The organism is Hydrogenophaga sp. NFH-34 (assembly GCF_021401345.1).
Classification (GTDB): Bacteria; Pseudomonadota; Gammaproteobacteria; order Burkholderiales; family Burkholderiaceae_C; genus Hydrogenophaga; species Hydrogenophaga electricum.
Map to the genome: position 1 here is coordinate 1 of NZ_JACBGE010000035.1, position 43,650 is coordinate 43,650.

Genomic DNA, 43,650 nt, shown 5'->3' on the forward strand with positions numbered 1-43,650 from the left:
AGGCCCCCAGCATGTACAGCGAGCCGTGCGCAAAGTTCACCACCCGCCGCAGCCCGTAGATCAACGCCAGCCCCGAGCACATCACGATCAGCAATGACCCGTACACCAGACCGTTGAACAAATTGATCGTCAACATGCGCTTGTCTCCGTGTTGTTGTGGGATGCGCGGAAAGCTCCATCGGCTCGCCGTTCGCATCAGGAATCTGTTGACACAAAGCCGGCCAACAAACGGGACAAGTATTCAGACAAACCTATGCCATGAACAATGACTTATTCATCTAATCCATATTGAAAAACGCATACCTCCCGCTGAGCAGGACGCACGGGCACAAAGCCAGAGACAGGTGGCTTGCCGCCACCGTGGTGGGCGAAGGGGGGAAATCAGGCCATCCCCGTTCGGCCGCCGCACCGGGAAAACCGGTACGCAGCACGCGACGGGATCGGCTTGTCGGTCAGGCAGCAGGGCTGCCCGGGCGCCGACGGGTTCCTCAGTGCACGAAACCCATGCTCCGGGCTTCGCGCACTTCCGGTTTGATGCGGTGTTCGGCCTCCAGCTGGGCCAGAAACTCCTCGGGCGGCAGGGCTTCGGCCAGGATTTCCACCTGGCGTTTGACGGCCGCGAAATCGCCAGGGCAAAGCTGGTCCAGCCGGGCCAGCCGCGCGCGCCAGGCGGTCGTGAGTCCGGCCTCGTCGCCACCCAGTGCCTCGACCACGAACATGCGCTCGCGCTGTTCGACCCGCAGCGGCTTGAACTGGATCTTGAAGGTGAAGCGCCGCAGGGCGGCCTGGTCGATGCTGTCCATCAGGTTGGTCGTGCACACGAAGATGCCGCGAAAGCGCTCCATGCCCTGCAACATCTCGTTGACCTCGGTCACTTCGTAGGTGCGCTGCGCATGCCGGCGGTCCTGCAGGAAGCTGTCGGCCTCGTCGAGCAGCAGCACCGCCTTCTCGGCTTCGGCCTCGCGGAACATGGCGGCCATCTGCTGTTCGGTTTCGCCCACGAACTTGCTCACCAGATCGCTGGCGCGGCGGATCATGAGCGGGCGTTCCAGTTGCTGGGCGATGTGTTCGGCCAGTGCCGTCTTGCCGGTGCCGGGTGGGCCGTGAAAACACAGGGTGCCGTGGCCGCGCGCCTTGAGCGCGGCAATGATGCGCGGCACGTCGTAGCGCGACTCGACGTGCAGCATGTCCAGGCTGTAGCGTGTGGGCGTGGGCCGCGCGGTGGCATCGGGTTGGCGGCCCAGCGCCTGGTCGGCATTGCGCAACTGGCGCTCGATCAGATCGTCCAGCAGCGGCACCGCTGCCGGCGCCTTGCGCCGGCCTGGCGCGCGCACCGGCGCACAGGCCAGTTGCGCGAAACGCACCGCGGTGCGGATCTGCGCCGGCGTCAGGCCCTTGCGCGCGGTCAGCCGCGCCACCAGCGCGTCGGACACGGGCACGCCTTCGAGCGTCTTGCGCACGAGCTGCTCGCGCGCCCCCGGCGGCGGGCTTTTGAGTTCAAGGTGGTAGGCGAAGCGGCGCCGGAAGGCCGGGTCGATCTGCTCGATGCGGTTGGTCACCCAGATCGTGGGCACCGCGTTCGATTCGAGGATCTGGTTGACCCAGGCCTTGCCGCTGACGCTGTGACTGTGCGAGGCCGGCACCTGCTCGGCGCGCGCCATGAACTGCGCCGCCTCGCTGCTGATGGGCGGGAACACGTCCTCCACCTCGTCGAACAGCAGCGCCGAATGCGCCGTGCCTTTGAGGAACACCTGCGCGATCTGCAGCGAGCGGTAGCGGTCGCGCCCGCTCAGGGCGTTGCCATCGCGGTCGGCGTACTCGACCTCGAACAGCTCCAGCCCGGCGGCGGCGGCCACCACGCGCGCCAGCTCGGTCTTGCCGGTGCCCGGCGGGCCGTACAGCAGCACGTTCACGCCCGGCTCCTTGCGCGCCACGGCTTCGCGCAGCAGGCCCACCAGCAGCCGCACATCGTCGGCCACGTAGTCGAAGTCGCCCGCCGCCAGCGCCGAACGCGCCGCCGGCCGCGTGAACACCGCCATCAGCTCGCTTTCGCTGCGGTATTCGCGCATCAGCACCGGCGGCAGCTTCTCGCTGACCTTCATGAGGTCGGCCAGGTCGGTGATGTTGTGCTCGGAGATCAGGTTCTCCACCATGCCGATGCGCTCCAGCCGCGAGCCGGCGCGCAGCGCCTCGCCCACTTCGCTGGCCTTCACGCCGGCCACCTCGGCCAGCGCGGCGTAGGCCTCGGGCGCGTTGTTGACCTTGAATTCGACCAGGATCGAACGCAGGTCGCGCTGGTAGCGTGCCAGCGTGCCGTACAGCAGCAGCGCGCGCTCGGCGCGGTTGAGTTGCAACAGGTTGGCCAGTGCGTCGATGTTTTTTTCCACCAGCGTGGACTGCTTCTTCAGCGCCTGCGACAGCCAGTCACCGGTGGCGGCCAGCACGGACAGCAGGTCGCGTGGCGTCTCCTTGGCGTACTCATCCAGATAGAAGAACAGCGTGCCCTCTTCGTAAGGGCCGCGCCACACGCCATAGCGTTCCATGAAGCCGCCGGTGGACAGCCGTTCCTGTCCCTGCCAGAGTTCGTTGTCCTTGCAACGGCGCACGAGGAATTCGCGCAACCGCACCAACACCGTCTGCGGCCAGACCAGGTGCCGGCCCGCCAGCGCCAGCAGGGTATTGAGGTCGCGCCGCACGTTGAAGCGCGGCCCCTGGCGCGCCGCCAACGTGAGCACGAAGTGCGAGCACATGAGGTCGAGCACCGGCGCCTGGCGCAGGCCCGGTGGCACGAACACCCGGGCGTCCAGCGAACCCGCCAGTCGGGGCTCGCGCGGCTCGGCGACGCGCGCTCCCGCGCCCACACGGGGCACGGCCATTCCGGGCGGCGGCAAGCGTTTGTTCATGCGGACACCTCCAGCAATCAACCGGTAGAGATGCCACGCCAGACACCTCACAGGGGTTGACGGCACCATAACGCAGCTTCATGAAACAGGGAAGAGCCGAACGGGCCGATGCCGAGGTGGCCGTGGGGCTTTTCCGGTTGCCCGCCAGCGCCCTGGAAAAGCCGACAATGCCGACATGCTGCAACTGAGTGACATCGAAAAGGCGGCCGCCTTGCTGGCTGGCCAGGTGCTGGAAACGCCGTGCGTGGAGTCGCGCACCTTGTCACAGATCGTGGGCTGTCAAGTGTTCCTGAAATTCGAGAACCTGCAATACACGGCGTCGTTCAAGGAACGCGGTGCCTGCAACAAACTGGCCCAGCTGGATGCCTCCGAACGCCAGCGCGGCGTGGTCGCCATGAGCGCGGGCAACCATGCGCAAGGCGTGGCTTACCACGCCCAGCGCGCCGGCATCCGCGCGGTGATCGTGATGCCGCGCTTCACGCCCGGCGTGAAGGTGGAACGCACCCGGGGCTTCGGGGCCGAGGTGGTGCTGCACGGCGACACGCTGGAAGAAGCCCGCGCCCACGCCCACACCCTGGCCGAAGCGCAGGGACTGGTGTTCGTGCACCCGTACGACGACGAGGCCATCGCCGCCGGCCAGGGCACCGTGGCGCTGGAGATGCTGCGCGCGGTGCCCGATCTCGACGTGCTGGTGGTCGCGGTGGGCGGCGGCGGCCTGATCGCCGGCATGGCCACGGCAGCGCGGGCATTGCGCCCGGCACTGCAGATCGTGGGCGTGCAGACCGAGCGATTCCCGTCCATGTATAACGCGGTCAAGGGCACGCACCTGCCCCAGGGGCAAAGCACCATCGCCGAGGGCATCGCCGTGGGTCAGCCCGGCCGGCTGACCGAAGCCGTGGTGCGCGAGCGGGTCGACGACCTCCTGCTGGTGGACGAAGGCGACATCGAGCAGGCCATCGTGATGCTGCTGGAGATCGAAAAGACCCTGGTCGAAGGTGCTGGCGCCGCCGGCCTCGCGGCGCTGCTGCGCCACCCTGGCCGCTTTGCCGGTCAGCGCGTGGGGCTGGTGCTCAGCGGCGGCAACATCGACCCGATGCTGCTCGCCTCCATCATCGAACGGGGCATGGTGCGGGCCGGGCGGCTGGCCCGTGTTCAGGTCAGCGCCCGCGATGTACCCGGCAACCTGGCCCGCATCACGGCCACCGTGGCCGCCGCCGGCGCCAACATCGACGAGGTGCACCACCAGCGCGCCTTCACGTTGCTCGCTGCGCAGAACGTGTCCATCGAACTGGTGCTGCAAACGCGCGGCCATGCCCACGTGCAGCAGGTCATCGAGGCCTTGCACAGCGCCGGTTTCGAGGCGCAAGCCCTCTGACGGGAGGCGCCAGCCGCCTCACGAAACCCTGATCTGTGTGCTACCGCACGCATTGAACCACCATTTCAGGCAATTTGCCGGGAATCTGTAGTCATTTGCTGTCTTGACGCCGTCACAGGTTGACGCAACCCCGCTGCGTTTGCATCATGCCCCTGTTGCCAACTGTGAACAGGAGTAAAGAATGAACATGAACACGTTGTGGGAGTCGCTGCAAAGCACGATGGGCGGGCACATCCCCCAATTGCTCGGGGCCCTGGGCATCTTTGTCCTGGGCTGGTTCATCGCGGTGGTCGTGCGCGCCGGTGCCCGGCGCAGCCTGGGCGCGGTGGGTGTCAACCGGCGCTTCGGTCAGCTCACAGGAACCCAGGTCGACATCGAAGGCGCCGTGGGCCTGGGCCTGTTCTGGGTCGTGCTGCTGTTTGCGCTGGTGGCCGTGTTCAATTCGCTCGATCTGGCCACGGTATCGGGGCCCTTCTCGGCCTTCACCACCGAGCTCTTTGCCTACGCACCGCGCCTGCTGGGTGGCTTGGCGCTGGCGCTGGTGGCGTGGCTGCTGGCCAGCGTGGTCCGCATGGTTTCGCAGAAGCTGCTGGACCGAACAACCCTGGATGAAAAGCTATCGGCCCACGCCGACATGGCCCCCATCGGCGAAAACCTCGCCGGTGCGCTGTTCTGGCTGGTGATCCTGCTGTTCGTCCCGGCCATTCTGGGTGCCCTGGGCCTGCAGGGCCTGCTGGACCCGCTGACCCAGATGGTGACCAAGGCGCTGGACATGCTGCCCAACGCGGTCGCGGCCCTGGTGATCGGCGGTGTCGGCTGGATCCTGGCCACCGTGCTGCGCAACCTGACCACCAACCTCAGCCGCACCGCCGGCATCGACAAGATCGGGCACCGCGCCGGCATCGGCGAAACCGTGCGCCTGTCCAGCGTGGCCGGCCTGCTGGTGTTCGTCGCGGTCTTCGTGCCCTCGCTGATCGCCGCGCTGGACGCGCTGAAGATCGAAGCCATCTCCAAGCCCGCCACCGACATGCTGGGCATGCTCATGGCGGCCGTGCCGCACCTGATCGCCGCCGCGCTGATCCTGGTGGTGACCTGGCTGGTGGCCACTTTCGCCAGCCGCCTGCTGGCCAGCCTGCTGGCCACGCTCGGCTTCGACACGCTGCCCGAACGCATCGGCCTGTCCCACGCCTTCACCCAGGTCAGCGCCTCCGCCTTCGTGGGCCGCGTGGCTTTGTTCTTCGCCATGCTCTTTGCCACCGTGGAAGCGGCCAACCAGCTTGGCTTTGACCAGGTCGGCGGCATCGTCGAAACCTTCATCCGCTTCGGTGGCGACATCCTGCTCGGCTCGGCCATTCTGGTGATCGGCTTCTGGCTGGCCAACGTCGCCTACCAGGCGATCGACCAGGCCAGCGGCGCCCACACCAAGGGCCTGGCCCGCATCGCACGCTTTGCCATCCTGGCGCTGGTCATCGCCATGGGCCTGCGCGCCATGGGCATCGCCGACGACATCGTCAACCTCGCCTTCGGCCTGACCCTGGGTGCCGTGGCGGTGGCCGTGGCGCTCTCTTTCGGACTCGGTGGTCGCGAGGCGGCCGGCAAGCTGATGGACCACTGGCTGGCCCGCTTCCGCAAAGACGGGGGTCAGTGATCCCATGACCCACCCGGCGACCACACCGTCCAGTCCGCCGGACATGGCCGCCCTGGCGGAATGCCTGGCGGCGTGGTTCGCGCCCTGGGTCCAGGACCTGGGGCTGGCCGTGGTGAGCCATGGGGACGGAGAGGTCACGCTCCGCCTGCCGTTCTCGGACCGACTGGCCCGGGTCGGCGGCATGGTCTGCGGACAGGCCCTGATGGCCGCGGCCGACACCGCCATGGTGCTGGCCATCGTCACCCGCCTGGGAACACGCCAGCCCATGACCACCGTGCAGCTGAACACCAGCTTTCTCAAGCCCCTGTCCGGCCAGGACGCGCTGGTGACCGCCCGCGTCGTGCGTGCAGGCAAAAGCCTGGTGTTCGGTGAAATCGACATCGTGGCCGCCGGAGACGGCAAAAGCGTGTGCCGCGCCAGCACCACCTACGCCCTGCTGTGAGCCGCGCGATTCTGGCGGAGCCGGCCAAGCTGACCTAGAATGCCTGTTGATTTTCGTCAAACAGTCCGGAGACCGACCATGGCCCACCCGCAAACCGACTCTCACAGCCAGCCGCCCGAGGACGTGATCGAAGCCATCACGCCGCTGATGCCCATCGTTCTGCCCGTGGCCGGTGCCGTGCTGATGTTCCTGCTGGCCTTCATTGCCGTCTTCATGGCCTGAAAGCCCTCCAGCCCGCCAGCCGGCTCCAGGGGCCGGCTTTTTTTTGGGTGTCTTCGGGTCAGGCATCCATCCAGCGCCGATGGGCGGCGGCACCACCCCCTTTGTCGGCGGCATCAGGTTATGCATGTTTTGCATGTAACCACCCAGTAACCAGCCCGGCCCTTCCCTAAAATTCCGGCATCAGGCCGACACACGGACCAGAACCCGGGTCAAACGCCCCGCTTCTGCCGCCACGCTGCAAGCGTCACCGCCCCGCAGCCCCGCGCGCCGACCGCCCCGATCCCGCTCCAGGGACCCAGCCGCCCACCCTCGCGTGGCCAGCGGCTGTTGGTGTCGCTGGAGCCCGCTGGTTTTCAACTTCTGGAGTCTTGACCGATGAACTCTCCCGTGATGCAGGGCCTGAACCTGAACACCCCCGCCTATGTCAAAAACGCCAAGCTGATTGCCTGGGTGGCCGACATGGTGGCCCTGTGCAAGCCCGACAGCGTGTACTGGTGCGACGGCAGCCAGGAAGAATACGACCGCCTCTGCCAGGAACTGGTCGACGCCGGCACCTTCAAGAAGCTGAACCCGGCCAAGCGCCCCGGCTCCTTCCTGGCCTGGACCGATCCGTCCGACGTGGCCCGCGTGGAAGACCGCACCTACATCTGCTCCGAAAAGAAGGAAGACGCCGGCCCCACCAACAACTGGATGGCCCCGGCCGACATGCGCGCCACCCTCAACCCGCTGTTCGACGGCTGCATGAAGGGCCGCACCATGTACGTGGTGCCCTTCAGCATGGGCCCGCTGGGTTCGCACATTGCCCACATCGGCATCGAACTGACCGACAGCGCCTATGTGGCCGTCAACCAGAAGCTGATGACCCGCATGGGCAAGGCCGTGTACGACGTGCTGGGTGACAGCGGCGAATTCGTGCCCTGCATGCACACCGTGGGCGCCCCCCTGGCCGAAGGCCAGAAGGACACCACCACCTGGCCCTGCAACCCCCAGGTCAAGTACATCGTGCATTTCCCCGAAACGCGCGAGATCTGGTCCTACGGTTCGGGCTACGGCGGCAACGCGCTGCTGGGCAAGAAGTGCTTCGCGCTGCGCATCGCGTCCAACATGGGCCGCGACCAGGGCTGGCTGGCCGAGCACATGCTGATCCTGGGCGTGACCAACCCCGAGGGCAAGAAGTACCACGTCGCCGCCGCCTTCCCCAGCGCCTGCGGCAAGACCAACTTCTCCATGCTGGTGCCGCCCGAAAGCGCGTTCCCCGGCTGGAAGGTCACCACCATCGGTGACGACATCGCCTGGGTCAAGCCCCAGTCCGACGGCAAGATGCTGGCGATCAACCCCGAAGCCGGCTACTTCGGTGTCGCACCGGGCACCAACATGCACACCAACCCGAACTGCATGCGCTCGCTGGACAAGAACGTGATCTTCACCAACGTCGCCCTGACCGACGACGGCGACGTGTGGTGGGAAGGCATGGAAAAGGACACCGGCACCCTGCCCGATCACCTGATCGACTGGCAAGGCAATGACTGGACGCCGGCCATCGCCAAGGAAAAAGGCACCAAGGCCGCGCACCCGAACTCGCGCTTCACCGTCGCCGCCACCAACAACCCGGCGCTGGACCCGCAGTGGGACGACCCGGCCGGCGTGGCGATCGACGCCTTCCTGTTCGGCGGCCGCCGTTCGACCACCGTGCCGCTGGTGACCGAGGCCCGCAGCTGGACCGAAGGCGTCTACATGGCCGCCACCATGGGCTCCGAAACCACCGCCGCCGCCTTCGGTGCGCAAGGCGTGGTGCGCCGCGACCCGTTCGCCATGCTGCCCTTCTGCGGCTACAACATGAGCGACTACTTCCAGCACTGGCTCAACGTCGGTGAGACCGTGGCCAAGACCGGCGCGAAGCAGCCCAAGATGTTCTGCGTGAACTGGTTCCGCAAGAACGCCGACGGCAAGTTTGTCTGGCCCGGCTACGGCGACAACATGCGCGTGCTCAAGTGGATGATCGACCGCATCGAAGGCAAGGCCCAGGGCCAGGCCACGATGTTCGGCACTGCTCCGGCCTACGCCGAGATCAACTGGACCGGCCTGGACTTCAGCGCCGAGCAGTTCCAGCAAGTCACCAGCATCGACAAGGCCGCCTGGGCCGACGAGTTCAAGCTGCACGACGCCCACTTCGAACAGCTGGCCTACCACCTGCCGAAGGCCCTGGTCGACACCAAGACCGATCTGGAACAGCGCCTGGCCGCCACGGCCTGACGCAGGCACCGGGGCTGTGGCCCCGGCGTGCGCCCACAAAAAAGCCCCGATGAATCGGGGCTTTTTTTATGGAGCGGGCCCCAGCGGTGGGCCCGGATCAACGTGTGCTCACAGGTACGGCAGGTAGCCGGCGTGGCGGCGCATGGCGGTCTGGGCCATCAGGCGCGCGCTGACCGGCGAGACCACACCCGAGTCCAGTCCCATCGGCGCCAGCGCTTCGCTGAAGACTTCAGCGCTCTTGGCGACCGGTGCGACGGCCGCGGCATCGACCTCGGCCGACTCGCGGATGCGGGCCTGGATCAGTTCGGAGCGCAGACGCGGGTCCTGCTTGGCCAGTTCCCAGAGGCGGGCTTCGGCGCGGGCTTCGGCCAGGGAACGCGACCAGCCGTCCAGCGCCTTCAGCGTGCGCAGGGCCAGCGAGCGGGCGGTGCTGCCGAACAGGGCGAGGCCGGCGAAAACCACGACCCAGAGGCTCACCCAGGCCAGGAACAGGTGCCCGTCGGCCCAGGTGCTGATGAGGTGATCGGCCAGCACGACCATCGCGGCCACGGCGGCGGCCAGCAACATGGCGGCCAAACCCCGGGCACTGTCGAAGGAGCGGCGGGCGCGGTAGACACCCTCGGACCGGTGGCCCAGGGCGGAAGAAGAGGAAATTGCAGTGCTCATGGCGTTACCCCCGAAACAAAAAGTCGGAATGTCTTGTGGACGGAACGAATACTAGGGTTAACCCCGATGTCACGCCAGTTTATTTTTGTGATGAATTACATTCACCATGGAAATGATTGATCGCAACTTTCGCACCCTCGACCTGAATCTGCTGCGGGTGTTTGACGAGGTCATGGCCGAACGCAACCTCACGCGGGCCGCCCACAACCTCGCCATGACGCAACCCGCCGTGAGCAATGCCCTGCGCCGGCTGCGCGAATCGCTGGGCGACGAGCTGGTGCGCCGCAGCGGCTACGGCGTCGAACCCACGCCGCTGGCCCTGGCCGTCTGGCCCACGGTGCGCGACGCGCTGCAGCGCCTGCAGGAATCGCTGGCGCCCGGCGGCTTCGACCCGGCCCATGCGCGCAATGCCTTCGTGATCGCCATGGCCGACGCCACCGCCGCCAAGATCGTGCCGGGGCTGATCCGCCTGCTGCAGGACGAGGCCCCGAACGTGAACCTGCGTGTGCTTCCCCTGACCACACGCGACCCGCGCGACCTGCTGGAGTCGGGCTCGGCCGACCTGGCCATCGGCCACTTCCCGGGCGTCATCACCGAACTCAGCGCCATCCATCTGCAGGAGGATTCGCCGCGCTTCCTGCACCAGCGCCTGTACGACGGCGAATACGTGGTGGTCATGCGCCGGGGCCACCCGCTGGCCACCGCGCCGCTGGATCTCGACACCTATTGCCAGGCCCGACACCTGTTGGTCAGCTTTTCGGGGCGGCCTTTCGGTTTCGTCGACGAAGCCCTGGCCGCGCAGTCGCGCCAGCGGCGGGTGGTGCTCACGGTCAACCAGTTCTTCACCGCCGGGCGCGTGGTGGCCACCACCGACCTGCTCACCGTGCTGCCACGCCACTTCGTGGGCGCCACCGGCATGGAACACGAACTGGCTTTGCGTGAGCTGCCGCTGGCGGTGCCCGCCGTGCATGTGGACGCGCTGTGGCACCGCCAGGCCACCCAGCAGGGCGCGCACCGCTGGTTGCGCGAACTCGTCGAACGGGCTTCCGTGCAGGGCTTCCAAGCCGATAACATACGGCGTTCCGTTCCGTGATGTCTGCAGGGAGATTGCCATGGCCTTGCCCATGAAATTGCTGTTGGCTGTCGATGGCAGCCGGTACACGCGGCGCATGCTCACCTACATCGTGTCGAACGAGCTGCTGTTCCGCCCCCAATACGACTACGTGCTGCTGCACGTGGTGCCTGAAAACGCAGAAACCGCCGCCGCCGACTCGGTGCTCGATGAGGCTTGCGATTTTCTGAGTTCGCAAGGCCTGGAGGCGCGCCGGCTGGCGCGGCGCGGCGCACCCGCCGATCTGCTGGTCAAGGTCGCCAGCGAACTGCAGAGCAACCTGATCATCATGGGATGCCGGGGACAGACTTCCCTGGAAAACATGATGCTGGGCTCGGTCACGGCCGCGGTGCTGGGCCGATCCCACGTACCGGTGCTGGTCATCCGCTGACGCTGGCGCCTGTCCCACAATCGGGGGCATGCGTTTTCAGTTGCTCAGCGACCTTCACCTCGAAACCGACCCCACGTTCCAGCCCCAGCCGGCCCCCGAGGCCGAACTGCTCGTGCTCGCGGGCGATGTGGGCTCCTACCAGCAGCGCAGCGACGGCAGCGTGATGGCCGAGCCCGACTGGGGCCTGCGCCGCTTCTCGCCCCTGCCGCAGTACGCAGGCTGGCCCGTGCCGGTGCTGTTCGTGCCCGGCAACCACGAATACGACGCCCTGGATGTGGACGATGCCCACCAGCGCCTGCGCGAAACCTGCGAGCGGCTGGGCATCACCTGGCTGGAGCGTCGCAGCATCGAGATCGCCGGCGACCGCTGGATCGGCGCCACCCTGTGGAGCGACTACGACGCCCTGGTGCCGGCCGGCGCCACCCTGACCGAGCGCCTGCGGCGGCGGGAGAAGGCCTTTCGCGCGGCCAATTTCTATCTGAACAAGATGGGCGGCCAGCGCCGGGGCCGGCTGTTCGACGCGGCGGCGATGCGCGAACTGGCCCTGGAATCCCAGGACTGGCTGCGCGCCGAGCTGGCCCGCCCGCACGCCGGGCGCACCGTGGTCGTCACCCACTTCGCGCCCACGCTGCACAGCGCCGACCCGCGCTACGGGCTGACGCCGGGAACCGCGGGTTTTTGCAATGCGCTGGACGATCTGCTGCCCCAGGTCGACCTCTGGCTGCACGGCCACCTGCACTGTCCACAGGACCGGCAGGTCGGGCGCTGCCGCATCGTGGCCAACCCGCTGGGGTACGCCGACAAGGGCGAGCAGGCCGGCTTCCTGCCGCAGCAAACCATCAGCTTCTGAACCGCGGGCGGGCGTGCGTGGAAGGCCGTATGTCCGGCGCTTCGCCAGAAGCTTAAACTCAGCAGCTTCACACCCGAAGGAGTATGTGCCCATGAAGATCCTGCTTGCCATCGACGGCAGTGCCTACACCAAGAAGATGCTGGCCTACCTGACCACGCACGAGGAGACGTTCGGCCCGGCCAACGAATTCACGCTGTTCACCGTGCAGAACCCGCTGCCGCCGCGGGCCCGCGCCGCCGTGGGCGCCGACGTGGCCAATGGCTACTACGCCGAAGAGGCCGCCAAAGTGACCGCGCCCGTGGTGAAGTTCCTCGCCCGCCATGGCATCGACGCCAAGGTCGTGAGCAAAGTCGGCACGCCGGGTGAGCTGATCGCCAAGCAGGCCACCGCCGGCAAGTTCGATCTGGTGATGATGGGTTCGCACGGCCACAGCGCGCTGGGCAACCTGGTCATGGGCTCCGTGGCAACCCAGGTGCTGGCGCACTGCAAGGCGCCCGTGCTGCTGGTGCGCTGATCCAGCCCCGTTGGCACCCCGCCCAGACGGCCCCGCGAGGGGCCGTCTGCGTTTGGAACCCGCAAAGCGCCTCTCGCCTCGCCGCATAATCCGGCCGCCATGCTGTTCAACTCGGCCGTCTACCTGTTCGCCTTCCTGCCCACGGCACTGGTGGTGTATTTCGGCTTGTGCCGGCTGCGCTGGATTTCGGCCGCGCAGGGCTGGCTGGTGCTGGCCAGCCTGTTCTTCTACAGCTACTGGAAACTCGAATACCTGCCGCTGCTGCTGGGCAGCCTGGTGGTCAATTTCCTGGTCGGACAGGAACTCGCCCGCCCCCGCGCCGCGCGCTCCGACGTGCCCCGGCAGTGGCTGCTGGGCGGTGCCATCGTCGCCAACCTCGGCCTGCTGGGCTACTACAAGTACGCGCACTTCCTGGCCGACAACCTCAACGCCCTGACCGGTGCCCAGCTCGACTGGCCCCAGGTGGCCCTGCCGCTGGCGATCAGCTTCTTCACTTTCCAGCAGATCGCCTATCTGGTCGACAGCTACCGGGGGCTCACGCGCGAATACGACTTTCTGCGCTACGCGCTGTTCATCACCTTCTTCCCGCAGCTGATCGCCGGGCCGATCGTGCACCACCACGAAATGATGCCGCAGTTCGCGCGGCGCCGGAACTGGGTGATCCATTCCGGCCACGTGCTGACCGGGCTGTGCATCTTCGCCATCGGCCTGTTCAAGAAGGTGGTGATCGCCGACGGTTTCGCGCCCTGGGCCGACCAGGGCTTCGACGGCAGCCAGGCCCTCGGCTTTTACGAAGCCTGGGTCACCAGCCTGTCCTACACCTTCCAGCTCTACTTCGATTTCAGCGGCTACTGCGACATGGCCATGGGCGCCGCGCTGCTGTTCAACATCCGGCTGCCGCTGAACTTCCGCTCGCCCTACCAGGCACTGGACATCCAGGACTTCTGGCGCCGCTGGCACATCACGCTCGGCCGCTTCCTGCGCGACTACGTCTACATCCCGCTGGGCGGCAATCGGGGCGCGGCCTGGCACACCGGGCTCAACCTGTTCCTGACCTTCGTGATCGGCGGGCTCTGGCACGGCGCGAGCTGGATGTTCGTGATCTGGGGCGCGCTGCACGGCGCGGCCCTGGTGCTGCACCGGCTCTGGCAGGCCACGGGCCTGCGCTTGCAGCGCTGGCTGGCCTGGCTGCTGACCTTCCTGTTCGTGAACGGGGCCTGGGTGTTCTTCCGCGCGCCCTCGCTCGACAGCGCCTGGCGCGTGCTGCGCGGCATGGCCGACTGGCGCGGCGCCCTGGGGCCGGCCGCCGCCGATCTGCCGACCGCGGCGTTCGCCTGGGGCGGCTCGTCGGTGGACCTCTGGCTGCGCTGGCTGCCGCCCGCGCTGGTGGCACAACTGCCGCAGTACGCCGCGCTGGCCGCCGCAGCCTTCGTGCTCACACGCGGCCATGCGGGGCGGTTGATCGACGCGCCGCCGCGCTGGCGCACCACCCTGGCCTGTGCGGTGCTGCTGGGCGTGGCCTTTTACGCCACGCTGGCCTCCACGTCCACCGTGTTCCTGTACTTCAACTTCTGACATGAACCGCAAGGCCGGCATCGCCACCTTCCTGGCCATCAGCCTGGCGCTGCTGGCCGCCGCGCCGCTGGTCAACCTGCGGGACGACAACGTGCGCACCTACGCGCGCAAACTGCTGGCCGAGCGCAACTACCCGCGCCTGCAGCGCCTGCTGTTCAACGCCGACTTTCTGGTCGCCGAGTTTTCGGCCCTGACCTGGCGCACCGGACTCAGCACCTCGCCGGCCAAGGTGGTGGTCGGGCAGGACGGCTGGCTGTTCCTGGGCGACGCCTATGGCGACAACGTGAGCCAGCACCGCTTCGGTGAACAGCCCGGCGACCCGGCGCTGGCCGCGCGCATCGCCACCAACCTGCTGGCCTGGCAGGCCTGGCTGCGCGCGCAGGGTGTCCAGGGTTTTGCCCTCGTCATCGGCAGCGACAAGCACCACATCTACCGCGAGGCCCTGCCGCACTGGGCCGACCTGGGGCGCCCGCCGCGCGTCCGCAGCCTGCTCGACGGGCCGGCGCGCGCGCTCATCGCCGATCCCGCGCCGGCCCTGCGACAGGCCTCGGCCCAGGGGCCGGTACCGACCTACTACCGCTCGGACACCCACTGGAACCTGTACGGCGCGGCCCTGAGCCTGGACGCGCTGCGCCAGACGCTGGCGGGCCAGGGCGTGGCCCTGCGCTGGCCGACGGCCAGCCCGCCGGCGATTGAACGCGTGGGCAGCCGCATCGGCGGCGATCTCGGCCGCTTCCTCTACATCCAGGAACGGCTGGAAGAGCCCGAGCCCCACCCAGCCGTCACCAACCGCGAGGCCATCGACGGCAGCGACATCCGCGTGCTCGAAACGGGCGAGCGGCTGGAGCCCGGCGCCTTCGGCCAGTTGCAGTTCCCGCGCCACACCGTGCGCGTGGTCACCCCCGGCGCGCTCAACCCCCTGAAAGTGCTGTGGCTGCGCGACTCTTTCGGCATCGCGCAATCGCCGCTGATGGCCGCGGCGTTCCGCGAAACGATCCAGCTGCACTGGGGCACCGGCTTCGAAAATGGCGCCCAGCGTCTGGTGGAACTGGTGCGCCAGCAGCGGCCGGATCTGGTGGTGCTCACCGTGGTCGAGCGCGGGCTGCTCAGCGACGTGTTCCTGACGCCGCCGCCGCAGGACTGAGCCCCGCCCGCAGCACCCTCAGCGCACCGGCGGCAGCAGGCTGTGCGAAGCGGCCTCGCGCAAAGTGGCCGAGATGGCCTCCAGCACGTCGGAGTTGAGGTTCCAGCAATGCCAGAACAGCGCCACCCCCAATTGGTGGCGCGGCGCGATGTTCACCAGTTCCCCGCGCGCCAGCACATCGCGCACGATGAGTTCGGGCACCACGCTGACGCCCCAGCCGGCCCGCACAGCCCGCACCTGGCCTTCACTGGACGGCACGAACAGCTGCTTGAGCATCACCCGCGGCAGCCCGAAGGCCCGGCTCACGAAGCCGTGCTGCAGGTGGTCCTTGCGGTTGAAGGCCACGAACGGCATTTTGTGAAAGTTGTGCGCCGTCAGGCCCGCCGGGCAATGCACGGCGGCATAGGCGGCCGAAGCCACCGCCACGTAATTCATGGTGCCCAGCGACTCCATCTTGCAGCCGCGCAGCGACTGCCCCAGCGAGGTCACGCAGCCCAGCACCTGGCCTTCGCGCAGCCATTCGTGCGTGAACTCCTGGTCGTCGGTGATGATCTCGATCGGCAGCCCGCCCTGCGCCAGCGCCCCCAGCGCGGGCAGCGCCCAGGTGGCGATGCTGTCGGCGTTGATGGCCACCGAAATGCGCTCTTCCTCGCGGCTGCTGCCGGCCGAGCTGGGCGCCAGTTCCTTGAGGTCGCGCTCCAGGTCGGCGCGCAGCAGCCGCATCATCTTGGCGTGCTTGAGCATCAACTGCCCGGCCTGCGTGGGCTTGAGCGGGCGGCTGCGCACGATGAGCACGGTGCCCACCTGGGCCTCCAGCGCCCGCAGCCGCTGCGACACCGCCGACTGCGTGATGGACAGGCGCTGGGCGGCGCGCTCGAAGCCGCCCTCTTCGATGATGGCGGCCAGACATTCGAGCGCGTCGGGGTCGAAGGTGCTCATGTTTGAGTATCAGTTATTCTGATGTTTCTCATTTTAGTTTAATTCGTCTTCACTTTCAGAAGGCTTTTTTCCATACTCGCGCCCATCGTCCTTTCTGGCTGGAGCGCCACATGCAAGTCGTCGTTTTGGGTGCGGGTGTCATTGGTGTCAGCACCGCCTGGCACCTGCTGCAACGGGGTCACGAGGTCACGCTGGTGGACCGCCAGGCCGACGCGGCGCTGGAAACCAGCTTCGGCAATGCGGCGCAGATTTCGGTGAGCTACTGCGAACCCTGGGCCAACCGCGAAGCGCCGCTGAAAGCGCTGAAGTGGCTGTTCGATCCCGAGGGCCCGCTCAAATTCCGGCCGCAGCTCGACCCGGCCCAGTGGCTCTGGGGCCTGCAGTTCCTGGCCCAGTGCAACGACGCCGCGTTCGAACGCAACGTCGCGCAACTGGTGGCCCTGGGCAGTTACAGCCACAGCGCGCTCAAGGACATGATCGCCACCACCGGCATCGAATTCAACCGCCTGACCAAGGGCATCGCCCACTACTACACCAGCCAGCAGTCGTTCGACGCTGCCGGCAACGCCGCCGACCTGATGCGCCGCCACGGTGTCAACCGCCGCGTGGTCGACCGCGACGAGTTGCTGCGCATCGAGCCGGCGCTGCGCGCCTTCGGCGACCGCATCGTGGGCGGCACGTACACCGAGTCTGACGAATCCGGCGACTGCCGCGTGTTCACCCAGGCGCTGCTGCAGCGCGCCCAACTCAAAGGCCTGCAGACGCAGATGTCGCACGACATCGTCCGCCTTCAGGCGCAGGGCGGACAGGCCCGGGGCGTGGTGGTGCGCGACCGCACCAGCGGCATCACCCGCACACTGCACGCCGATGCCTACGTGGTGGCCTGCGGTTCGTACTCGCCGGCCCTGCTGCGCCAGGTGGGCGTGCGCGCGCCGATCTATCCGGGCAAGGGCTACAGCGCCACGCTGCCGCTGCTGCGCCCGCAGGACGCCCCGCAGGTCAGCCTGCTGGACGACCAGCTCAAGGTGGCGATGTCGCGCCTGGGCAACCACCTGCGCATCGCCGGCACGATCGAGGTCGGGGGCTACGACCTCTCGCTGGACACGCCGCTGGCGCGCACCCGCGCCCGCATGCTGGTGCGCCGCATCGAGGAGGTGTTCCCCGGCGTGGCCGACACGCGCACGCCCGAAGAAGGCGGCGATCCGCAGTTCTGGTGTGGCCTGCGCCCGGCCACCCCGACCAACATTCCGTTGATCGGCCGCACCGCGGTGCAGGGCCTGTGGGTCAACGCCGGCCACGGCACGCTGGGCTGGACGCACGGCGCCGGCTCCGGCAAGGCCCTGGCCGAGCTGCTCAGCGGCGAGGTGCCGGCGATGGATTTCCGCTTCTGCGGCATGCCCCCCTCCGGCGCGAACGGCTCGCGCATGCGCCTGCACCAGGCCTGAGCCGATCCGGCCCACCGGAGCGGCTCAGCACCGGGTGTCAGCCGGTCTTGCGCAGTTGGACCGGCAGCGGCTGGGCCGCCGGCTCGGTCGGCCGCACGCGCTCGCTCATCCAGCGCAGCAGGTCCAGCCACATCTGGCGCATCTCGGCGTCCAGCGGCGTGCGGAACGCACTGGGCAATTCGATCGTGACCACCGGCATGCCTTTGTGCACGCCGCCGTAGTTGCCCAGGCTGCCGGGAAAGATGCCCACCTGGTCCAGGTAGAGCCGGCCCAGCCGCGCCGGCGGCACCGTGGGGCCATCGAAGTCGAGCACGCCGTAGGGTGCATGGATGCTGACGATGAGGTCGGGCCGGAAGCGCTGCATCTCGTCGTGGAAGAACCGCGATTCGGGCTCCGACAACGGACTCGGGCCGGGCCAGCGGCGCGGGTCCTTGCGGGTGCGCTTTTCCCAGTAGACCTTGGCGTCGCGCTCCCAGTTGGGCGTGGGGAAGTTGCGGTTGAGGTCCACGCCGCGGGCGTTCATGCGACGGGCGGGCCGCGTCATCAGGCCATCGGGGTTGAGCGCGGGAATGAAGCGCCAGTGCGCGTTGGACGGCGTCTCCACCGCCCGCTGTATCCAGTGCAGCGCCAGCGAAGCCGAGGACAGCTCGTCCCCGTGCATGGCCCCCACCACGAGCACGCGGATACCGGGATCGGGGGCCACGACGTCGCGGTAGTAGAGCGTGCGCCCCTGCACCGACCGGCCCACGGTGGGCTTGAGCTGCGCCGACTGGCACAGCGGCGCCTTCACATTGGGCAGGCGTGCCACGAACTCGTGGCAGGGATCGCTGCCCTGCACGTCGGCCAGGGGATGCCCGGGGCCCCGCGCCAGCGGCTCGGCGCCCGGGCCCGCGGCCCAGCCGGCCACGGACAACAAGGCACCGGCCGCCGACACCAGCGCGCGGCGCGAAAAAGAGGGGGTCGTGAACATGGCCGCATTCTAGGGGCCGACCCGGTGCACACCGGCGCCCGAGACCCGTTGCGACCCCGCATGGAACGGGGAAAAAGAGGCGCTCAGTGCAGGCCCGGCAAGGGCTGCGGCGCGCGCTCGCGCAGGAAGTCGAGCAACAAGCCGTCAAACCGGTCGGGCGCTTCGAGCGGCATCAGGTGGCCGATGCCTGGCATCTCCACGCAGCGCCCGAGCGGGATCGCCGCCGCCATGGCCTGCAACCGCGCAGGTTCGGTCTCGCGGTCGAACGCCCCCGCCACCAGCAGGGTGGGCACGCGGATGTGGGCCAGGTCGGCCCGCCGGTCGAAGGTGGTGAAGCAGGCCAGCGCCCGCCGGTAGGTTGCCTCCGGCACTTCGGCCCCGGTGTGTTCGGCCAGGCGCAGGCCCTCGGGCAACGCCCCGGGGCCCACCAGTTGCGGCACCCGCTGCTGGGCCAGTTGGGCCATGTTCAGGCCGGTGGCGAGCGGCGCCAGCCGTGCGGTCACGAAGGCGTCGGCATCGCCGCTGAAGGCATCGGGACAACCGCACAGCACCAGCTTGCGCACCTTGTCGGGCCGTCGCGCCACCACCTCCTGCGCCACCATGCCGCCCATGCCATGCCCGACCAGGACCACGCTGTCGCACTGCAGCGCTTCGATCAGGCGCACGCAGGCCTGGGCCAGGCCTTTGAAGGTGTAGGGCTCGATGGGGGCACTGCGACCGTAACCGGGCATGTCCCAGGCCACCGCGCGGTAGCCGACTTCGGCCAGGGTCTCGACCTGGGGCGCAAAGGCGAGGTGCCCGCCATCGATGTCGTGCAGCATCAGCACGGTCGCGCCGCTGCCCAGGGTGGTGAAGGTCGGGATCATGGCCGCGCCCGGCTCCGCAGCCCGGGGATCGCCGTTGCTGGCATGTGTGCTCCTGGATTGGTGGGCCGCCCACAGGGAAAGCCGAACACAGGCATTATTCACCCCTTGCCGATTTCAGCACCCATGTCACCCGCCCGCCTGCCCCACCCTTCCGCCCGCCCCCCGGCGTTTTCCCTGCCCGAATTCCGCGCTTCTCTGGGCATGTTTGCCACGGGCGTGACCATCGTCTCCGCGCGCGACGCCGATGGCCAGTTGGTGGGCCTGACGGCCAGTTCGTTCAATTCGGTGTCGCTGGACCCGCCGCTGGTGCTCTGGAGCCTGGCCCACACGGCCAGTTCGATGGCGGCGTTCGAAACCGGCCGCCACTACGCCATCAGCATCCTGGCGGCCGACCAGCAGGCGCTGGCCGAGCGCTTCGCGCAGCGCGGCGCCGACCGCTGGGCCGGTGTGGCCTTCACCGAAGGCGCCAACGGCGCGCCGCTGATCGACGGCGCGGCCGCCACCTTCGAATGCTTCAACCGCAGCCGCTACACCGAAGGCGACCACGTGATCTTCGTCGGCGAGGTCGAGCGCTGCGCCCACCGCGCCGGTGCGTCGCCGCTGCTCTACCACGGCGGGCGCTTCTACGCCGAACACCCGCTGTGAGCCAGCGCGCGGGCGCGCCGCTCAGGCCAGACCGGTCTGGCGCTTCACCGCGTCTTCGTGCAGCGACTCGTTGAGCTGATCGACCACCAGGCTCCAGGACGCATCAGCGCGCAACTGCTCGCACAGCAACTGGCGCTGGCCGGCGTTCCAGTACGGTGCATCGGCGATCTCCACGTCGGCCGGCAACTGGTGCGTCCGGATGAAGTCGGCAATCGCCGGCTCGCTGGCGTCCAGACCGAGCTGCAGAAAAAGGTTGGTCATGCGGGGGGTGGCGTCGTTCACGAAAGGCTCCTGGCATCAACACGGCATACGCCCGCCGCGGCGGACGGGCATGAGAACAGACCCACCATTGTGCGACGGCGCGCCAGCCCGGGAAAACCGCGACAGCGCCCGGCGGCGGCCCCGGCTACCATCGCCCGCCATGACCGCCCGCAAGCCCCATCTCGACACCCTGGCCATCACCCTGCTGGTGGTGTGCTGCGCCTTCTGGGGCTTCCAGCAGATCCTGATCAAGTTCGCCGTGGCCGAAATCCCGCCGCTGTGGCAGGCCTCGCTGCGCATGGGCGGCGCCACGGTGCTGCTGGGCCTGTGGTGCGCCGTGCGCGGCGTGCCGCTGTTCCGGCGCGACGGCAGCCTGGGCGCCGGCCTGCTGGCCGGGCTGCTGTTTGCGGGCGAGTTCTGCTTCATCTACCTGGGCCTGCAGCACACCAGCGCATCGCGGCTGACGGTGTTCCTCTACACCAGCCCCTTCGTGGTGGCGCTGCTGCTGCCGCGCGTCGTGCCCAGCGAAACTCTGCGCCGCGTTCAGTGGATCGGGCTGGTGCTGGCCTTCGCGGCCGTGGCCTTGGCCTTCAGCGAAGGCTTCCTCCACCCCTCGGCCCAGACCGGCCAGTGGCGCGGCGATGCCATGGGCCTGGCCGCCGGCATCCTCTGGGGCCTCACCACGCTGACCATCCGCGCCAGCGTGCTGGCCAGCGCCAGCGCCGAAAAAACCCTGTTCTACCAGTTGGCCGTCACCGCGGTGGTGGCCCCCTTGCTGTCGCTTGCGCTGGGCGAGACCTGGTCGCTGGCCTATTCGCCGCTGGCCTGGGGCTCGGTGCTGCTGCAAACCACGGTGGGCGCCTTCGCCAGCTACCTGACCTGGATGTGGATGCTGCGCCACTACCCGGCCACGCAGATGGCCACCTTCACCTTCCTCACGCCCGTGTTCGCGCTGGTGTTCGGCGTGGTGCTGCTGGGCGAGCCGCTGACGGGGCAACTGCTGCTGGCGCTGGGCGGCGTGGCCGCGGGCATTGTGCTGGTGAGCCGAAGGGGGTGAGCAAACCGACGGCTGAGGCCGTCACCCGCCGCGGGAGCGCACCCATGGCCCCACCGCGACTGAGCGCGAAAAGGCCCCCAGGGCTGAGCGCTGGCGCCGGGTTTGGTGCCATAGTGCCGTGCATGACCGATGCCCTGCACACCCTGACCGCCACCGAACTGATTTCCGCCTATCGCGCCGGCAGCCTCTCGCCGGTGGACGTGACCCAGGCGGTGCTGGCACACATCGACCGCTGCGAGCCCGTGCTGTGCGCCACCTACGCGCTCGACGCCGACGCCGCCCTGGCCATGGCCCGCGCCTCGGAGGCGCGCTGGCGGGCTGGCCAGCCGATCACCGCCAACGGCGCGTGCATCGACGGCGTGCCGGTCACGATCAAGGAAAACATCGCCACGCGCGGCGTGCCGGTGCCGCTGGGCACGGCAGCCACCGATCTGGTGCCCGCCGCGCAGGATGCGCCCCCGGCAGCGCGTCTGCGCGAGGCCGGTGCGGTGTTCATCGCCAAGACCACGATGCCCGAATTCGGCATGCTGTCGTCCGGGCTGTCGAGCTTTCACGCGCTCGCGCGCAACCCCTGGAACCCGGCCATGAACCCCGGGGGCTCCAGCGCCGGCGCGGGGGCCGCCGGCGCCGCCGGCTACGGCCCGCTGCACATCGGCACCGACATCGGCGGCTCGGTGCGCCTGCCGGCGGCGTGGTGCGGGCTGGTCGGGCTCAAACCCAGCCTGGGCCGCGTGCCGATCGACCCGCCCTACATGGGCCGCTGCGCCGGCCCGATGACCCGCACCGCGGCCGACGCCGCGCTGATGATGGCCGTGCTGGCCCAGCCCGACGCGCGCGACCACATGAGCCTGCCGCCGGCCACCATCGACTGGCTCGATCTGGACCGCCTGGACCTGCGCGGCCTGCGTCTGGGCCTGCTGCTCGACGCCGGCTGCGGCATGCCGGCCGACCCGTCCGTGATCGCGGCCACGCAGGCCGCGGCACGCCGGTTCGAAGCCGCGGGCGCCACCGTGGAACCGCTGCGCCCCTGGATGACCCCGGAGCTGCTGGCCGGCATGGACCGCTTCTGGCGCATCCGCTCCGGCTGCGACCTGCAGGCCATGCCGCCCGAACGGCGCGACCGCGTGCTGCCCATCGTGCGCACCTGGGCCGAAGGCGGCCTGGGTTTCAGCGGCGAACAGGCCTTCGCCGCCTACAGCCAGGCGCTGGCGATCCGCGCCACCACCGTGGCCGCCACGCAGGCCTTCGACTACGTGCTCTCCCCGGTCTCGCCCAACACCGCCTTCCCCGCCGAATGGGCCTACCCCACGAACGACGTGCAGCGCGCCATGGACCACATCGGTTTCACCGTGCCGTTCAGCATGAGCGAACAGCCCGCCGTGTCGGTGGGCTGCGGGTACGACCCCCACGGTGTGCCCATCGGCCTGCAGATCGCCGGCCGCCGCTTTGACGACCTGGGCGTGCTGCGCATGGCGCATGCCTTCGAGCGACTGCGCCCCGCGCAGCGACCCTGGCCGATGGCGGTGCCGGTTCCCGCCTGATCCGGCACCGCCAGGGGCTGACGGCCAGTGCCATCGGGATTACCCGGTGTCGCGACCGGGTGAATGATTATTTAATGTAATCATAAAAACACTGGAGACTGTCCGATGCCTTTTCTGCCGTCTGCTCGCTGGCTGGCCCCCTTGTCGCTGGCCGCCCTTGCCAGCGCCTGCTCCACCACCCCTTCTCCCACGCTCGCTCCCGCCAAGCCGGCCGCATTGGCCGGCGGCTGCGACAGTCTGGCGGCGCGCCTGACCGGGTTGCCCGACACCCGCATCACCGGCGTGGAAACGGTGGCGGCCGGCACGCTGAAGGCCGGTGCGCAGCCGGTGGCCGCCCATTGCCTGGTCAAAGGCAGCATGCGCGAACGGATCGGTGCCGACGGCAAGACGCCATACGCACTGGGCTTTGAAATGCGCCTGCCCCTGGCCTGGAACGGGCGCTTCCTGTACCAGGCCAACGGCGGCATCGACGGCAGCGTGGTCCCCGCCGTGGGCGCCTTCGGCGGCGGCCCCGTGACCTCGGCCCTGCACCAGGGTTTCGCCGTCATCAGCTCCGATGCCGGGCACGACAACCGGCTCACGCGCGGACCGCTGTTCGGGCTGGACCCCCAAGCCCGGCTCGACTACGGCTACCAGGCCGTGGGCACGCTCACCCCCATGGCCAAGGATCTGGTGCAGCGCGCCTACGGCAAGGCCCCCGACCGCTCCTACATCGCCGGTTGCTCCAACGGGGGCCGGCACGTGATGGTGGCCGCCAGCCGCCACCCGGACATGTTTGACGGCTTCCTGGCCGGCGCCCCGGGCTACAACCTGCCCAAGGCAGCCGTGGCCAACATCTTCGGCGCGCAGCAATACCGGAAAGTGGCCACCGATCCGAAAGACCTCGGCACCGCCTTCACCCAAGCCGAGCGCCAGACCGTGGTCCGGGCCGTGCTGGAGCGCTGCGACGCGCTCGATGGCGCGCGCGACGGCATGGTGCAGGACAGCACCGCCTGCCAAGCCCGTTTCGACCTCGCCCGCGACGTGCCCAGTTGCACCGGCCCGCGCAACGGCCAGTGCCTGACCGAGGCCCAGAAGACGGCCATCGCCCCCATCTTCCGCGGCGCCACCACCCGCGACGGCCGCCCCTTCTACGCCAGCTTCCCCTACGACACCGGACTGGCCAGTCCCGGTGTCGCCAACTGGGAGTTCCGCGCCCCGATCGAGCGCGACGCGGGCGCCGTCGCCTTCATCTTCGGCGCGCCCCCCCAGAACCCGGCCGGCTTCAACGGCGAGGCCTTCGCTCTGGAGGGCGATATCGACGCCATGCTGGCCAGCGTCCATGCCACGCAAGGCGCTTACAGCGAATCGGCCATGGCCTTCATGACACCGCCCCGGCCCACCGAACTCGACGCGGTGCAACGACGCGGCGGCAAGCTCCTGCTCTACCACGGCGTCAGCGACGCCATCTTCTCCGTGCACGACACCCAAGCCTGGTACGACACGCTGGACCAGCGCCAGGGTGGCCAGGCTGCGCGCTTTGCCCGCCTGTTCCGCGTGCCGGGCATGGACCATTGCCGCGCCGGCCCGTCGACCGACCAGTTCGACGCCCTCACCCCCCTGGTGCGCTGGGTTGAAGAAGGCATCGCGCCCGAACGCATCGAGGCCAGCGCGCGCGGCGCGGGCAGTGCCGGGGAAGTCAACCCCGACGTGCCCGCCGACTGGGCGGCCAATCGCAGCCGGCCCTTGTGCCCCTCCCCGAAGGTGGCCACCTACCGGGGCACCGGCAGCATGGAAAACGCCGCCAGCTTCGTCTGTCGCTGAACCACGCGGAGCCGGGGCAGGTCGGCCCCGCCCCGCTCAGGGCTTGAGCTTTTCCAGCCCGGCGAAATCGATCCGGCCCAGCGCGTCCAGGCATTGGGCTTCGGTGGCTTCGATGCAGCTCAGGCTCACCATCCAGCGCCCGCCCACCTGGGTTTCGATGTTCATGCTGGTCGCCGTGCTGCGGGTCAGCAGAAAGCGGCGGCCGCCCTGCACCAGGCTTTTCTGGGTGTCGTTCCGGACGTCCTGCTTCAGGTAATCGGCGCCGTAATCGCGGTACATGCGGGCCGCGTTGGCGCCTTCGTCACCGATGCGAACCACCAGTTCGAGCCGGGCGGGGCCGTTGAAGGCCGCCTTGTAATGCGCCTGGGCCTGGCTGGTCTTGCCTGTGAACATGTCCCGACCGGCCTCCACCTTCAACCGTTCCACGCCTTTCCAGGCCAGCGGCAGAAAGGGTTTGAGGCGCCCAGGGTCGACCGGTTGCGCGGGATCGGCCCAGGCCAGGGGCATCGACAGCGCGGCGGCCAGGGCCAGCGCGCAGGTTCGGACGGGCATCGGCATGCGAAGACTCCGGAAAAGGGGAACGGGACAGTAGGCAGCATGCTAGGGCGGCGTTACATTGGGCGCATCCTTCACATGAACGAGAGCCCCCATGCGGGTCCTGCCTTCCGAGGCCACCGGTCGATCCCCGTCGACGCCCCCTTCGGCGGGCGGACGCGGCGCCATGCCATGAGCGCGCCGAGCCCCGACACCTTGCTGCTGGAGGCCTACCAGGCGGTGGGCGACCCGTCGCGCTGGGACGGGCTGATCGCGCGCTGGGCAGACGCCCTGGAGGCCGACTCGGGCCTGCTGTTCACCCCCGGTGACCAGTTCAATCACCAGCCGATGCACGGTCATCGGTACGACTTCGAAACCGCCCAGTCCTACGGCGCCTACTTCCACCTGCACGACGACTGGACCCTGACGGCGCGCAGCCGCGGCCTGTTCCAGGCCGGCCACACGGGCTGCGGCGAGGCCATCGTGCCGCAGAACCGCCTGCGCCGCTCGCTGTTCTACAACGACTTTCTGCGCCGCATGGGCCAGGAATGGCTGCTGTGCAGCGTGCTCTTCCAGGCCGGCAACCGCCAGGCCATGCCCGAGACCGTGCTCTCGTTCTACCGCCGCACGGGCCGCCGCGCGTTCGGGCGCGGCGCCACGGCGGCGCTGCAGAAAACCGTACCGCACTTGCAGCGCTGCCTGCTGCTGCACCACGAGTTGCTGCGCGCCCGCGCCGACCGGGCGCAGATCGAATCGGGCCTGGACCAACTGGGCCTGGGCATGCTGATGCTGCAGGCCGACGGCCGCGTGCAGTTCGCCAACCGCCAGGCCGCCGCCGTGCTGCGCGCCGGCGCCACGCCCGCCGTGCTGCCCATCCTGCAGCAACTGGACCGGCGGGCGCGGCTGGGGCAGTACACCGGCCAGCGCCTGGCGACGGCACTCGGCCCGGTGTTCGCGATCAGCACGCCGGGCCAGCGCCCGGGCAGCACGCAGCCGGCCGGGGCGGTGATCTGGCTCATCGGCGCGCGGCACAGCGGCCAGGGCGCGCTCACCCTGGCCGCCAACCTGTTCGGCCTCACCCCTGCCGAACAGAAAGTGCTGGCATTGCTGATGCAGGACCAGACGCCGAAACAGATCGCGCAGGCGCTGGGCATTCAGCTGAGCACGGTGCGCACGCAGCTCTCGGCCCTGTTGCAGAAAACCGGCGTTCGGCGCCAGCAGGAACTGCTGCGCCTGATCGCCGCCTTCCCCGGCGGCTGAGCCCGGCCGGCACCGCCGGGGAAGGCCGTCCTTCATCTGAAGGATGCGGCGCGCCGGAGCGCTCCCTAGCATCCCGGACATCGCCGCCACAGGGAATCCGGATGCACCTCCCCACCGCTGCCGCCAGCGTTCTGGCCGGGCTGCTCGCCTTCGCGGCCCGGGCCGACACGGCCGTGCCCACGCAGGATCTCAAGGGCCTGAGCGACCCGCCGGGCCTCTCGCGCTACACCGGTTCGGTGCTGCTCTACCGCAACGACGCGGACTACGACGAAGTGCGCCTGCCGACCTCGAAACCCGTGGACAAGAACGGCGAGCCGGTGGCGCCCAAGGCGCTGGCCGTCGCGGGCCAGCGCAGCGCCCTGCAATACCTCGTGCCACCGGGGCGTTCACCGCTGGAGGTGCTGCGCAACTACCAGCAGGCCTTCAAGACACAGGGATTTGAAACCGTCTACGAATGCGCTGGCCCAGCCTGCGGCGCGTCCGACATCAGCCTGCACGGTTACGACCTCGGGCGCCTGCTGGTGCCCGCGAACTACGCCAGCGCCATCGGCGACAACAGCCCGGCGGCCTGTGCCGGCGGTGCCTTCGTCGGCGACCTGCGCTACGCGGTGCTGCAGCACAAGGCCAGCGGCGCGGCCATGGCGGTGATGAGCTGGAAGCCGGGCAATGTGTCGGTGTACTGCGACGAGGCGGCGTTCAAGAAGCACACCAGCGTGTTCCTGGTGCGTGTGCAGCCGCAGGCCCGCGCGCAGACCATGGAAACCCTCTCGGCCAGCGAACTGGGCCAGTCGCTGACGGCCACCGGCAAGGTCGCCGTCTACGGCATCCTGTTCGACACCAACCAGAGCGACCTCAAGCCCGAGAGCCGGCCCTCGCTGGAGCAGATCGGCGCGCTGATGAAGCAGCACCCGGCGCTCAAGCTGCACGTGGTCGGCCACACCGACAACGTCGGCGCCTTCGAGGCCAACCTGGGCCTGAGCAAACGCCGCGCCGAAGCCGTGGCGGCCGCGCTGGCGCAGGACTTCGGCGTGGCCCGCGCGCGCCTGACGGCCAACGGCGTGGCCAGCCTGGCGCCCGTGCAGAGCAACGCCGACGAGGCCGGCCGGGCGAAGAACCGGCGCGTCGAACTGGTGCTGCAGTGAGCGCGCCCACCCCGACCTCGCCAGGGCACCCCATGAACCCGACGACCGGCCCCCGCCCCACCAGCCTGCGCTGGCGCAGCGCTCTGGCCTGCGCAGTGCTGTTGCTCGCACCGACGGCCCAGGCCGGCCCCCAGGCGGCGGCCGAAGCCGCCTGGGGCTGCATCAAGGCCAACGGCAAGGCCGTGGCCCAGGGCGCGCAGACCGGCGTGCGCGTGCTGACGTTCATCGCCACCAAGCCCTTGTGCGTGGCGCAGCTGGTGACACCGCCGCCCGCCGTGCCGCAGGTGGCCATGGGCATCACGGTAGGCGTCGCCACGCAGCAGCAGTTGACCAGCTACAGCGCCTGTTCCGACCGCATCTACGGCTTTGTGGCCCACCCGGTACTGGGCGCGGTCAAGAGCGCGCTGGACCAGGCCCCGCAGGTGCCGCCGCCCCTGGACCACCTCAAGGACGGTCTGGCCGACCTGGCGGCCGACAACGCCGTGGAGTTGCTGACCAGCATTCCCGGCGCCGAGGTCGTCACCGGTGGCATCGACTGCGGCTGCGCACTGGTCGACGCGGGTCTGCAACCCGATACCGTGGTCCAGATGGTCGCCACCACGAAGCAGGTCGCGCAGCAATGCACCGATGTGCTGGAAGAACTGGGCCCGGCCGGCCAGGGCATTGCCGCGGTGGGCGGTGCGGTCTCGACCGCCTGGCGCGACTCGGTCAAGAACCCCCAGCACATGCCCTACCAGCAGTACTACGACCGCTTCTGGGCGCCGCAGGTCGAGGGCCTGGCCCAGAAGCTGATCCAGCCCGGCTCGCAGGACTGGACCCCCACCGTCAAGCCGCTGTGGGACCGCTGCGTCGACTATTTCGACAGCCACAACCAGTACCGCGACACCGCCCGCGTCACCTGCGATTCGATGCGCGACGGCGTGCACATTTTTCCGCAGCGGGGTTTCGTGCAGGCGGTGAACCTGCGTACCTGGCAGCTGGCCGTGCCCGGCGCGGTCGAAAACTACGCCCGCTACCTGGCCCAGCAGCAGGGCGACTACGCCCGGGCCAACAACCTGGGCCACAACCGGCTGACACTGGCCCTGTCGGCCGTCATCTTCCGCGACTTCGGCCTCACGCCGGCGGGCGCAGCCCCGCGCGACGGCCACGGCAATCCGCAGTGGATCGGCGGCGGCGCCAGCCTGGGGGCCAAGGCGATGGCTGCCGTGCCCCAGGCCAAGATCGCCAGCCCGGCCGTCCTGGACGCCCACACCGTGGCCATGAGCAGCGTGATCGCGGGCGCCTACAACGGCAGCGCGCTGCTGCAGAAGGTGCTGCGCTGGCAGGCGGCCTACCCGCTGATCAAGGCCGCGCGCTGTGCCATTCCACCGGCCATCCGCATTCCGGGCAGCGCGGGTGATGCCGGTGTCCCGCCCAAGATCCGCATTCCCGGCACCGCCCTGCCCCGGGTGGCCCTGGGCTGCCACGACCCCAACGTGCCCGACGAAGCCCGCGCCGCGGCCGTGAATGCGTGCCAGACCCTGTCCGTCGACCTGCAGGAGTTCCTGGTCCTGAGCTGCCCGGCGCCCCGCCCGGCGGCGCCCCTGGCGTCGGTGAACACGCCCCCCGTGGTGACAACCTCGCCCCCCACCTTGCCCGTGCGGGTGCGGCCGGCCCTCAGCGAGGAAGCCACCCCCGCGCCCGCACCGGACAACCCGCCCGCCGCTCCGCCGCCCATCCGGCTGCGGGTGCGGCCGACACTGCCCGGCCACTGAGGCCACCGGCCGGCCTCGCGGAGCAGCGCCTCAGCGCGCCGCTGCGAAGGCCACGTACCAATCCAGGCAGCCCGGGTTGGCCATGGCCTCCTTGTTGATCACCTTCTCCAGCGGCTGGCCCAGCAGCAGCTTCTTGATCGGCAGCTCCTGCTTCTTGCCCGAGAGGGTGCGCGGGATTTCGGCCACCTGGAAGATGGCGTCGGGCACGAAGCGCGGCGACAGCGAGTCGCGCACCGCCTGGTTGAGCCGGCCGCGCAGCGCATCGTCCAGCACCACCCCGGGGCGCAGCACCACGAACAGCGGCATGTAGCTTTCCCGGCCCAGGTATTCGAGATCGACCACCATGCTGTCGAGCACCTCGGGCAGGGCCTCGACGGCGCTGTACAGCTCGCTGGTGCCCATGCGCAGGCCGTGGCGGTTGATGGTGGCGTCGCTGCGGCCGTAGATGACACACGAGCCGTCGGGGAAGATGCGCAGCCAGTCGCCGTGGCGCCAGACGGCGCCGGCTTCGGCAGACAGGTCACCGCCGCCGGGCTTGCGGCCGTGACCCGGCGGGAACATGTCGAAGTAGCTGCCGATCAGGCGCTGGTGGTTGATGTCCCCGACGAAGTACAGCGGCATGGAAGGGATGGGCTGGGTGCAGACCAGTTCGCCCACTTCGTCGATCACGGGCCGGCCCTGTTCGTCCCAGGCTTCGACCGCCGAGCCCAGCTGCCGGCACTGCATGCGGCCGGGCGTCTGCGGCAGGTCGCGCAGGCCCCCGATGAAGGAGCCGGCGAAATCCGTCCCGCCAGAAATGTTGCACCACCAGATATCGCCCCCACGCTCCGCTGGTGGCACGGGTTGTGGCCCGGTGGCGGGGTCGCGGTCATCCCCGTCATGCCCGCGCAGGCGGGCATCCACCGCCGCCCGCACCCGGCGGAACTGTTCGGTGCCCCAGTTCTGCGCGTCTTCCGACAGCGGTGAACCGGTGGTGCCGAGCACGCGCACGGCCGACAGGTCGCCGCAGGCGGTGAGGTCGACACCGGCCTTGAGGCAGTTGGCATAGAAGGCCGCACCGGCGCCGAAGAAGGTGACACCCAGATCGGCCGCAAAGCGCCAGAGCGTGGTCCAGTCGGGGTGTTCGCGGCTGCCGCCGGGGTTGCCGTCGTAGAGCACGCAGGTGGTGCCGCCGAGCAGGCCGGCCATCTGCGCGTTCCACATGATCCAGCCGGTGGAGCTGTACCAGTGGTAGCGCTCGCCCCAGGTGTTGGGGTCGTAGCTGCAGCCCACGTCGTTGTGCAGCGCGCCCATGGCACGCATCACCAGCAGGATGCCGCCGTGGCCGTGCACGATGGGCTTGGGCAGGCCGGTGGTGCCGCTGGAATAGACGATCCACAGCGGGTGGTCGAAGGGCAGCCACAGGGGCTCGAACGCCGCCACGTCCGCGTCGTCGCGCGCGGTCACCGCCGCCAGGTGCGCGCACGGCGCGGCCGCGTCCAGCGCGGCCTGCCGGGCGGCCGGTTCTTCGGCCAGGTTGGTGTGCAGCAGCACGTGGCGCACGGTGGGCAGGGCGGCGCGCAGCTCGGCCACCACGCCCAGGCGGTCGTGGTCCTTGTGGCCGTAGGTGACGCCGTCGCAGGCGATCAGCACCACGGGTTCGATCTGCCGGAGGCGGTCGAGCACGGCGTGCGTGCCCATGTCGGGCGCGCACACGCTCCACACCGCGCCGATGCTCACCACCGCCAGGAAGGCGACCATGGTTTCGGGGATGTTGGGCAGGTAGGCCGCGACGCGATCACCTGGCTTCACACCCTGCGCGCGCAGGTGCAGCGCCAGCGCCGCCGCCTGGCGCTGCAGATCGGGCCAGGACAGCTCGGTGTGGCGCCCTTTTTCATTGCGGGCGATCACCGCCGGAAAGCCCGCCGCGTGCGCCGGCGCCACATGGCGCAGCGCCTGTCGCGCGAGGTTGACCTGGGCCCCCGGGAACCACACCGCGCCGGGCATGACGCTCTTCGCCAGCACCGCCGTGTGCGGTGTGGGCGACTGGATGTCGAAGTAGTCCCAGACGCTTTGCCAGTAGGCGTCCAGGTCGGTCACCGACCAGCGCCACAGCGCGTCGTAACTGTCGAAAGAAAGCCCGCGCTCGCGGGCCAGCCAGGCTTGGTAGCGACGGATCTGGGGTTCGCAGGCCGCCTTGTTCGGGGTTGTCTCCATGCGCCATAGGGTATCGGCCGCCCGGTGGATTTCCAAGGCCCCGGACCTAGGGTTTGTACGAGTGTTCAAGTTTTTTGTACGAACGTCCAATACCGGCCATGGAGACACGCCCCCCGAAGCGCCGGGCCCCGGCCAGAGCCGCCGAGACCGCCGCACGCCCCGACCGCAAGCAGGCCATCCTGCTGGCCGCGGAGCGCCTGTTTGCCGAGCACGGCTACCACGGGGTTTCGATCCGCCAGATCGCCGACGAGGCCGGCGTGCCGCTGGCCCTGGTGGGCTACTACTACGGCCAGAAGCACGAGCTGTTTCACGCCATCTTCGAGCACTGGCGCCACACCATCGACGAGCGGCTGGCCCTGCTGGCGCAGGTGGGCGAGCTGCCAGCCGAAACGCAGACGCTGGAGCGTGTGGTGCGCGCGTTCGTGGAGCCGGTGATGCGCATGCGCGCCAGCCCCGAAGGCGAGTACTACGCACAGTTGGTGGCGCGCGAGCTGGCCTACCGCACGCCGGAAGCCGACCGCGTGCTGTCCCACTATTTCGACCCCATGGCGCACGCGTTCATCGACGCGTTGCTGCAGGCCTGCCCCGGCAGTGACCGGAGCCAAGCCGCCTGGGCTTACCAGTTCGCGCTGGGCGCGCTGATCCACCATATGAGCGATCGGCGCGTCGAGCGTCTGTCGCTGGGCGCGAACGTGCCCAGCGACCCCGCGGCCCAGCCGCAACTCGTGGCCTTCATCACAGCGGGCATTGCCGCTGCCATGAAGGCCGCCGAGCCTGTTTCCCCTCCCACCACAAAACCGTCCGAACCCCGAAGGAGACCCGCATGACCATCCCACGCACCATCCGCCCCGCCGTCCTGGCCACCGCCGTCTGGCTGGCCTTTGCCGGCGCACCGGCCCACGCGCAGCAGACCATCAAGCTCACCGCGGCCGCCGGCCACCCGCCCGTGTTCCTGTGGGTCAAGACGCTGGACGAGGTGTTCATTCCCGAAGTCGACCGCAAGCTCGCGGCCGGTGGCAAGTACAAGATCGAGTGGACCAAGGCCTTCGGCGGCACCCTGGTGAAGCTGGGCAGCGAGTCCAAGGGCATTGCCGACGGCGTGGCCGATCTGGGCGTGGTCAGCACGCTGTTCGAGGCGGCCAAGTTCCCGCTGCAGAACGTCTCGTACTACACGCCCTTCGGCACCGACAACATCGAGCTGATGAGCCAGACCATCGCCGGTCTGCAAAAGAACATTCCGGCCATGGCCGACGCCTGGAACAAGAACGGGCTGACCTACCTGGGCGGCATGGCGCTGGACTCGTACCACATCTGGACCAAGTTCCCAATCACCCGCATCGAGGACCTGAACGGCAAGAAGATCAGCGCCCCCGGCCCGGCCGCCAACTGGATCCGCGGCACCGGCGCGGTCGGCGTGGCCGGCTCGCTCAACACCTACTACGAGGACATCAAGTCCGGCGTGTCCGACGGCGTGGTGGTGTTCACCACCGGCGCCTGGGGCGCCAAGGTTCATGAAGTGGCCCCGTACGTGACCAAGGTGAACTTCGGCGCCCAGTTCGCCGGCGGCATCGCGATCAACAAGCGCCGCTTCGAAAAGCTGCCGCCCGAAGTGCAGGCCGCCATCCGCGAAGCCGGCGACAAGTGGACGGCCGAATACGCCAAGGCCCAGTCGGCCCTGGTGGACACCCGCTTCAAGGAAATGGCCGCGGCCGGCGCCAAGATCAGCGAACTGCCCGAGGCCGAGCGCAAGCGCTGGGCCGATGCGCTCTCGCCCGTGGCCAAGACCTGGGCCGCCGATGCCCAGAGCAAGGGCCTGCCCGCCGACCAGGTGCTCAACGGCTACATGAACAGCCTGATCAAGGCCGGCACCAAGGTGCCGCGCGACTGGAGCAAATAAGGTGACGGCTTCCCGCAACGAGCCGGGGGCCTCCGGGCCCACCGGCGGCGCTTTCGCGCCCGACGCCTACAACCAGGCGCTGCCCTTCGGCCTGCACCACCTGTTCGGTGCCATGAACGCGCTGGGCACGCTGTGGATCCTGGGCCTGATGGTGCTGATCAACCTGGACGTGTTCGGCCGCAACCTGCTGTCCACGCCCGTGCGCGGCGTCACCGAAATGGTTTCGCTGTCCATCGTCGGCATCGTGTTCCTGCAACTGGCCGACACCCTGCGGACCGGCCGCTTCACGCGCGCCGACGTGCTGATGGACCGCCTCAAGCGCCAGCAGCCCCGCGTGGCCGACGCCCTGCAGGCGGTGTTCCACCTGGTGGGCCTGGTGCTGATGCTCATCATCCTGCAGGCCAGTTGGGAGCCGCTGGTGGAGTCGATCCGCATCCGCGAATACGTCGGTGCCGTCGGTGACTTCCAGGCCCCTGTGTGGCCGATCCGGCTGGTCACCCTGCTGGGGCTGGCCACCACCGCGTTGTGCTTCGGCCTGCTGGCCTGGATGGACCTCAAACGCATGGCCGCGCGCGGCCGCCTCGCGGGAGACGCCGCATGAGCAGCGAAATCATTGCCCTGGGTTCGCTGGTGCTGATGCTGGCGCTGATCTACGCCGGCATGCACGTGGCCATCACCCTGGGCCTGCTGAGTTTCGTGGGTGTCTGGCTGATCCGCGGCGACATGGACATCGCGGCCAACCTGCTGGCGCAGGCGGTCAGCGACTCGATCGCCAGCCACATCTTCGGCGTGGTGCCCTTGTTCGTGCTGACGGGCTTTCTCGTCGCCTACGCCGACGTGGGCAAGGACGCCTTCGAGGTCGCCAACCAGGCCTTCCGGCGCATCCGCGGCGGGCTGGGCATCGCCACCGTGGCGGCCAACGCGGTGTTTGCCGCCATCACCGGCATCTCGATCGCCTCGGCCGCGGTGTTCACGCGCGTGGCGGTGCCGCAGATGCTGCGCTTCGGCTACCAGCCGCGCTTCGCGGTGGGCGTGGTGGCCGGCTCCTCGGTGCTGGGCATGCTGATCCCGCCCAGCCTGCTGATGATCCTCTACGGCTTCCTGTCGGACCAGTCGGTGGGCGACCTGTTCACCGCCGGCATCGTTCCCGGCCTGATCCTCGCCGTGGCCTTTGCCGGCGTGATCCTGCTGATGGCCTGGTGGCGCCCGGGCATGGTGTACGTGGGCGAGCCCCAGCCCGTGGACGACGAGGCGCTGATGCCGCTGTCGGAAATGCTGCTGAAGATGCTGCCCATCGTGCTGCTGATCGGCTCCATCCTGGGTGGCATCTACACCGGCCTGTTCACCGCCACCGAAGCCGGCGCGGTCGGCGCGCTGGTGGCGCTGCTGATCGCGCTGGTGCGGCGCAAGCTCACGCTGCGCAGCTTCTGGGGCGTGCTGACGGAAACCGGCCACGTCACGGTGTCGGTGAGCTTCCTGATCATCTGCGCCAACATCTACACCCGCATGCTGGCCATGAGCGGCACACCGCAGGCCATGCTCGAATGGATGGGCGCCGCCGGTCTGGGTGTGGTGGCGTTCCTGGTGATCTACGTGGTGGTGGTCGTGCTGCTGGGCACCATCATCGACTCGTCGTCCATCCTGCTGATCATGCTGCCGCTGATGCTGCCCATCGCCCAGCAGTTCGAGCTGAACCTGATCTGGTTCGGCGTGATCACCGTGGTGGCGGTCGAGATCGGGCTGCTCACACCGCCCTTCGGGCTGAGCATCTACGTCATCAAGAGCACCTTGGGGCGCACCGTGGACATCCCGCTGGGCGAGATGTTCCGCGGCACCGCGCCCTTCACGCTGACCATGCTCGCGGTGCTGGCGCTGCTGATGGCCTTCCCGCAACTGAGTCTGATGCTGCTGAAATGACGCCACGGCCCAACCCCCTGGACGGCTTCACCGTCGACCGCGCCGCCATCCGCTACGTCGGCGAAGGCCTGCAGCGGCCCGAGTGCATCCTGGCCGAGCGCGACGGCTCGCTGTGGGCCGCCGATGCGCGTGGCGGCGTCACGCACATCGCCCCCGACGGTGCGCAGCGCTTCATCGGCCAGCGTGCCGACGAGCGCTTCGCCACCGCCGCCGAGGGCAGTGCCGACGGCTTCGAAGCCAAGTACACGCAGGGCACGCTGCCCAACGGCCTGGCCTTCGCCGCCAATGGCGACATCCTGATCTCCAACTTCGGCACCGACCTGTTGGAGGTCATGACCCGCGAGGGCCAGACCCGCACCCTGTTCGACCGCATCGACGGACAGCCCATCGGCAAGGTCAACTTCGTGCTGCGCGACTCGAAGCAGCGCATCTGGCTCACGGTGTCCACACGCGTCAACCCCTGGACCACCGCTGCCGCCAGCCGCGTGCGCGACGGCTACATCGCCGTGGTGGACGAACGGGGCATCCGCGTGGTCGCCGACGACTTCCACTTCACCAACGAGATCCGACTGGATGCGAAGGAAGAGTGGCTCTACATCGTGGAGACCACCGGCCCGCACATCAGCCGCATGCGGCTGGACGAATCGCACGCCGACGGCGTGCGGCTGACCGACCGCGAGCTGTTCGGCCCCGAGCACCTGGGCGGCTACCCCGACGGCATCGCCTTCGATAGCTTCGGCAACCTCTGGTGCACGCTGATCATGGTGGACCAGCTCATCGCGCTCACGCCCGAGGGCGACAAGCGTCTGCTGCTCGACGACGGCAACCCCGAAGCCAGCCGCCACCTTCTGGCAAAGATGGACGCCGGCACCGTGACCGCCGAGGACATGCAGCGTACCCACGGCAGCCTGGCGCCCTGGATGGCCAGCATCACCTTCGGTGGCCCCGACCTGCGCACCGCCTACCTGGGCAGCCTGCTGGGCACCCGCATCCCATACTTCCGTTCACCCGTGCCGGGCCTGCCCATGGCGCACTGGTAACCCACCCCACCACAAAGACCCAAGGAGAACCCCATGCCCCGCCGATTTGTCGACCTCTCGATCTACCTGGAAAACGACGTCATCTCCGACCCGCCGGCCTTCGCGCCCAAGATCCAGTACTTCGACCACAAGAACTCCTTCGAACAGATGGCGCCCTTCTTCCCGGGCCTGAAGCAGGAAGACCTGCCCGATGGCGACGTCTGGGCGGTCGAGATGATCCAGCTGTCCACCCACAACGGCACCCACCTGGACGCGCCCTACCACTTCCACAGCACCATGGACAAGGCGCTGGGCGAGAAGAAGCCGGCCATCACCATCGACGAGGTGCCGCTGGAATGGTGCTTCCAGCCCGGCGTGAAGCTGGACTTCCGCCACTTCGCCGACGGCTACGTGGTCACCGCGGCCGACGTCGAAACCGAGCTGGCCCGCATCGGCCACACGCTGAGCCCGCTGGAGATCGTGGTGGTCAACACCCGCGCCGGCAGCCGCTATGGCAACAACGACTACGTCAGCGCCGGCTGCGGCATGGGCTACGACGCCACCATGTACCTGCTCGAACGCGGCGTGCGCCTGACCGGCACCGACGCCTGGAGCTGGGACGCGCCCTTCGTCTACACCGCGCAAAAGTACGCCGAATCCAAGGACGCCAGCCTGATCTGGGAAGGCCACAAGGCCGGCCGCGACATCGGCTATTGCCACATCGAGAAGCTGCACAACCTCGAAGCCATCCCGGCGACGGGCTTCTACATCAGCTGCTTCCCGCACAAGATCCGCGGCGCCAGCGCGGGCTGGACGCGCGCCGTGGCGATCTTCGACGATGCCCTGATGGCATCGAAGTGACCTTGCCTGCGGGCCGCACCCTGCCAACCACAGCGCCCTCCACCGTCACGCCCGCGTTCGCGGGCGTGACGAAGGCCCGGACTCGCCAGACCGGTCCGCTGCGGCCTTCATTTCATCCGAACACGGAGCCACACCCATGACCCTGAACCACACCCACGACCCCGCTGCCCGCAGTTGGCTCGAATCGGCCAACGCCGAAGGCAGCGACTTCCCGATCCAGAACCTGCCCTTCGGCGTCTTCCGCCGCCGTGGCACGAACGAGGCGTTCCGCGGTGGCGTGGCCATCGGTGACCAGGTGATCGACCTGGCCGCCGTGGCCCGCGCCGGTGCCGTCTCGGGCCTGGCGGCGCAGGCCGCCAGCGCCGCCGCGCAGCCCGCGCTCAACGAACTGCTGGCCATGGGCCCGGCCGCCTGGAGCGCGCTGCGCCACGCGCTGTTCGACGCCCTCCAGGCCGGCGCCACCGGCCCGGGCGTGGACGCGCTGCGCGCCAGCCTGGTGCCGCAAAGCGCCGTGGAACACACCGTGCCCACCCGCATCGGCGACTACACCGACTTCTACACCTCCATCCACCACGCCCGCAACGTCGGCCGCGTGATCCGGCCCGACAACCCGCTCACGCCCAATTTCCAGTGGATCCCCATCGCGTACCACGGCCGCGCCTCCAGCGTGGTGATCAGCGGCACGCCCTTCCACCGCCCCAGGGGCCAGGCCATGGCGCCCGGTGCCCAGGCCCCCGTGTACGGCCCCTGCCGCCGCCTCGACTACGAGCTGGAGATGGGCTTCTACGTCGGTCCCGGCAATGCCCTGGGCCAGCCCATCCCGATCGGTGAGGCCGAGCAGCACATCTTCGGCATGTGCCTGCTCAACGACTGGTCGGCGCGCGACCACCAGTTCTGGGAAATGGACCCGCTGGGCCCCTTCCTCGGCAAGAACTTCTGCACCACCGTCTCGCCCTGGATCGTCACCATGGAAGCGCTGGCCCCCTACCGCGTGCCCTTCGCCCACCCGGCCGACGAGCCCCAGCCCCTGCCCTATCTGGACAGCCCCGCCAACAGCGCGCAGGGTGGCGTGGACGTGCAACTCGAAGTGGTGCTGCAGAGCGCGAAACACCGCGCCCAGGGCCATGGCGGCGACCGGCTTTCGGCCACGAGCTTCAGCCACCAGTACTGGACCATCGCGCAGATGCTGACGCAGCACACCAACAACGGCTGCAACCTGCAGCCCGGTGACCTGCTGGGCACCGGCACCATCTCCGGCCCCGCCTACGAGGAAGCCGGCGCCATCGTCGAGCTGTCGCTGGGCGGCACCAAGCAGATTCCCCTGCCCGCCACCGGCGAGACCCGCACCTTCCTGGAAGACGGCGACACCGTGGTGCTGCGCGGCTGGTGCGAAAAGCCCGGCGCGGCGCGCATCGGCTTCGGCGAAAGCCGGGGCGAGGTGCTGCCGGCCGTCGGCGGCGCCTGATCCGGTCCCGGCCATGACGCCCGCCACGCCCACGCTCACCCCGGTCTTCGACCTCACGGTGCGAGTCGCGCCGCCGCTGGAAGCCGGCCCGGTCAGCGGGCGGGGCGTGCAGGGCCTGCGCCGGGTCATTCCCATCACCGGCGGCACCGTCTCCGGCGGCCTCAACGGCGAGGTGCTGGCGGGCGGTGCCGATTTCCAGCTCGTGGTCAGCGACACCACCGCCGACCTCGACGCCCGCTACCTGCTGCGCCTGCACGATGCCGGCTGGGCCGGTGCCCACGTGATGGTGCACAACCGGGCACTGCGCCGCGCCAGCGCCGCCGACACCGCGCGCCTGGTGCGCGGCGAACCGGTGGACCCGGGTGCGGTCTATTTCCGCTGTGCGCCCACCTTCGAGGTCTCGCACCCGGCGCTGGCCTGGATGACGGAACACCTGTTCCTGGGCAGCGGGATTCGCCGCCCCGATCACGTCGCCATCCGCGTGTTTCGCGTCGACTGACGCGGATCAAACCGGCGCGCCACCGGCAGCGCCATCATCCGCCCCGCCCGGCAACTGTCCTGCCCGCGGCGGCGCTGTGCTGCAACGCAGCTTGAGCCCAGTGCCGGCGACCCGGCAGAATCTCGGCCGGCCGCGCGGCCATTCGCGTGCGCCCACATCACAACAACATTTACATCCAGGAGTTCTCATGGGCTTGTTCCAATGGAGCGAAAAATCATCGGCCACACTGGCGGGCGGCGGGGTCATCGGCCCTGACGAAAGGCTGCCCTGGCCACAGACCGCCGCCATGGGCGTGCAGCATCTGATCGCCATGTTCGGCGCCACGGTGCTGGCCCCCATCCTCATGGGCTTCAACCCCAACGTCGCCATCCTCATGAGCGGCGTCGGCACGCTGCTGTTCTTCCTGTTCACCGGCGGCAAGGTGCCAAGCTACCTCGGATCGAGCTTCGCCTTCATCGGCGTGGTGATCGCCGCCACCGGCTACGCCGGCCAGGGCCTGAACGCCAACATCGGGGTGGCGCTGGGCGGCATCATGGCCTGCGGCGCGCTGTACTTCGTGATCGGCGCCGTGGTCCAGGCCATCGGCACCGGCTGGATCGAGCGCTTCATGCCGCCCGTGGTCACCGGCGCCGTGGTGGCAGTGATCGGCCTGAACCTGGCCGGCATCCCGATCAAGAACATGGCCCCGACTGACTTCGACAAGTGGATGCAGGGCATCACCTTCGTCTGCGTCGCGCTGGTGGCCGTGTTCAGCAGCGGCATGCTGCAGCGCCTGCTGATCCTGGTCGGCCTGATCGTGGCCAGCATCGTCTACGCCGTGCTGACCAACGGCCTGGGCCTGGGCCAGCCGTTGGACCTCAGCGGCATCGCCAACGCGGCCTGGTTCGGCCTGCCGAGCTTCAGCGCACCGGTGTTCCAGGCCAACGCCATGCTGCTGATCGCGCCGGTGGCCGTCATCCTCGTGGCCGAGAACCTGGGCCACATCAAGGCCGTGACCGCCATGACCGGCAAGAACCTCGACCCCTACATGGGCCGCGCCTTCATGGGCGACGGCCTGGCCACCATGGTGGCCGGCAGCGTCGGCGGTACCGGTGTGACCACCTACGCCGAAAACATCGGCGTGATGGCCGCGACCAAGATCTATTCCACCGCCGTGTTCCTGGTGGCCGGCCTGATGGCGCTGCTGCTGGGCTTCTCGCCCAAGTTCGGCGCGCTGATCCAGGCCATCCCGCTGGCCGTGATGGGCGGCGTGTCCATCGTGGTGTTCGGCCTGATCGCGGTCGCGGGCGCGAAGATCTGGGTGGACAACCGGGTGGATTTCTCCGATAACCGCAATCTGCTGGTGGCCGCCATCACGCTGGTGCTGGGCACGGGCGACTACACGCTCAAATTCGGCGAATTCGCGCTGGGGGGTATCGGCACCGCGACCTTCGGGGCCCTCCTGCTGTGGGCCCTCATCGGTCGCCGAAAGGCCTGAGCCCGTTCAACTTGGCGGGTCACCGGCCGATAGGAAAAACAACGCCCGCACGCTTTCCGTCGGCGGGCCTTCAGGAGAAAAGCCCCCCATGACCGCGACCCGCCGCCCCGACGACCTGGCCCACTATCTGCAGCTGATGGTGGCGCACGGGGCGTCCGACCTGTTTCTCTCGGCGGGCACGCCCGCCGCCCTGAAAGTCCAGGGCGTGGTGCGGCGCCTGCCCGAGCCCCCGCTGGAGTCGACGCACACCCAGCAGCTCGCGTATTCGGTGATGCGCGAGACGCAGATCCGCGGCTTCGAAGCCACGCTCGAATGCGACCTGGCCATCGCCCTGCCCGGCCTGGGGCGCTTTCGCGTGAACGTGTTCCGCCAGCGCGGCGACGTGGCCGTGGTGGTGCGGCACATCAATTCGCGCATTCCCTCGCTGGACCAGCTCAAGCTGCCGCCCATGACCAAGAAGCTGGCCCTGCTCAAGCGCGGGCTGGTGCTGGTGGTGGGCGCAGCGGGATCGGGCAAGTCGACCACGCTGGCGGCCATGATCGACCACCGCAACCGCAATGCCAGCGGCCACATCCTGACGGTGGAAGACCCGATGGAGTTCGAGCACAGCCACGGCAGCTGCATCGTCGACCAGCGGGAAGTGGGGCTGGACACGCAGAGCTTCGACGAGGCCCTGCGCCACGCCATGCGCGAGGCGCCCGACGTGATCATGATCGGCGAAATCCGCGACCGCCAGACCATGCAGCACGCCCTGGCCTACGCCGAGACGGGCCACCTGTGCATGTCGACCCTGCACGCCAACAACGCCAACCAGGCGATCCAGCGCATCCTCAACTTCTTCCCCGAAACGGCGCACAAGCAGATCCTGATGGACCTGTCGCTCAACCTCAAGGGCGTGATCGGGCAGCGGCTGATCCGCGGCCAGACCGAGAAGCTGGTGCCCGCCGTCGAGGTGATGCTGCTCTCGCCCTACGTGGCCGACCTGATCCAGAAAGGCCAGACCGACGAGATCAAGGACGCCATGGCCCGCAGCAACGAAGTGGGCATGTGCACCTTCGACCAGTCGCTGTACGCGCTGTTTGCCCAGGGCGAGCTGTCGGCCGAACAGGCCATCGAACACGCCGATTCGCGCACCGATCTGTCGCTGCGCATCCGCCTCCAGCACGGCCAGCCGCCCGACGCCTCGGCGCTGCGCATGAGCCCCGACTGAGGCCACCGCCAGCGCGCACCGGGCGCTGTGCACACCGCGGTTGTGCGGGCACGACAGGCGCGGCAATCGCGCACACAAAGCCGGAAACCCGCGCGCACCGGGGCCGCGCCACCGGCGCACCGCCCTATGCTGACCCCAGGGCCGCCGCGCGGCCTGGTCCCCTGTCCGCTTTCTGCCGCACCATGAACCGATCCTTCGCCCTTCGCCTGGCCGTGCCCCTGCTCGCGCTCGCTGGCCTCAGCGCCTGCCAGACCCCGCCCACCCCGGCGCCCGTTGCGCCCTACACCGGCCCGGTGCTGCCCATCCAGCAGGCCGAGCGGGGCGTGGAAATCTTCCTGCCCAGCGCGGCCCTGTTCGACACCGGCAAGAGCACGCTCAACGCCACCGAATCGGGCCCCTACCTCGACCGCATCGCGCACCTGGTGACCACCAAGAGCGACAAGGCCATCGCCCTGGAAGGCCATGCGGACAACACCGGATCCGCCGAGCTGAACCAGCGCCTGTCCGACGAACGCGCGGCCGAGGTGGGCCGCGCGCTGGAAGCGCGCGGCGTGCCCGCCGCCCGCCTGCGCACCGCCGGCTTCGCGGCGCGCCGCCCGGTCGCCTCCAACAGCACCGAAGAAGGCCGGCGCCTGAACCGGCGGGTCGAGGTGGTGCTGCTCGACGAAAAGGTCGAAACCCTCACGCGCGGCGAACCCGCCGGCGCGTTTGTGTCGGCCTGGGAACAGCTCAAGTCGCTGATCGATCAAGGGCTGGTCCGCCCGGTGGGCCAATGAGCATGAACCCGCAACGCAGACAATGGCTGGCACTGGGCGCCGGCCTGGCCGCCACCCGCTGGGCCTCGGCACAGCCGGCCAACCGCACCCGACCCGATCCCCGCGCACCCGCCCCGCGCCGCATCGGCCTGGCGCTCGGTGGTGGCTCGGCACGCGGCTTCGCGCACATCGGCGTGCTGCAGGCGCTGGACGAAGCCAAGGTGCCCGTCGACGTGGTGGCCGGCACCAGCGCCGGTGCCCTGGTGGGCGCGTTCTACGCGGCCGGCATCTCGCCCTGGAAGATGCAGGACATCGCGCTCAAGGTGCGCGACATCGACGTCGCCGACTTCGCCTCGGGCAGCAAGCGCGGCATGCTCGGTGGCATGGCGCTGCGGCGCCTGGTCAACAGCCTGCTTGGCGACGTGCCGATCGAAAAAATGCCGCGCCGCTTCGCCGCCGTGGCCACCGACCTGGCCTCCGGCGACAAGGTGGCGCTGCAGCGCGGCGACACGGGTGCCGCCGTGGCGGCCTCGTGCGCGATCCCCGGGGTGTTCATCCCGGCCCAGCTCAACGGCCGCGAACTGGTGGACGGTGGTCTGACCAGCCCGGTGCCCGTGGGCGTGGCGCGCCAGCTCGGGGCCGAGGCCGTGATCGCGGTGGACGTGGGCGGCAAGCCCAGCGCCAAACCGCGCAGCGGGCTCTATGAAATCATCCTGCAGTCGTTCGAGATCATGGGCCGTTCGCTGGCCGAGATGGAAGGCCAGACCGCGAACGTGCTCATCCGCCCGCGCACCGACGCCTTCGACAGCTCGGACTTCAACGCCCGCAAGGAAATGATCGAAGCCGGCTATCTGGCCGGCCAGTCTGCCCTGCCCGAGCTGCGCCGCAAGCTTGGCCTGGGCTGAACCACCGGACGGCCCCAGGGCTTGTATCTTCATATCTGACTGGCGCGGTAGAGTGTGGCCGCCGTTGAGGCGGCCAGACCGGCCCGTGCAGTTTGGTAGCGGCTGGGGTGATCGAGCCCGTGACTGAGTACAGAACGC

At 69.1% G+C, this 43,650-nt stretch carries 40 protein-coding genes; 31 read left to right on the forward strand and 9 right to left on the reverse strand.

Annotated elements, in window-relative coordinates; all coding sequences use genetic code 11:
* Positions 1–196 (reverse strand): ABC transporter permease subunit (locus tag L0977_RS25490; RefSeq protein WP_442786665.1); only part of this gene is annotated, 196 nt, incomplete at its 3' end.
* Positions 197–488: 292 nt separating this feature from the next.
* Positions 489–2,903 (reverse strand): ATP-binding protein, encoded by a 2,415-nt coding sequence (locus L0977_RS23455; protein ID WP_234267355.1) that lies wholly within the window; start codon positions 2,901–2,903, stop codon positions 489–491.
* A gap of 175 nt (positions 2,904–3,078) precedes the next feature.
* On the opposite strand from L0977_RS23455, the gene L0977_RS23460 reads away from it, so the two are divergent.
* The 5 genes from L0977_RS23460 (at position 3,079) to L0977_RS23480 (ending at position 8,843) form a co-directional block, all read left to right on the forward strand.
* Positions 3,079–4,278: a threonine ammonia-lyase gene (locus L0977_RS23460; protein ID WP_234267356.1), complete on the forward strand. Its 1,200-nt coding sequence runs from the start codon at positions 3,079–3,081 to the stop codon at positions 4,276–4,278.
* Positions 4,279–4,459: 181 nt separating this feature from the next.
* On the forward strand, positions 4,460–5,926 hold the full coding sequence (locus tag L0977_RS23465) for a mechanosensitive ion channel (RefSeq protein WP_234267357.1): 1,467 nt from the start codon (positions 4,460–4,462) through the stop codon (positions 5,924–5,926).
* Between the two features lie 4 nt (positions 5,927–5,930).
* A complete protein-coding gene (locus L0977_RS23470) occupies positions 5,931–6,368 on the forward strand; it encodes a PaaI family thioesterase (protein ID WP_326491106.1) in 438 nt (145 codons plus the stop codon).
* 78 nt (positions 6,369–6,446) lie between these two features.
* Positions 6,447–6,590 (forward strand): hypothetical protein, encoded by a 144-nt coding sequence (locus tag L0977_RS23475; RefSeq protein WP_234267358.1) that lies wholly within the window; start codon positions 6,447–6,449, stop codon positions 6,588–6,590.
* 375 nt (positions 6,591–6,965) lie between these two features.
* The gene (locus L0977_RS23480; RefSeq protein WP_234267359.1) at positions 6,966–8,843 is read left to right on the forward strand and encodes a phosphoenolpyruvate carboxykinase (GTP); all 1,878 of its coding nucleotides are present in this window, start codon (positions 6,966–6,968) and stop codon (positions 8,841–8,843) included.
* A 108-nt stretch (positions 8,844–8,951) separates the two neighbouring features.
* On the opposite strand, the gene L0977_RS23485 is transcribed toward L0977_RS23480, so the two are convergent.
* Positions 8,952–9,509, reverse strand: a complete 558-nt coding sequence (locus tag L0977_RS23485) for a hypothetical protein (protein WP_234267360.1) — start codon at positions 9,507–9,509, stop codon at positions 8,952–8,954.
* Positions 9,510–9,621: 112 nt separating this feature from the next.
* Here L0977_RS23485 and L0977_RS23490 point away from each other — a divergent pair, with 112 nt between their 5' ends.
* The 6 genes from L0977_RS23490 to L0977_RS23515 all read left to right on the forward strand — a co-directional run bounded on the left by L0977_RS23490 (position 9,622) and on the right by L0977_RS23515 (position 15,094).
* Entirely contained in the window at positions 9,622–10,602 is a 981-nt protein-coding gene (locus L0977_RS23490; RefSeq protein WP_234267393.1) for a LysR family transcriptional regulator, read from the forward strand.
* 19 nt (positions 10,603–10,621) lie between these two features.
* Entirely contained in the window at positions 10,622–11,011 is a 390-nt protein-coding gene (locus L0977_RS23495; protein ID WP_234267361.1) for a universal stress protein, read from the forward strand.
* Between the two features lie 28 nt (positions 11,012–11,039).
* Positions 11,040–11,861: a metallophosphoesterase gene (locus L0977_RS23500; protein ID WP_234267362.1), complete on the forward strand. Its 822-nt coding sequence runs from the start codon at positions 11,040–11,042 to the stop codon at positions 11,859–11,861.
* Between the two features lie 91 nt (positions 11,862–11,952).
* The gene (locus tag L0977_RS23505) at positions 11,953–12,375 is read left to right on the forward strand and encodes a universal stress protein (RefSeq protein ID WP_234267363.1); all 423 of its coding nucleotides are present in this window, start codon (positions 11,953–11,955) and stop codon (positions 12,373–12,375) included.
* A 99-nt stretch (positions 12,376–12,474) separates the two neighbouring features.
* Complete coding sequence (locus L0977_RS23510) at positions 12,475–13,950, forward strand: MBOAT family O-acyltransferase (protein WP_234267364.1); 1,476 nt, start codon at positions 12,475–12,477, stop codon at positions 13,948–13,950.
* 1 nt (position 13,951) lies between these two features.
* Positions 13,952–15,094, forward strand: coding sequence for an alginate O-acetyltransferase AlgX-related protein (locus L0977_RS23515; protein ID WP_234267365.1), 1,143 nt, complete (start codon positions 13,952–13,954; stop codon positions 15,092–15,094).
* Between the two features lie 18 nt (positions 15,095–15,112).
* Here L0977_RS23515 and L0977_RS23520 read toward each other — a convergent pair whose 3' ends face one another.
* Positions 15,113–16,033: a LysR family transcriptional regulator ArgP gene (locus L0977_RS23520; protein WP_234267366.1), complete on the reverse strand. Its 921-nt coding sequence runs from the start codon at positions 16,031–16,033 to the stop codon at positions 15,113–15,115.
* Between the two features lie 110 nt (positions 16,034–16,143).
* On the opposite strand from L0977_RS23520, the gene L0977_RS23525 reads away from it, so the two are divergent.
* A complete protein-coding gene (locus tag L0977_RS23525; protein ID WP_234267367.1) occupies positions 16,144–17,478 on the forward strand; it encodes a D-amino acid dehydrogenase in 1,335 nt (444 codons plus the stop codon).
* Between the two features lie 37 nt (positions 17,479–17,515).
* Here L0977_RS23525 and L0977_RS23530 read toward each other — a convergent pair whose 3' ends face one another.
* Together L0977_RS23530 and L0977_RS23535 are read right to left on the reverse strand one after the other, a co-directional pair.
* On the reverse strand, positions 17,516–18,448 hold the full coding sequence (locus L0977_RS23530; RefSeq protein WP_234267368.1) for a M14 family zinc carboxypeptidase: 933 nt from the start codon (positions 18,446–18,448) through the stop codon (positions 17,516–17,518).
* A gap of 83 nt (positions 18,449–18,531) precedes the next feature.
* Positions 18,532–19,314 (reverse strand): alpha/beta fold hydrolase, encoded by a 783-nt coding sequence (locus L0977_RS23535; RefSeq protein ID WP_234267369.1) that lies wholly within the window; start codon positions 19,312–19,314, stop codon positions 18,532–18,534.
* Between the two features lie 123 nt (positions 19,315–19,437).
* On the opposite strand from L0977_RS23535, the gene L0977_RS23540 reads away from it, so the two are divergent.
* Entirely contained in the window at positions 19,438–19,959 is a 522-nt protein-coding gene (locus L0977_RS23540) for a flavin reductase family protein (protein ID WP_234267370.1), read from the forward strand.
* 21 nt (positions 19,960–19,980) lie between these two features.
* Here L0977_RS23540 and L0977_RS23545 read toward each other — a convergent pair whose 3' ends face one another.
* Positions 19,981–20,220 carry a DUF2789 domain-containing protein gene (locus tag L0977_RS23545; RefSeq protein ID WP_267966555.1) on the reverse strand — a complete coding sequence of 80 codons (240 nt, stop codon included), beginning with the start codon at positions 20,218–20,220 and terminating at the stop codon, positions 19,981–19,983.
* Positions 20,221–20,380: 160 nt separating this feature from the next.
* Between L0977_RS23545 and L0977_RS23550 the strand changes: the two genes are divergently transcribed.
* The 3 genes from L0977_RS23550 to L0977_RS23560 all read left to right on the forward strand — a co-directional run bounded on the left by L0977_RS23550 (position 20,381) and on the right by L0977_RS23560 (position 24,621).
* A complete protein-coding gene (locus L0977_RS23550; protein ID WP_234267372.1) occupies positions 20,381–21,277 on the forward strand; it encodes a DMT family transporter in 897 nt (298 codons plus the stop codon).
* Positions 21,278–21,399: 122 nt separating this feature from the next.
* On the forward strand, positions 21,400–22,818 hold the full coding sequence (locus tag L0977_RS23555; RefSeq protein ID WP_234267373.1) for an amidase: 1,419 nt from the start codon (positions 21,400–21,402) through the stop codon (positions 22,816–22,818).
* A 105-nt stretch (positions 22,819–22,923) separates the two neighbouring features.
* Entirely contained in the window at positions 22,924–24,621 is a 1,698-nt protein-coding gene (locus tag L0977_RS23560; protein WP_234267374.1) for a tannase/feruloyl esterase family alpha/beta hydrolase, read from the forward strand.
* A 36-nt stretch (positions 24,622–24,657) separates the two neighbouring features.
* On the opposite strand, the gene L0977_RS23565 is transcribed toward L0977_RS23560, so the two are convergent.
* Positions 24,658–25,179 carry a hypothetical protein gene (locus tag L0977_RS23565; RefSeq protein WP_234267375.1) on the reverse strand — a complete coding sequence of 174 codons (522 nt, stop codon included), beginning with the start codon at positions 25,177–25,179 and terminating at the stop codon, positions 24,658–24,660.
* A gap of 168 nt (positions 25,180–25,347) precedes the next feature.
* Here L0977_RS23565 and L0977_RS23570 point away from each other — a divergent pair, with 168 nt between their 5' ends.
* The 3 genes from L0977_RS23570 to L0977_RS23580 all read left to right on the forward strand — a co-directional run bounded on the left by L0977_RS23570 (position 25,348) and on the right by L0977_RS23580 (position 29,311).
* Positions 25,348–26,415, forward strand: coding sequence for a helix-turn-helix transcriptional regulator (locus L0977_RS23570; protein ID WP_234267376.1), 1,068 nt, complete (start codon positions 25,348–25,350; stop codon positions 26,413–26,415).
* Between the two features lie 101 nt (positions 26,416–26,516).
* Positions 26,517–27,557 carry an OmpA family protein gene (locus L0977_RS23575; RefSeq protein ID WP_234267377.1) on the forward strand — a complete coding sequence of 347 codons (1,041 nt, stop codon included), beginning with the start codon at positions 26,517–26,519 and terminating at the stop codon, positions 27,555–27,557.
* Positions 27,558–27,589: 32 nt separating this feature from the next.
* Complete coding sequence (locus L0977_RS23580) at positions 27,590–29,311, forward strand: hypothetical protein (RefSeq protein ID WP_234267378.1); 1,722 nt, start codon at positions 27,590–27,592, stop codon at positions 29,309–29,311.
* A 30-nt stretch (positions 29,312–29,341) separates the two neighbouring features.
* Here L0977_RS23580 and L0977_RS23585 read toward each other — a convergent pair whose 3' ends face one another.
* Positions 29,342–31,507 carry an acetoacetate--CoA ligase gene (locus L0977_RS23585; protein WP_234267379.1) on the reverse strand — a complete coding sequence of 722 codons (2,166 nt, stop codon included), beginning with the start codon at positions 31,505–31,507 and terminating at the stop codon, positions 29,342–29,344.
* A 98-nt stretch (positions 31,508–31,605) separates the two neighbouring features.
* On the opposite strand from L0977_RS23585, the gene L0977_RS23590 reads away from it, so the two are divergent.
* From L0977_RS23590 to L0977_RS23645, 12 genes are all read left to right on the forward strand, one after another.
* Entirely contained in the window at positions 31,606–32,334 is a 729-nt protein-coding gene (locus L0977_RS23590) for a TetR/AcrR family transcriptional regulator (protein ID WP_234267380.1), read from the forward strand.
* Positions 32,331–33,404 carry a C4-dicarboxylate TRAP transporter substrate-binding protein gene (locus L0977_RS23595; RefSeq protein ID WP_234267381.1) on the forward strand — a complete coding sequence of 358 codons (1,074 nt, stop codon included), beginning with the start codon at positions 32,331–32,333 and terminating at the stop codon, positions 33,402–33,404. Before L0977_RS23590 ends, L0977_RS23595 begins: the two co-directional genes overlap by 4 nt.
* 1 nt (position 33,405) lies before the next feature.
* The gene (locus L0977_RS23600; protein WP_234267382.1) at positions 33,406–34,005 is read left to right on the forward strand and encodes a TRAP transporter small permease subunit; all 600 of its coding nucleotides are present in this window, start codon (positions 33,406–33,408) and stop codon (positions 34,003–34,005) included.
* Positions 34,002–35,321: a TRAP transporter large permease gene (locus L0977_RS23605; RefSeq protein ID WP_234267383.1), complete on the forward strand. Its 1,320-nt coding sequence runs from the start codon at positions 34,002–34,004 to the stop codon at positions 35,319–35,321. The genes L0977_RS23600 and L0977_RS23605 overlap by 4 nt, the downstream gene beginning before the upstream one ends.
* The gene (locus tag L0977_RS23610) at positions 35,318–36,361 is read left to right on the forward strand and encodes an SMP-30/gluconolactonase/LRE family protein (RefSeq protein ID WP_234267384.1); all 1,044 of its coding nucleotides are present in this window, start codon (positions 35,318–35,320) and stop codon (positions 36,359–36,361) included. The genes L0977_RS23605 and L0977_RS23610 overlap by 4 nt, the downstream gene beginning before the upstream one ends.
* Before the next feature lie 33 nt (positions 36,362–36,394).
* Positions 36,395–37,201 (forward strand): cyclase family protein, encoded by an 807-nt coding sequence (locus L0977_RS23615; protein WP_234267385.1) that lies wholly within the window; start codon positions 36,395–36,397, stop codon positions 37,199–37,201.
* Positions 37,202–37,337: 136 nt separating this feature from the next.
* Positions 37,338–38,666, forward strand: coding sequence for a fumarylacetoacetase (gene fahA / locus L0977_RS23620; protein WP_234267386.1), 1,329 nt, complete (start codon positions 37,338–37,340; stop codon positions 38,664–38,666).
* A 13-nt stretch (positions 38,667–38,679) separates the two neighbouring features.
* A complete protein-coding gene (locus L0977_RS23625; RefSeq protein ID WP_234267387.1) occupies positions 38,680–39,165 on the forward strand; it encodes a DUF3237 domain-containing protein in 486 nt (161 codons plus the stop codon).
* A 187-nt stretch (positions 39,166–39,352) separates the two neighbouring features.
* Entirely contained in the window at positions 39,353–40,642 is a 1,290-nt protein-coding gene (locus L0977_RS23630) for a solute carrier family 23 protein (protein ID WP_234267388.1), read from the forward strand.
* A gap of 88 nt (positions 40,643–40,730) precedes the next feature.
* Entirely contained in the window at positions 40,731–41,852 is a 1,122-nt protein-coding gene (locus tag L0977_RS23635; protein ID WP_234267389.1) for a PilT/PilU family type 4a pilus ATPase, read from the forward strand.
* A 182-nt stretch (positions 41,853–42,034) separates the two neighbouring features.
* The gene (locus L0977_RS23640) at positions 42,035–42,628 is read left to right on the forward strand and encodes an OmpA family protein (RefSeq protein WP_234267390.1); all 594 of its coding nucleotides are present in this window, start codon (positions 42,035–42,037) and stop codon (positions 42,626–42,628) included.
* A 2-nt stretch (positions 42,629–42,630) separates the two neighbouring features.
* On the forward strand, positions 42,631–43,512 hold the full coding sequence (locus tag L0977_RS23645) for a patatin-like phospholipase family protein (RefSeq protein ID WP_234267391.1): 882 nt from the start codon (positions 42,631–42,633) through the stop codon (positions 43,510–43,512).
* The last annotated feature ends 138 nt before the right edge of the window (positions 43,513–43,650 follow it).

What these genes read in the sequence shown, in the direction of transcription:
- L0977_RS23630 (WP_234267388.1), top strand. Translation starts at nt 39,353, where the DNA reads ATGGGCTTGTTCCAATGGAGCGAAAAATCATCGGCCACACTGGCGGGC.
- L0977_RS23500 (WP_234267362.1), top strand. Translation starts at nt 11,040, where the DNA reads ATGCGTTTTCAGTTGCTCAGCGACCTTCACCTCGAAACCGACCCCACG.
- L0977_RS23590 (WP_234267380.1), top strand. Translation starts at nt 31,606, where the DNA reads ATGGAGACACGCCCCCCGAAGCGCCGGGCCCCGGCCAGAGCCGCCGAG.
- L0977_RS23605 (WP_234267383.1), top strand. Translation starts at nt 34,002, where the DNA reads ATGAGCAGCGAAATCATTGCCCTGGGTTCGCTGGTGCTGATGCTGGCG.
- L0977_RS23540 (WP_234267370.1), top strand. Translation starts at nt 19,438, where the DNA reads ATGTCACCCGCCCGCCTGCCCCACCCTTCCGCCCGCCCCCCGGCGTTT.
- L0977_RS23480 (WP_234267359.1), top strand. Translation starts at nt 6,966, where the DNA reads ATGAACTCTCCCGTGATGCAGGGCCTGAACCTGAACACCCCCGCCTAT.
- L0977_RS23565 (WP_234267375.1), bottom strand. Translation starts at nt 25,179, where the DNA reads ATGCCGATGCCCGTCCGAACCTGCGCGCTGGCCCTGGCCGCCGCGCTG.
- L0977_RS23475 (WP_234267358.1), top strand. Translation starts at nt 6,447, where the DNA reads ATGGCCCACCCGCAAACCGACTCTCACAGCCAGCCGCCCGAGGACGTG.
- fahA (WP_234267386.1), top strand. Translation starts at nt 37,338, where the DNA reads ATGACCCTGAACCACACCCACGACCCCGCTGCCCGCAGTTGGCTCGAA.
- L0977_RS23615 (WP_234267385.1), top strand. Translation starts at nt 36,395, where the DNA reads ATGCCCCGCCGATTTGTCGACCTCTCGATCTACCTGGAAAACGACGTC.
- L0977_RS23495 (WP_234267361.1), top strand. Translation starts at nt 10,622, where the DNA reads ATGGCCTTGCCCATGAAATTGCTGTTGGCTGTCGATGGCAGCCGGTAC.
- L0977_RS23550 (WP_234267372.1), top strand. Translation starts at nt 20,381, where the DNA reads ATGACCGCCCGCAAGCCCCATCTCGACACCCTGGCCATCACCCTGCTG.
- L0977_RS23580 (WP_234267378.1), top strand. Translation starts at nt 27,590, where the DNA reads ATGAACCCGACGACCGGCCCCCGCCCCACCAGCCTGCGCTGGCGCAGC.
- L0977_RS23490 (WP_234267393.1), top strand. Translation starts at nt 9,622, where the DNA reads ATGATTGATCGCAACTTTCGCACCCTCGACCTGAATCTGCTGCGGGTG.
- L0977_RS23455 (WP_234267355.1), bottom strand. Translation starts at nt 2,903, where the DNA reads ATGAACAAACGCTTGCCGCCGCCCGGAATGGCCGTGCCCCGTGTGGGC.
- L0977_RS23465 (WP_234267357.1), top strand. Translation starts at nt 4,460, where the DNA reads ATGAACATGAACACGTTGTGGGAGTCGCTGCAAAGCACGATGGGCGGG.
- L0977_RS23640 (WP_234267390.1), top strand. Translation starts at nt 42,035, where the DNA reads ATGAACCGATCCTTCGCCCTTCGCCTGGCCGTGCCCCTGCTCGCGCTC.
- L0977_RS23515 (WP_234267365.1), top strand. Translation starts at nt 13,952, where the DNA reads ATGAACCGCAAGGCCGGCATCGCCACCTTCCTGGCCATCAGCCTGGCG.
- L0977_RS23525 (WP_234267367.1), top strand. Translation starts at nt 16,144, where the DNA reads ATGCAAGTCGTCGTTTTGGGTGCGGGTGTCATTGGTGTCAGCACCGCC.
- L0977_RS23535 (WP_234267369.1), bottom strand. Translation starts at nt 19,314, where the DNA reads ATGATCCCGACCTTCACCACCCTGGGCAGCGGCGCGACCGTGCTGATG.
- L0977_RS23595 (WP_234267381.1), top strand. Translation starts at nt 32,331, where the DNA reads ATGACCATCCCACGCACCATCCGCCCCGCCGTCCTGGCCACCGCCGTC.
- L0977_RS23520 (WP_234267366.1), bottom strand. Translation starts at nt 16,033, where the DNA reads ATGAGCACCTTCGACCCCGACGCGCTCGAATGTCTGGCCGCCATCATC.
- L0977_RS23635 (WP_234267389.1), top strand. Translation starts at nt 40,731, where the DNA reads ATGACCGCGACCCGCCGCCCCGACGACCTGGCCCACTATCTGCAGCTG.
- L0977_RS23625 (WP_234267387.1), top strand. Translation starts at nt 38,680, where the DNA reads ATGACGCCCGCCACGCCCACGCTCACCCCGGTCTTCGACCTCACGGTG.
- L0977_RS23575 (WP_234267377.1), top strand. Translation starts at nt 26,517, where the DNA reads ATGCACCTCCCCACCGCTGCCGCCAGCGTTCTGGCCGGGCTGCTCGCC.
- L0977_RS23570 (WP_234267376.1), top strand. Translation starts at nt 25,348, where the DNA reads ATGAGCGCGCCGAGCCCCGACACCTTGCTGCTGGAGGCCTACCAGGCG.
- L0977_RS23545 (WP_267966555.1), bottom strand. Translation starts at nt 20,220, where the DNA reads ATGACCAACCTTTTTCTGCAGCTCGGTCTGGACGCCAGCGAGCCGGCG.
- L0977_RS23560 (WP_234267374.1), top strand. Translation starts at nt 22,924, where the DNA reads ATGCCTTTTCTGCCGTCTGCTCGCTGGCTGGCCCCCTTGTCGCTGGCC.
- L0977_RS23555 (WP_234267373.1), top strand. Translation starts at nt 21,400, where the DNA reads ATGACCGATGCCCTGCACACCCTGACCGCCACCGAACTGATTTCCGCC.
- L0977_RS23485 (WP_234267360.1), bottom strand. Translation starts at nt 9,509, where the DNA reads ATGAGCACTGCAATTTCCTCTTCTTCCGCCCTGGGCCACCGGTCCGAG.
- L0977_RS23470 (WP_326491106.1), top strand. Translation starts at nt 5,931, where the DNA reads ATGACCCACCCGGCGACCACACCGTCCAGTCCGCCGGACATGGCCGCC.
- L0977_RS23585 (WP_234267379.1), bottom strand. Translation starts at nt 31,507, where the DNA reads ATGGAGACAACCCCGAACAAGGCGGCCTGCGAACCCCAGATCCGTCGC.
- L0977_RS23610 (WP_234267384.1), top strand. Translation starts at nt 35,318, where the DNA reads ATGACGCCACGGCCCAACCCCCTGGACGGCTTCACCGTCGACCGCGCC.
- L0977_RS23460 (WP_234267356.1), top strand. Translation starts at nt 3,079, where the DNA reads ATGCTGCAACTGAGTGACATCGAAAAGGCGGCCGCCTTGCTGGCTGGC.
- L0977_RS23645 (WP_234267391.1), top strand. Translation starts at nt 42,631, where the DNA reads ATGAACCCGCAACGCAGACAATGGCTGGCACTGGGCGCCGGCCTGGCC.
- L0977_RS23505 (WP_234267363.1), top strand. Translation starts at nt 11,953, where the DNA reads ATGAAGATCCTGCTTGCCATCGACGGCAGTGCCTACACCAAGAAGATG.
- L0977_RS23530 (WP_234267368.1), bottom strand. Translation starts at nt 18,448, where the DNA reads ATGTTCACGACCCCCTCTTTTTCGCGCCGCGCGCTGGTGTCGGCGGCC.
- L0977_RS23510 (WP_234267364.1), top strand. Translation starts at nt 12,475, where the DNA reads ATGCTGTTCAACTCGGCCGTCTACCTGTTCGCCTTCCTGCCCACGGCA.